The organism is Shewanella sp. SM69 (genome assembly GCF_025653985.1).
Taxonomy (GTDB): domain Bacteria; phylum Pseudomonadota; class Gammaproteobacteria; order Enterobacterales; family Shewanellaceae; genus Shewanella; species Shewanella oncorhynchi.
This window is the reverse complement of the sequence record NZ_JAKKRV010000019.1, coordinates 1-57,671: the sequence shown is the minus strand read 5'-3', so window position 1 is coordinate 57,671 and position 57,671 is coordinate 1. Positions and strand designations below refer to the sequence as shown.

The 57,671-nt window shown below is 45.9% G+C and carries 53 protein-coding genes, 1 rRNA gene and 1 pseudogene (1 of these 55 running past the window's edge); 30 read left to right on the top strand and 25 right to left on the bottom strand.

All coding sequences use genetic code 11. The annotated features are described in order from the left end of the window. On the top strand, positions 1-2,301 hold the 3' portion of the coding sequence (locus L5M37_RS20290) for a type I restriction endonuclease subunit R (RefSeq protein ID WP_263179531.1). It extends 762 nt beyond the left edge of the window; 2,301 of the gene's 3,063 nt are visible here — the last part of the coding sequence; the start codon falls outside the window, past its left edge; it ends in the stop codon at positions 2,299-2,301. A 51-nt stretch (positions 2,302-2,352) separates the two neighbouring features. Continuing rightward, positions 2,353-3,387, top strand: a complete 1,035-nt coding sequence (locus L5M37_RS20285) for a virulence RhuM family protein (protein ID WP_263179533.1) — start codon at positions 2,353-2,355, stop codon at positions 3,385-3,387. 57 nt (positions 3,388-3,444) lie between these two features. On the opposite strand, the gene mobI is transcribed toward L5M37_RS20285, so the two are convergent. Next, positions 3,445-4,122 (bottom strand): conjugative transfer protein MobI(A/C), encoded by a 678-nt coding sequence (gene mobI, locus L5M37_RS20280; protein WP_263179534.1) that lies wholly within the window; start codon positions 4,120-4,122, stop codon positions 3,445-3,447. A gap of 532 nt (positions 4,123-4,654) precedes the next feature. On the opposite strand from mobI, the gene L5M37_RS20275 reads away from it, so the two are divergent. The 3 genes from L5M37_RS20275 to L5M37_RS20265 all read left to right on the top strand — a co-directional run bounded on the left by L5M37_RS20275 (position 4,655) and on the right by L5M37_RS20265 (position 6,950). Further along, positions 4,655-4,855 (top strand): helix-turn-helix transcriptional regulator, encoded by a 201-nt coding sequence (locus L5M37_RS20275; protein WP_115164833.1) that lies wholly within the window; start codon positions 4,655-4,657, stop codon positions 4,853-4,855. Between the two features lie 48 nt (positions 4,856-4,903). Further along, positions 4,904-6,544, top strand: coding sequence for a DUF927 domain-containing protein (locus L5M37_RS20270; protein ID WP_263201713.1), 1,641 nt, complete (start codon positions 4,904-4,906; stop codon positions 6,542-6,544). Positions 6,545-6,605: 61 nt separating this feature from the next. Continuing rightward, on the top strand, positions 6,606-6,950 hold the full coding sequence (locus L5M37_RS20265) for a helix-turn-helix transcriptional regulator (RefSeq protein ID WP_000136520.1): 345 nt from the start codon (positions 6,606-6,608) through the stop codon (positions 6,948-6,950). Positions 6,951-7,194: 244 nt separating this feature from the next. Here the strand turns inward: L5M37_RS20265 and L5M37_RS20260 are convergent, their stop codons facing one another. From L5M37_RS20260 to rpmH, 6 genes are all read right to left on the bottom strand, one after another. Then, positions 7,195-8,364: a site-specific integrase gene (locus tag L5M37_RS20260; protein ID WP_263179538.1), complete on the bottom strand. Its 1,170-nt coding sequence runs from the start codon at positions 8,362-8,364 to the stop codon at positions 7,195-7,197. Between the two features lie 163 nt (positions 8,365-8,527). Next, positions 8,528-9,889 (bottom strand): tRNA uridine-5-carboxymethylaminomethyl(34) synthesis GTPase MnmE, encoded by a 1,362-nt coding sequence (mnmE, locus tag L5M37_RS20255; protein ID WP_263174237.1) that lies wholly within the window; start codon positions 9,887-9,889, stop codon positions 8,528-8,530. Between the two features lie 106 nt (positions 9,890-9,995). Continuing rightward, complete coding sequence (gene yidC / locus L5M37_RS20250; protein WP_105250801.1) at positions 9,996-11,624, bottom strand: membrane protein insertase YidC; 1,629 nt, start codon at positions 11,622-11,624, stop codon at positions 9,996-9,998. 3 nt (positions 11,625-11,627) lie between these two features. Next, on the bottom strand, positions 11,628-11,882 hold the full coding sequence (gene yidD, locus L5M37_RS20245; protein WP_006083829.1) for a membrane protein insertion efficiency factor YidD: 255 nt from the start codon (positions 11,880-11,882) through the stop codon (positions 11,628-11,630). Beyond that, positions 11,849-12,205 carry a ribonuclease P protein component gene (gene rnpA / locus L5M37_RS20240; protein ID WP_105250802.1) on the bottom strand — a complete coding sequence of 119 codons (357 nt, stop codon included), beginning with the start codon at positions 12,203-12,205 and terminating at the stop codon, positions 11,849-11,851. Before rnpA ends, yidD begins: the two co-directional genes overlap by 34 nt. Before the next feature lie 15 nt (positions 12,206-12,220). Then, positions 12,221-12,358 (bottom strand): 50S ribosomal protein L34, encoded by a 138-nt coding sequence (gene rpmH, locus L5M37_RS20235; protein WP_006083827.1) that lies wholly within the window; start codon positions 12,356-12,358, stop codon positions 12,221-12,223. A gap of 445 nt (positions 12,359-12,803) precedes the next feature. On the opposite strand from rpmH, the gene dnaA reads away from it, so the two are divergent. Genes dnaA through gyrB form a run of 5 tightly spaced genes read left to right on the top strand, consistent with a single transcriptional unit; the run spans position 12,804 to position 19,030 of the window. Next, positions 12,804-14,192, top strand: coding sequence for a chromosomal replication initiator protein DnaA (gene dnaA / locus L5M37_RS20230; RefSeq protein WP_006083826.1), 1,389 nt, complete (start codon positions 12,804-12,806; stop codon positions 14,190-14,192). A gap of 19 nt (positions 14,193-14,211) precedes the next feature. Beyond that, positions 14,212-15,312, top strand: a complete 1,101-nt coding sequence (gene dnaN / locus L5M37_RS20225; RefSeq protein ID WP_105250803.1) for a DNA polymerase III subunit beta — start codon at positions 14,212-14,214, stop codon at positions 15,310-15,312. After that, positions 15,287-15,517, top strand: coding sequence for a hypothetical protein (locus L5M37_RS20220; RefSeq protein ID WP_158683016.1), 231 nt, complete (start codon positions 15,287-15,289; stop codon positions 15,515-15,517). The genes dnaN and L5M37_RS20220 overlap by 26 nt, the downstream gene beginning before the upstream one ends. Continuing rightward, a complete protein-coding gene (recF, locus tag L5M37_RS20215) occupies positions 15,514-16,596 on the top strand; it encodes a DNA replication/repair protein RecF (RefSeq protein WP_105250804.1) in 1,083 nt (360 codons plus the stop codon). Before L5M37_RS20220 ends, recF begins: the two co-directional genes overlap by 4 nt. Before the next feature lie 16 nt (positions 16,597-16,612). Further along, positions 16,613-19,030, top strand: a complete 2,418-nt coding sequence (gyrB, locus tag L5M37_RS20210; protein WP_113941413.1) for a DNA topoisomerase (ATP-hydrolyzing) subunit B — start codon at positions 16,613-16,615, stop codon at positions 19,028-19,030. A 110-nt stretch (positions 19,031-19,140) separates the two neighbouring features. Here gyrB and L5M37_RS20205 read toward each other — a convergent pair whose 3' ends face one another. Further along, the gene (locus tag L5M37_RS20205) at positions 19,141-19,803 is read right to left on the bottom strand and encodes a glutathione S-transferase family protein (RefSeq protein WP_263201712.1); all 663 of its coding nucleotides are present in this window, start codon (positions 19,801-19,803) and stop codon (positions 19,141-19,143) included. 240 nt (positions 19,804-20,043) lie between these two features. Here L5M37_RS20205 and L5M37_RS20200 point away from each other — a divergent pair, with 240 nt between their 5' ends. The 4 genes from L5M37_RS20200 to L5M37_RS20185 are packed head-to-tail and all read left to right on the top strand — an operon-like array spanning position 20,044 to position 22,289. Beyond that, positions 20,044-20,346, top strand: a complete 303-nt coding sequence (locus L5M37_RS20200; RefSeq protein WP_212601140.1) for a c-type cytochrome — start codon at positions 20,044-20,046, stop codon at positions 20,344-20,346. A 1-nt stretch (position 20,347) separates the two neighbouring features. Further along, positions 20,348-21,574, top strand: a complete 1,227-nt coding sequence (locus tag L5M37_RS20195) for a sulfite oxidase (RefSeq protein ID WP_263201711.1) — start codon at positions 20,348-20,350, stop codon at positions 21,572-21,574. After that, positions 21,574-21,957: a cytochrome C gene (locus tag L5M37_RS20190; RefSeq protein ID WP_263201710.1), complete on the top strand. Its 384-nt coding sequence runs from the start codon at positions 21,574-21,576 to the stop codon at positions 21,955-21,957. Before L5M37_RS20195 ends, L5M37_RS20190 begins: the two co-directional genes overlap by 1 nt. After that, complete coding sequence (locus tag L5M37_RS20185; RefSeq protein ID WP_263201709.1) at positions 21,954-22,289, top strand: c-type cytochrome; 336 nt, start codon at positions 21,954-21,956, stop codon at positions 22,287-22,289. The genes L5M37_RS20190 and L5M37_RS20185 overlap by 4 nt, the downstream gene beginning before the upstream one ends. Before the next feature lie 95 nt (positions 22,290-22,384). Here the strand turns inward: L5M37_RS20185 and L5M37_RS20180 are convergent, their stop codons facing one another. Further along, positions 22,385-23,305 (bottom strand): biotin-dependent carboxyltransferase family protein, encoded by a 921-nt coding sequence (locus tag L5M37_RS20180; protein ID WP_263201708.1) that lies wholly within the window; start codon positions 23,303-23,305, stop codon positions 22,385-22,387. A 333-nt stretch (positions 23,306-23,638) separates the two neighbouring features. Between L5M37_RS20180 and L5M37_RS20175 the strand changes: the two genes are divergently transcribed. Further along, positions 23,639-24,679, top strand: a complete 1,041-nt coding sequence (locus L5M37_RS20175; protein WP_263201707.1) for an HDOD domain-containing protein — start codon at positions 23,639-23,641, stop codon at positions 24,677-24,679. An 87-nt stretch (positions 24,680-24,766) separates the two neighbouring features. Here L5M37_RS20175 and glyS read toward each other — a convergent pair whose 3' ends face one another. Both glyS and glyQ read right to left on the bottom strand, forming a co-directional pair. Continuing rightward, on the bottom strand, positions 24,767-26,836 hold the full coding sequence (glyS, locus tag L5M37_RS20170) for a glycine--tRNA ligase subunit beta (protein ID WP_263201706.1): 2,070 nt from the start codon (positions 26,834-26,836) through the stop codon (positions 24,767-24,769). 10 nt (positions 26,837-26,846) lie between these two features. Continuing rightward, positions 26,847-27,752 carry a glycine--tRNA ligase subunit alpha gene (gene glyQ, locus L5M37_RS20165; protein ID WP_219235734.1) on the bottom strand — a complete coding sequence of 302 codons (906 nt, stop codon included), beginning with the start codon at positions 27,750-27,752 and terminating at the stop codon, positions 26,847-26,849. 117 nt (positions 27,753-27,869) lie between these two features. Between glyQ and L5M37_RS20160 the strand changes: the two genes are divergently transcribed. Beyond that, a complete protein-coding gene (locus tag L5M37_RS20160; protein ID WP_263201705.1) occupies positions 27,870-28,466 on the top strand; it encodes a DNA-3-methyladenine glycosylase I in 597 nt (198 codons plus the stop codon). A gap of 190 nt (positions 28,467-28,656) precedes the next feature. On the opposite strand, the gene L5M37_RS20155 is transcribed toward L5M37_RS20160, so the two are convergent. From L5M37_RS20155 to fadB, 6 genes are all read right to left on the bottom strand, one after another. Then, entirely contained in the window at positions 28,657-31,845 is a 3,189-nt protein-coding gene (locus L5M37_RS20155; RefSeq protein WP_263201704.1) for an amidohydrolase family protein, read from the bottom strand. Between the two features lie 244 nt (positions 31,846-32,089). Continuing rightward, the gene (locus tag L5M37_RS20150) at positions 32,090-32,536 is read right to left on the bottom strand and encodes an MOSC domain-containing protein (protein ID WP_113941403.1); all 447 of its coding nucleotides are present in this window, start codon (positions 32,534-32,536) and stop codon (positions 32,090-32,092) included. Positions 32,537-32,584: 48 nt separating this feature from the next. Continuing rightward, positions 32,585-32,830, bottom strand: a complete 246-nt coding sequence (tusA, locus tag L5M37_RS20145) for a sulfurtransferase TusA (RefSeq protein ID WP_105250817.1) — start codon at positions 32,828-32,830, stop codon at positions 32,585-32,587. Between the two features lie 175 nt (positions 32,831-33,005). Then, entirely contained in the window at positions 33,006-34,172 is a 1,167-nt protein-coding gene (locus tag L5M37_RS20140) for a diguanylate cyclase domain-containing protein (RefSeq protein ID WP_198573722.1), read from the bottom strand. A 243-nt stretch (positions 34,173-34,415) separates the two neighbouring features. Then, positions 34,416-35,579: an acetyl-CoA C-acyltransferase FadA gene (fadA, locus tag L5M37_RS20135; RefSeq protein WP_014609502.1), complete on the bottom strand. Its 1,164-nt coding sequence runs from the start codon at positions 35,577-35,579 to the stop codon at positions 34,416-34,418. A 22-nt stretch (positions 35,580-35,601) separates the two neighbouring features. Further along, positions 35,602-37,752, bottom strand: coding sequence for a fatty acid oxidation complex subunit alpha FadB (gene fadB, locus L5M37_RS20130; RefSeq protein WP_263201703.1), 2,151 nt, complete (start codon positions 37,750-37,752; stop codon positions 35,602-35,604). A 490-nt stretch (positions 37,753-38,242) separates the two neighbouring features. Between fadB and pepQ the strand changes: the two genes are divergently transcribed. The 4 genes from pepQ (at position 38,243) to hemG (L5M37_RS20110) (ending at position 42,269) form a co-directional block, all read left to right on the top strand. Continuing rightward, on the top strand, positions 38,243-39,565 hold the full coding sequence (gene pepQ, locus L5M37_RS20125) for a Xaa-Pro dipeptidase (RefSeq protein ID WP_263201702.1): 1,323 nt from the start codon (positions 38,243-38,245) through the stop codon (positions 39,563-39,565). Positions 39,566-39,592: 27 nt separating this feature from the next. Beyond that, positions 39,593-40,207 carry a YigZ family protein gene (locus L5M37_RS20120; protein WP_263201701.1) on the top strand — a complete coding sequence of 205 codons (615 nt, stop codon included), beginning with the start codon at positions 39,593-39,595 and terminating at the stop codon, positions 40,205-40,207. Positions 40,208-40,284: 77 nt separating this feature from the next. Then, positions 40,285-41,742 (top strand): TrkH family potassium uptake protein, encoded by a 1,458-nt coding sequence (locus tag L5M37_RS20115; RefSeq protein WP_105250821.1) that lies wholly within the window; start codon positions 40,285-40,287, stop codon positions 41,740-41,742. Between the two features lie 2 nt (positions 41,743-41,744). Then, a complete protein-coding gene (gene hemG / locus L5M37_RS20110) occupies positions 41,745-42,269 on the top strand; it encodes a menaquinone-dependent protoporphyrinogen IX dehydrogenase (protein WP_168827577.1) in 525 nt (174 codons plus the stop codon). A gap of 63 nt (positions 42,270-42,332) precedes the next feature. Here hemG (L5M37_RS20110) and L5M37_RS20105 read toward each other — a convergent pair whose 3' ends face one another. Then, positions 42,333-42,641 carry an ArsR/SmtB family transcription factor gene (locus L5M37_RS20105; protein WP_105250823.1) on the bottom strand — a complete coding sequence of 103 codons (309 nt, stop codon included), beginning with the start codon at positions 42,639-42,641 and terminating at the stop codon, positions 42,333-42,335. A 199-nt stretch (positions 42,642-42,840) separates the two neighbouring features. Between L5M37_RS20105 and hemG (L5M37_RS20100) the strand changes: the two genes are divergently transcribed. Beyond that, positions 42,841-43,395, top strand: coding sequence for a menaquinone-dependent protoporphyrinogen IX dehydrogenase (hemG, locus tag L5M37_RS20100; protein ID WP_263201700.1), 555 nt, complete (start codon positions 42,841-42,843; stop codon positions 43,393-43,395). A 54-nt stretch (positions 43,396-43,449) separates the two neighbouring features. On the opposite strand, the gene L5M37_RS20095 is transcribed toward hemG (L5M37_RS20100), so the two are convergent. From L5M37_RS20095 to def, 5 genes are read right to left on the bottom strand one after another with little or no spacing between them, the layout of a single operon-like run. Continuing rightward, the gene (locus L5M37_RS20095; RefSeq protein ID WP_113941395.1) at positions 43,450-44,892 is read right to left on the bottom strand and encodes a TrkH family potassium uptake protein; all 1,443 of its coding nucleotides are present in this window, start codon (positions 44,890-44,892) and stop codon (positions 43,450-43,452) included. 20 nt (positions 44,893-44,912) lie between these two features. Next, positions 44,913-46,322, bottom strand: a complete 1,410-nt coding sequence (gene trkA, locus L5M37_RS20090; RefSeq protein ID WP_105250826.1) for a Trk system potassium transporter TrkA — start codon at positions 46,320-46,322, stop codon at positions 44,913-44,915. A 15-nt stretch (positions 46,323-46,337) separates the two neighbouring features. Further along, the gene (gene rsmB / locus L5M37_RS20085; protein ID WP_263201699.1) at positions 46,338-47,624 is read right to left on the bottom strand and encodes a 16S rRNA (cytosine(967)-C(5))-methyltransferase RsmB; all 1,287 of its coding nucleotides are present in this window, start codon (positions 47,622-47,624) and stop codon (positions 46,338-46,340) included. Positions 47,625-47,626: 2 nt separating this feature from the next. Continuing rightward, positions 47,627-48,583 carry a methionyl-tRNA formyltransferase gene (fmt, locus tag L5M37_RS20080; protein WP_263201698.1) on the bottom strand — a complete coding sequence of 319 codons (957 nt, stop codon included), beginning with the start codon at positions 48,581-48,583 and terminating at the stop codon, positions 47,627-47,629. 8 nt (positions 48,584-48,591) lie between these two features. Then, positions 48,592-49,104, bottom strand: coding sequence for a peptide deformylase (gene def, locus L5M37_RS20075; RefSeq protein WP_217363072.1), 513 nt, complete (start codon positions 49,102-49,104; stop codon positions 48,592-48,594). A gap of 125 nt (positions 49,105-49,229) precedes the next feature. Between def and L5M37_RS20070 the strand changes: the two genes are divergently transcribed. The 6 genes from L5M37_RS20070 to hemF all read left to right on the top strand — a co-directional run bounded on the left by L5M37_RS20070 (position 49,230) and on the right by hemF (position 54,267). Then, positions 49,230-50,360, top strand: a complete 1,131-nt coding sequence (locus L5M37_RS20070; RefSeq protein ID WP_263201697.1) for a LysM peptidoglycan-binding domain-containing protein — start codon at positions 49,230-49,232, stop codon at positions 50,358-50,360. A gap of 83 nt (positions 50,361-50,443) precedes the next feature. Further along, entirely contained in the window at positions 50,444-51,460 is a 1,017-nt protein-coding gene (gene dprA, locus L5M37_RS20065; protein WP_263201696.1) for a DNA-processing protein DprA, read from the top strand. A 2-nt stretch (positions 51,461-51,462) separates the two neighbouring features. Beyond that, the gene (locus tag L5M37_RS20060; RefSeq protein WP_006083793.1) at positions 51,463-51,936 is read left to right on the top strand and encodes a DUF494 family protein; all 474 of its coding nucleotides are present in this window, start codon (positions 51,463-51,465) and stop codon (positions 51,934-51,936) included. A gap of 119 nt (positions 51,937-52,055) precedes the next feature. Then, complete coding sequence (locus tag L5M37_RS20055) at positions 52,056-52,619, top strand: type I DNA topoisomerase (RefSeq protein WP_131524497.1); 564 nt, start codon at positions 52,056-52,058, stop codon at positions 52,617-52,619. A 147-nt stretch (positions 52,620-52,766) separates the two neighbouring features. Continuing rightward, positions 52,767-53,333, top strand: a complete 567-nt coding sequence (locus L5M37_RS20050) for an L-threonylcarbamoyladenylate synthase (protein ID WP_263169481.1) — start codon at positions 52,767-52,769, stop codon at positions 53,331-53,333. Between the two features lie 25 nt (positions 53,334-53,358). Continuing rightward, positions 53,359-54,267 carry an oxygen-dependent coproporphyrinogen oxidase gene (gene hemF, locus L5M37_RS20045; protein ID WP_263201695.1) on the top strand — a complete coding sequence of 303 codons (909 nt, stop codon included), beginning with the start codon at positions 53,359-53,361 and terminating at the stop codon, positions 54,265-54,267. A 34-nt stretch (positions 54,268-54,301) separates the two neighbouring features. Here hemF and L5M37_RS20040 read toward each other — a convergent pair. Further along, a pseudogene (locus tag L5M37_RS20040) lies at positions 54,302-54,738 on the bottom strand (group II truncated hemoglobin). 153 nt (positions 54,739-54,891) lie between these two features. On the opposite strand from L5M37_RS20040, the gene aroE reads away from it, so the two are divergent. Together aroE and L5M37_RS20030 are read left to right on the top strand one after the other, a co-directional pair. Beyond that, positions 54,892-55,740, top strand: coding sequence for a shikimate dehydrogenase (aroE, locus tag L5M37_RS20035; protein WP_263201720.1), 849 nt, complete (start codon positions 54,892-54,894; stop codon positions 55,738-55,740). Positions 55,741-55,745: 5 nt separating this feature from the next. After that, positions 55,746-56,021, top strand: coding sequence for a DUF1488 domain-containing protein (locus L5M37_RS20030; RefSeq protein ID WP_113941387.1), 276 nt, complete (start codon positions 55,746-55,748; stop codon positions 56,019-56,021). 134 nt (positions 56,022-56,155) lie between these two features. On the opposite strand, the gene L5M37_RS20025 is transcribed toward L5M37_RS20030, so the two are convergent. Further along, entirely contained in the window at positions 56,156-56,704 is a 549-nt protein-coding gene (locus L5M37_RS20025) for a gamma carbonic anhydrase family protein (RefSeq protein ID WP_168827558.1), read from the bottom strand. Between the two features lie 557 nt (positions 56,705-57,261). Here L5M37_RS20025 and L5M37_RS20020 point away from each other — a divergent pair. Continuing rightward, positions 57,262-57,671: ribosomal RNA gene (locus L5M37_RS20020) — 16S ribosomal RNA — on the top strand; the annotation flags it as partial.

Here is a 57,671-nt window from a genome sequence, read left to right as displayed (position 1 = left end):
TTTTCAACCGTTAAAACCGGTAAAAACACGCCACCCAAGCGCATTAAAATTCTACCGCGTTACCCCCAGTTTGAAGCAGCCAAGCAGATAGTAGAGCGTGTGCGCAAAGGCTACCCGAAAAAAGGCCTGATCTGGCATTTCCAAGGTTCGGGCAAATCGTTACTCATGCTCTACGCCGCCAAAATGCTGCGCAGTGACAATACCTTGAAAAACCCCACCGTATTGGTTGTGGTAGACAGGCGTGACCTGGACAGCCAGATCAATGAGACCTTTGGTGGTGCGGATGTTAAGAATCTTATTAAGGTACAAAGTTGCAAAAAGCTCGGCGAACATATCGAACAAGACAGCCGTGGCATTTTAATTACCACCATCTTTAAGTTTAAAGATGTCGAGATAGACGATAGCAACCCCAACGGCCTCAATAACCGCGATAACATCATCGTGTTAGTGGACGAAGCCCACCGCACCCAAGAAGGCGGCTTGGGTGAAAAAATGCGCTGGGCCCTGCCGCAGGCGCACTTCTATGGTTTAACCGGTACACCGATTTCGGGCATTGACCGTAATACCTTTAAGCTATTCGGCGCCGAAGAAGATCCAGGTCGCTACATGAATCGTTACAGCTACAAGCAGTCAATTCGCGATGGGGCAACAAACCCGGTGAAGTTCGAGCCACGCCTGGCAGAACTGCGGGTAGACCGTGATGCCATCAACCAGGAGTTTGAGCAGCTCGCCCAGGAAAATAACCTGGACGAAGAAGAAAAGGCCGCACTATCAAAACGCGCTGGCAAATTAGCGGTGATGCTGAAAGCACCTAAACGCATGGCCGCAGTAAGCTCCGATATAGCCAAGCACTTTACCGACCACGTGAAGCCTAAAAAGATGAAAGGTATGGTGGTGGTGTACGACCGCGATGCCTGCGTGCAAATGTACTACTTGCTGGGTGAAAAGCTCGGCTTTGATGCCGTTGAAGTGGTGATGAACGTTGACCAAGCACCGGTAAAAGTCGAAGAAGGTGGTAAAAAAGACAAGCTCAACAAAGATTGGCGCAAATGGCATGACGAGTTGGAATTGCCAATTCAGCAGTTGGACTTTGAACGTTGGCAACAGATTGACGACGAAGAGCAAACCCAGAAAGATTTGATAGAAAGTTTTAAAGATCCAAAACACCCGTTACAACTGATTATTGTCACGGCGAAGTTGCTTACAGGTTTTGATGCGCCAATTTGCTACTGTATGTACTTAGATAAACCGCTGCGCGATCACACCCTGTTACAGGCTATGTGCCGCACTAACCGTCTGTACGAAACGGACGAAGTTCGTAAAGATATGGGCTTGATCATCGATTACCTCGGCGTGTTTGAAAATCTACGCACTGCGTTAGCCTACAACCCTGAAGAAATTGACGGCGTGGTCGAAGGCATTGAGGCCTTTAAAGAGTTGTTACCGGCCCAGCTAGAGAAGTGTTTATCCTTCTTCCCTGGCGTTGACCGCACCCTAGAAGGCTTCGAAGGCATCATGGCAGCGCAAGAATGCTTACCAACCAATGCAACACGTGATGAGTTTGCCGCGAGCTTTGGCGTATTAGCCAAACTTTGGTCGGCCATTAACCCTGACATCTTCTTAACTCCGTACCGCAAAGACTATAAGTGGTTGGCACAGATTTACGAGTCAGTGCGTCCTGTCGGCCAAACAGGAGCGTTAGTGTGGGCTGCGCTTGGTCCTGAAACTATCAAGATGATCCATGAGCATACCGACATCAACCGCATCCGTGATGATATCGACGAGCTGATTATGGATGAGCACTCAATCTTTACTCTCACAGAAAAAGAGCAAGAGAAGCGCGCTAAGCGTCTTGAAATCGATTTGATGGGACGCTTGCGCGGTAGTGGTGATCCAACCTTCGTTAAGCTTGGAGAACGGCTTGAAAAGCTCCGTCAGGACTACGAAGCGGGTGTAATTAAAGCCATCGACTGGTTAAAAGGCCTATTAGATGCCGCCAAAGACACGGTGCAAGCTGAGCGCGAAACTGGCGAGCATGTGGTTACCGAAGAGGACAATAAGCAGGCTTTAACCAAGCTCTTCTTAGAAACTCGCCCCGAAACCACGCCCAAGTTAATCGGTGATGTGGTTGAGCAAATCGACAAAATCGTCAACGCCACCCGTTTTGAAGGCTGGCAAAACTCTAACAGTGGTCCTAGAGAGATTCAAAAAGCGCTGTTGTTAACGTTGGCTCAGTTTGGCTTGGGTAAAGACAAAGAGTTGTTCCAAAAGGCTTACGGGTACATAGAAGAGCATTATTGATGCGGTATTTTAGTGATTATCGCAACACTATGATGTAAGAAGGCTAATTGTATGACTGATAACATTCCCCAAGCCCCTCAAGGCGAGTTTGTTTTATTCACCAGTGTTGACGGTCAAACTCGCGTCGAGTGTCGTTTTGAATCAGACACCTTGTGGCTTTCTCAGGCTGCAATGGCTGAGCTGTATCAAGTTAGCTCTCAAGCGATCACCCAACACGTAAAAGCTGTCTATTCTGAAGAAGAGCTTGAGCAAATTTCAACTTGTAAGGATTACTTACAAGTTCAACTGGAAGGCGGCAGAGAAGTAAAGCGAAGTATTCGTCACTACAGTCTTCCGGTTATTCTTGCGGTAGGATACCGAGTTCGCTCAACACGTGGCACCCAGTTCCGGCAATGGGCAACCAGAATGTTGCAAGAGTACCTGATCAAAGGCTTCGTCATGGATGACGAGCGCCTGAAAAATCCGCCCGTTGGCTATTCTGCTGTGCCAGATTACTTTGATGAAATGCTGGAACGCATTCGTGATATCCGCGCCAGTGAGCGTCGCGTTTATCTGCGGGTGAAAGAAATCTTTACCATGGCTGCTGATTACGAGCCATCCAACCAAGAGACCAACCGCTTCTTTCAAACCATCCAGAACAAGTTGCATTATGCCTGTACGCAAATGACTGCCGCTGAGCTTATCGCCAACCGAGTCGACGCCAGTAAACCGGATATGGGCCTAACCAGCTATAAAGGTGATGAAGTACGCAAGACAGACGTCACCATTGCCAAGAACTATATGCGTGAAGACGAAATCAAAGAGCTCAATCGTATCGTCAATATGTGGCTCGATTTTGCCGAAGACCAAGCGTTACGCCGTAAGCAGGTGTTCTTGCAGGACTGGGCCGATAAGCTTGACCAGTTTTTAAGTTTTAATGAACGTGACGTACTAAGCGGAGCAGGAAAAATATCCAAGAAAGACGCTGATGACAAAGCGAAATTGGAGTTTGACCGCTTTGCCCAGCAGCGCCGTCGTTTAAAAGAAGCCGAAGGCGCACGGGCCAATATTGCAGCACTCAAGGCCATACTCAAAAAAGATAAATAGCCGATATAGTGCAGCCCTGATCTCTAATGAGTTGAGGGCTGTGTTGTAAGAGGATAACTATAAGGGATTATCCATCTTAAAATCGTCGATATCGCCTGCCATTTTGAATAGATTGGTATCATTCCAACGGCACAGTTGTCTAATCCTCATCAGATTAGCGTTAGTTCTACGGATGATGGCAAAAGCGTCCTCAACTACCTCAATCACAGGTTTTTCCCAGTCTTGTGCTCGGGTAAACGTAGTTTTGGGGTATCGGAAATGCCCATCTCGCGGAAGATAATGGCTGATTACTTGGAATCCGTCAGAATTCTTTTTAGGCTTAAACTGGTTATAAACCCAAAAAATTTCGAGTTTCTTGTTTCTTAGCCTTACACGACAACCAAAATGACCTGGGTAGCCTTCAGAGTTTTTACCTCTATGGTCTCGGTTGTGCTGCCAGAACAAGTCTGCAATTTTTTGTGCTATGTAGAAGTAGCGGAGCTGTTCTATTTCGGTTGATTTATGGGTGTAGTGTAGATATTGCTCTGATATGGTTAGGGAAAAAAGCATAGCGTCATCTTGATTAACGTTTGTGCTATTGGCAATAAAGGTTTCCCAAATATTAATTTGTGTTTCTAGTCCTTTAAATGATTTTGAGAAGGCTTTTATGTACTCAGATTGTGGTTGATTTCCCCCATTTAGTGCGGCACCAAATGTAGCTATCTGTTGTTCTAAAAATGAATGATTTGTGGTCATTACATAATCCTCTGTGTTGTGAATTCAGAGTTAGTCTATTGCTACATACCCACTTTCATCCGCCGTCGTCATGCCTTTTTTGGGCACCTAGGTCTTTTGTTGTCGCGCCTTAGCCAAAAGACCCAGCCAATTCCTTTCCAGATAATTATCTGATGGGGGACCTAGACAGTTTTATTCCATACAAGCGTCATCATCCTCAAAAGACCTAATCCAAATGATTCCACTTTTAATGGGGGACATGGCTTTAAGTGGTGTAAATCGTCAGGTCTCCAAGCTTTCACATGTGAAAGTTTATTCTTGGGGCGTTCACAGGCGCACAAATTGATACGGTAATGTCTGTCAACTCATCAATGGCTTAGCTTTTTGCTCTTCAGAGGCTGTTTTTAATCTATATGTTGAATAAATGTCATTAAATATCAGTGTCTTGAAATTTATTATTGAAGTTCCCCAAAAGGGCAGCTCCAGCGGTCTGTTTAGTTAGCCTTTTTCGAGATGATTGCTCCTGCAAGTTAGATACTAAACAGGAGTTATCATGACGGGTAATACCAAACCTAAACAAAACGAACGGTTACTGACATATGCAGAAGTGTGTGACGTTTTGCAAACGTCACAAGCGACACTTCGTCGCTACGTGCGAGATGGACGCTTTCCTCCTCCAATAAAACCCAATCCCAATGGCCGCTCTGTGCGGTTTAGGTACAGCGATATTGCTGCATGGTTGAGTGATTTATAAAAGGGGGAAGGGATGCAAAAGAAGTTGCAGGATGATGGAATCTATTGCTTGTCAGCTGACCGCTGGCAGCGAATAGGTGGTTGGATGCAGGTATTGGCTCGCACTCGTTTAACTGACAAACGACATGGGCATGGAGCGCTGCTGGAATGGCAAAATTTTGATGGGGTTAGGTTACGAGAAGTTGTCTATGCCCGTGATCTTAACAGCGATAATGCCCGCCAGATCAGGGATATGCTGGTCGATACTGGGTATCCATTAACCCCTGGCCAATCAAGTTGGAGTCGGCTTCAACATTATCTAGTAGAACAGATGGCTCTTGCTGCTCCGGCAACTGTGGTGAATCGCACTGGCTGGCATGGGCCCATATTTGCCACAAGCAGTTGGATTGTGGGTTCTGCTGACGAACCCCATTATTTTGTGGGTCAGTTGTCCAGTTCCAAGCTGTTAGAGGAAGCTGGGAGTTTGAGTGATTGGCAAAACCATGTTGGGAAGCTATGCCGTGGGAATCCGCTAGCTATTTTCTGCATAGGAACTGGGTTGGCAGCACCATTACTAGCTCCTTCTGGTATGGAAAATGGAGCCTTTCATTTTGTTGGTGCTTCTTCTGCCGGTAAAACAACTTTATTGCAGATTGCGGCAAGCTTATATGGCAGCGATAGCTATAGACGTAGCTGGATCTCGACAAGCAATGGATTAGCTGCTGTCTCGTCGGAGCATAACGACATGCTGCTGACGTTGGATGAGATAGGAATGGCTCGCCCAGAAGATGTTGATACCGCCATTTATCAGATCATGAATGGTTCAGGAAAACTGCGCGCTAACGTGTCAGGAGAGTTGGCCGCGACGTCACAATGGCGAACGCTGGTGCTCAGTAGCGGGGAAGTTTGGATTGCCGAATTACTTCAGCAGATAGGAAAGCCACTTAGGGCTGGTCAGCAGATACGACTGGTGGAGATCCCAATTTTTGGTATACATGGTGCATTCGATGAATTACATGGCCGTAAGAGTGCTCAACAGTTCGTTGATGAGCTTAAAACGTCCTGCCAGTGCTTTCATGGCACAGTAATCCGAGAGTGGTTATCGCTACTTACAGGGCTACATGATGAGCTTAGCCGCTACCTCAGCTATGAAATTGCTCGTCTTAGCAACGCTTGGACAAGCGACTCAATGGCCTCTCAAGTACAGCGAGTCGTTAGACGATTTGCACTTATTGGCACCGCACTATGTCTTGCTAATAGAAACTTCATCCTGCCATGGTCCGAAGAAGAGTCACTTGAAGCGGTACATAAAGTCCTTCGTGCGTGGCTCGCTAATCGTGGGCATTCTAGGAATTCGGAAGAGTTTAGGCTGCTCAGATCTCTGGAAAAAGCGATGCGCAACTGGGAACACAATATTGGTGAAATTGATCAGGATTCAGGCAAGGGAATGCATGGTTACCGCCGTTCACTGGATGGATGCGAATTGTGGCTTATCAACAAAACTCATTTCCTACAAAAACTTGAGCTTCCCACCCACTATATGCGAGAAGTGGAAATCTTGCTGCAACGCGGTTGCTTGGTAACGAACGAGCGCTCTAGGGGAACCTATAAGACGCGGATTAATGGTGAGTTTCAACGTTTTTTTGCGCTCAAACCTGACCAAGTTAGGCGCCACCTTGAAGACTTAGAGAGGGTTGAACATGACGACTAGCTTAGTGTTCCCAGTTTCCCGTTTATCCCACTTTAACTTGGCAGTGTAGGAGAGTATCAACATGACTGAAAAAGAGATGCTTCAGCGCATGCTGATGGATATGTCATTGCTTAAAAAACTGATTACCGATCATATCAAAAACGAGCAACGTCCTGACACAACAAAGGAAATCCTCACAGTTGAGGAATGTGCTGAGCTGACGGGGCTAAAGAAAAGCACTTTGTACAGGTTGACCCATGAACGCAAGATCCCATTTTTCAAACCTAATGGTAACCGTGTGTTCTTCAGGCGAGCCGATATATTGGCTTGGTTGCAGAGTAATCGAGTGGCTTCTTCTGATGAGATTGATAAAGCCGCTGCTGATCATCTAGTGGCTAACCGAAAATTGTATGGCCGGAGATATTAGGTTGATGCTTAACCATTTGAAAATAAATAGGAATGGTTGGATTTGTTACATGTCACGTTCTTTAACTGTGACATGTAACGGTTACTCGTCGAATTGACAGCTCAGGCTTGGGTTAATTCCCACGAGAAAATCACATGTGATAAGAACGGATGTAAAAACTAACGATCTTATGTGGTTGAAGGAGGGCACTGTCGAGGTGCCCTTTTCTTTGTAAAGATTTAGTCGTTTGGTCGCAATAATGCTCTTAGTCTGATGACTCATCGAAGATATCAGGAAAGGTCCGCATGGCCTCTGTGCGGCGGGTTTCCAGAATATCTGCGTAGATTTCTGTTGTTCTGAGTTCGCTGTGGCCAAGCAATCTGGACAGGGAATAGATGTCCAGGCCACGGGCAAGTTGGTTTACTGCAAAGGTATGGCGGCCTGCATGAAAGGTTACGTGTTTGGTTATCCCGGCGCGTATAGCCCACTGCACTAGCGCGACGTTGCTATAGCTGTCGTAACGTAAACCCTTAAAAACCCGTTCAGTTGGTTTCCCCTTGTTCTCCAAGTTGAGTAGACGCACCGCAGAATCCGGTAAATCGAGATATTGCAGGCCATTGCCCGAGTTTTTGAGCTTTATCTGGGAAAATATGATTCGGTAGTGCCCTTGAGCAAATAGTTCAATTTCACCCCACACCAGTTTATGAATGTCTGACCAGCGTAGTCCTGTCGTGCAGGAGAACAGAAATGCTCTTCGTAGTACATCGTAACGGCATTCTGCCTTGGTAAGGGCCTTTACCTCATCCAGAGTGAGATAAGTGCGCTGAGTCCTTTCTGCTTTGATGGATTTGACTTGTTCAACAGGGTTATCTCTGATTATTCTGTCTCGTTGCGCTTGGTTGAGCGCAGCCCGGATTTTATTGAAGTAGCTACAGGCGGTATTTCTGGAGAGGCCGGTATCTGATTTTGTCATTGCCTCATGCTGTAGGTAATGGCGGAACCCTTCCAAGAAGTATTTATCTACTTGTTCAAAAGTGAGTTCTGCGTGGCGGTGATAACGGTGGAGATGGATGCCCGCTGAAATCCAAATTGAGTAATTGGATTTACTACCGGATGCTTTACTTGCTGTTACTTGATCGAAGTAATCAAAGAAGCTGGCATTGAGTTTGGTGCGGTCATCCAATCCATGTTTGGCAGATTCCATTTCCAGTAGACGCTTGGCTCGAATGGCCTCAGCTTTTTGCAATGTAGTTTTATTGTGCTCGCGCTCAACTGCGTTTTTTGGCTTGTTGTAGAGGAATAGATTCAGCGGCTCGTAAGAGCGCTTTTGAGCCCTTGAACCGTCTTCCGAGGTCTTTGAGCCGTAATAGTACACAAGCCTGATGGGGCGCAGGCCATTCTTATCTGGTTCTCGCTTTTGTATATTGATTTTCATAGGTTTTTCTCATCTTGTGCTCCGCATGTGCTCCAGAATTTATCTTCGGAGCACATACGGAGCAAGAATCGACAAAACCCTTCAAATCACTTCCCACCAAGTAAAACAAAATTATTTTAAAATCATAATGTTGTTTTGATTTGGTTTGATACGTTTTACTATTTTACTTCCCGATACAGAAAGAGCTGAAAATCTTGCCGAGTAAATCGTCAGAAGTGAAGCGGCCAGTGATTTCTGATAGTGCTAATTGGCACATGCGTAACTCTTCTGCCAGCAGTTCTCCTGCTAGATACACTTCTAATTGTTCTTTACCCAATTGCAGATGGCTTGCGGCGAGTTCAAGGGCTTCTAAGTGACGACGCCGGGCGATAAAGCCACCTTCGAGGTTACTCTGGTAGCCCATGAGTGATTTTAAATGCTGCTTTAACTGTTCTACACCTAAGCCTGTTTTCGCCGAGATCCGGTAAACACTATAACCTTGTTCCTCTGTCATCATTAAGTCTTCGCCAGTGAGATCGGCTTTATTGCGGATCACTGTCACACCTAAATTTGAGGGCAGGCGATCGACAAAGTCAGGCCAAATATCATGGGGATTAACGGCGGCAGTGGTGGTGCCATCCACCATGAATAGCACTCGATCAGCACTGTTTATTTCATTCCAAGCGCGTTCTATACCAATTTGTTCAACGGTATCTGTCGTATCGCGTAGACCTGCGGTATCGATAATGTGCAGTGGCATGCCATCTAAGTGGATGTGCTCGCGTAATACATCCCGTGTTGTACCAGCAATTTCGGTAACGATAGCCGATTCTTTACCGGCTAAGGCGTTTAATAAGCTGGATTTTCCAGCGTTAGGACGACCCGCGATCACGACTTTCATGCCTTCGCGGATGATAGAACCTTGTTTAGCACTGGCTTGCACTAGGTCAAGTTTGTCGATGATTTTGTAGAGTGCATTGGCAATTTTACCATCACTTAAAAAGTCGACTTCTTCATCGGGGAAATCAATCGCAGCTTCTACATATAAACGTAGGTTAGTGACTTGATCCACCAGCTCATGGACTTCCTTAGAAAATTCCCCCTGGAGTGATTGCAGCGCACTTTTAGCCGCTTGCTCACTGGTGGCATCGATAAGATCGGCAATCGCTTCGGCTTGGGTCAAGTCTAGCTTATCGTTCATAAAGGCTTGTTCGCTGAATTCACCAGGTTTGGCTATTCGAATACCACCGACTTCCATTACACGTTTGATCAGCATGTCTAGAACGATTTGGCCGCCGTGGCCTTGAAGCTCCAATACATCTTCGCCAGTAAAGGAATTGGGGCCTTTAAAAAACAGCGCTATGCCTTGGTCGATTACTTGGCCTGTTGCACTTTTAAAGTCGCAATAATCGGCATATCTTGTTTTAGGAAGATGACCCAATAAGGCCATAGCGACATCACTGGCCTTGTTGCCTGAAATTCGGATGATGCCAACGCCGCCACGTCCGGGCGCGGTGGCTTGAGCCACGATAGTGTCAGTTGTCACGGAAATACCCACCAAACTAATATCTACCAAATCATGTAAAGGAAAAGGCGGCTAATTAAGCCGCCTTTAGTATTATTTTCACTTTATGCTTTGCTAAAGGTAGGGCTTATTTTAAGCCTTTTTTCTCAAGACCTGCATAAATAATCTTCTGCTGCGTGATGGCAACTATGTTACCTACTAACCAGTACAGTACTAGACCTGATGGGAACCACAGGAAGAATACGGTAAAGATTACTGGCATCCATTGCATCATTTTCACTTGCATTGGATCCATTGTCGGCGCAATTGGTTGCATCTTCTGCATTACAAACATAGAGACGCCCATCAGCAGCGGCAGTATGTAGTAAGGATCTTGTACCGATAAATCGTGGATCCACAGCATAAATGGTGCATGACGTAATTCGAAGCTTTCTAGCAATACCCAGTATAAGGCAATGAAGATTGGCATCTGTAAAATAATAGGTAAACAGCCACCCATAGGGTTAACTTTTTCTTTCTTATACAGTTCCATCATGGCTTGACCCATCTTTTGACGGTCATCACCAAAGCGTTCTTTCAAATCTGTCAGCTTAGGTTGCAGATTACGCATCTTCGCCATTGAGGTGTACTGCGCTTTTGTCAGCGGGAACAGTAAACCACGAACGGTTAACGTGATCAGAATAATTGCCACACCCCAGTTACCGACGAATGATTGATAGAACATCAATAGCCAGTGAATAGGAACTGCTAACCACCATAAGAAACCGTAATCGACCACGAGATTTAAGGTTTCAGAAATCGCTGACAGTGCCGCTTGATCCTTAGGACCAACATAGAACTGTGAGCTAATTTCTTGGCTGGCACCAGGTGCAATATCGTATACCGCGCCGCGGAAACCAATATTAGCTAAACCGCCAGCACTGACACTAGAAAAAATAGTGTTGCTGTCAGTTGCGGGTGGCACCCAAGCTGAAACGAAATAGTGTTGTAACATGGCTGCCCAACCGCCTAAAGTGGCTTGGTTCAGGTTACTTTTGGCCATGTCGTCAAAGTTGTATTTTTCATAGCGCACATCATTCGTTGAGAACGCACCACCACGATAGGTAGGCATCATCATGCTGCTTTCAGATGGCTTGATCGTTTGTTTAATCTGACCGTACATCTGAACTTGCAGTGGTGCTGCTGAAGTGTTGTTGATTTTATAGTCAACATCTATGTTGAACTTACCGCGATGGAATACGAACACTTTAGTGTAAGTCACACCATTGTCAGCAATATAAGTTAACGGTACTTCTAAGGTATCTTGGCCTTCGGCTAAGGTATATTCAGTTGCCGTTGTGCTAAATGCGGCACGGCCTTTTGCGCTGCTATCTATACCATCGCGACCAATTAGGCCGCTTTGAGCGATATAAGTGAAATCATTCGTTTGCTCAAGCAATACGAATGGTTGATCTTTCTCTAGTTCTTTTTTGTGCGAAACTAACGCAGCAAAAACGATGTCACCACCCACTGGATTGATCTGAATGTCTAACTGATCTGTTTTTACCGTAATCAGTTTGCTGTTTGCAGTAACTGCTGCAGCAGGAACACCTGTATCAGCTTCTGGAACATCGGCACTGTGCGAGCTTGCCGCGTTCGCCACTAAGGACGATTCGGTTGCAACGGGTTTAGGAGCTTTGTCTGCTTGCCACTGTTGCCACAGCAAAAAGCTGACAAACAGTAGTCCTATGAGCAATATATTGCGTTGAGATTCCATAGCCTATTTATTACACCTATCATTTTTAGGGGGGACGGGATCACTACCGCCGGGATGTAAAGGGTGACATTTTAATATGCGTTTCAATGCAAACCAACAACCTTTCGCGGTTCCATGCACTTTTATTGCTTCAATAGCGTAGTGAGAGCAGGTGGGATTGAAACGGCATCGAGGGCCCAGTATAGGGCTTATGAATACTTGATAGCCACGAATTAACGTGGTCGCTAGCCATTGTAGCGGCGACTGAGTTTGCGCCATAGCTTTTCTATCAATTTGTTGATTTCAGCGTTTTCCATTTCCATCACGCCATTTCTGACAAGCACAACAATATCAAGATGAGGAATGTCGTGTTGATTTAAGCGAAAACTATCTCTGATCACGCGCTTAATACGGTTACGTTGATTGGCGCGTTTTACATAGCGTTTAGCAACAGTAAGGCCCATACGCGGATGTTGTTCCGTGTTAGGAATAGCGAGCAAGGTAATTTCAGCAGAAGATGCTTTGATGGGATTGGAAAATACAGATTTAAATTGCGCGGGAGTTAACAAACGTAACTCCCGCGAAAAGGTATAGCTAGTCAACTAGTTACCCACTTATTAAGCAGATAAACGAGCGCGACCTTTCGCACGACGACGTGCAAGCACCTTACGGCCGCCTACAGTAGCCATACGAGCGCGGAAGCCGTGAGAACGCTTGCGCTTCAGGTTGCTAGGTTGAAAAGTACGTTTACTCATGATGGCAATCCGTCTTTGTTATTAGTGAACATATCCTTATCTCTAGGATAGAGGTAAGGGCAAAAAAGAGGCCGAATTGTAATCACAATACTTAGTCACGTCAACAACGAAAGTAAGTAAGTGCTTTATTTCTGCCAGCGTATCCTTAGATCAACCCCCAGAATACACCATAAGATGTGGATAACTCTGTGTACGGACACTACATGTAGTAGTGCAGGGGATCTTCGAGCCGATCGAAGGGGCGCCATTATAGATCAATGTGGATCGCTTAATAAAGCAGGATTTGCGGTTAGTGCTGAATAAAAGGATCGTTTTGGATCTTTGATGATCGAGGATATCCACATAGAATGATCTCGCTGGGGATAAATATTTTTTAAGGATAGCGATCCTTGAGATCTCGCTATAGAATACACCTCTTTTTTGATGATCTTTTGGGGATAACTAAGTGGCTGTTTCACTTTGGCAACAATGTATCGGACGACTGCAAGATGAGCTTTCTGCTCAGCAGTTCAGTATGTGGATCAGACCGTTACAAGCCGAAATGGATGGAGATACTCTGGTGCTTTATGCGCCCAACCGCTTCGTGCTTGATTGGGTCAGAGATAAGTACATCAATATCATTAATCAGTTCTTTACTGAGCAAATGGGTAGCGACGCGCCTAAATTGCGTTTCGATATAGGTAGTCGTCCTTCGGCGAAAAAGCCTAGTGTTCCAGCACCGATTGCGCCAACTCGTGTAGCGAATACCCAAACTAAAGCGACGGTAGGCACGACGTTTAATGTCCAAGCCGAGCCTATGGCGAACGCGAATCACCGCAGTAACATTAATCCGAGCTACCAGTTTGATAACTTCGTAGAAGGTAAGTCGAACCAATTAGGTAAGGCTGCGGCGTTACAAGTGGCTGAAAATCCGGGTGGTGCTTATAACCCACTATTTTTATATGGCGGAACAGGTCTAGGTAAGACTCACTTGTTGCACGCTGTCGGTAACGGGATCATTAAAAATAATCCGAATGCCAAAGTGGTTTACATGCATTCCGAGCGTTTTGTTCAGGACATGGTTAAAGCGCTACAAAACAATGCGATCGAAGAATTTAAACGTTACTACCGTAGTGTTGATGCCTTGTTTATCGATGACATTCAATTCTTTGCCAATAAAGACAGATCCCAAGAAGAATTCTTCCATACCTTCAATGCGCTGCTTGAAGGGAATCACCAAATTATTTTGACTTCAGATCGTTATCCAAAAGAGATCGACGGTGTTGAAGACAGATTGAAATCGCGTTTCGGTTGGGGTTTAACTGTGGCTATTGAGCCACCAGAGTTAGAAACCCGCGTAGCGATCTTGATGCGTAAAGCTCAAGAGAGCGGCATTAATTTACCCGATGAAGTGGCTTTCTTTATTGCTAAGCGTTTACGTTCAAACGTACGCGAGCTAGAAGGGGCATTAAACCGCGTTATCGCCAACGCTAACTTCACGGGTCGGCCAATTACTATTGATTTTGTTCGTGAAGCCTTACGTGACCTCTTGGCACTTCAAGAAAAATTAGTCACTATAGACAATATTCAGAAAACCGTAGCTGAATACTACAAGATCAAGATGGCTGATATGTTGTCTAAGCGTCGTTCACGCAGTGTCGCGCGCCCAAGGCAAGTGGCAATGGCGTTATCCAAAGAATTAACTAACCAAAGCTTGCCGGAAATTGGTGATGCTTTTGGTGGTCGAGATCACACCACAGTATTGCATGCCTGTCGTAAGATTGCTCAGCTACGGGAAGAGAGCCACGACATTAAAGAAGATTATGCTAATTTGATTAGAACCTTATCTTCTTAAAACAAGGAATTTGGACACGATGAAATTCTCAATTGATAGGGATGCCCTATTAAAGCCGTTGCAATTGGTGTGTGGTGCGGTAGAAAGACGCCATAACTTGCCCATTTTGTCTAACCTCCTTGTAGAAGTAAGTGGTCACTCACTTAAGCTGACTGGTACAGATTTAGAGGTCGAACTCGTGGGCCAAGCTGTGGTTCACGGTGATATCGAAGAAGGTCGTACTACGGTTCCGGCGAAGAAACTGCTCGATATTGTTAAGTCTTTGCCAGAACAAAGCGAACTGAAAGTCGAACAACAAGATAATAAATGGTTGCTGCGTTCAGGCCGTAGCCGTTTTTCCTTAGCGACGTTGCCCGCAGAAGAATACCCCAATGTTGAAGCCTTTCAAGCTGAGATTGAATTTAGCTTGAAGCAGGGCGTGTTGAAGTCAATTATCGATTCGACGCAGTTTTCGATGGCTAACCAAGATGTACGCTATTACCTCAACGGTTTATTGTTTGAAACTGAAGGTAATGTGTTGCGTGCGATAGCGACTGACGGCCATCGTTTAGCCTTAAGTCATCGTACGATTGAAGCACAATTACCGGAAAAACAAGTCATTGTGCCTCGTAAAGGCGTAATTGAAATGGCGCGCTTATTGGAGTCTGACGATCTCGATATCACCATTGCTATTGGTGATAATGCTATTCGTGCTACCACGGCTAACACAGTATTTACCAGTAAATTAGTCGATGGCCGCTTCCCTGATTATCGCCGTGTATTGCCAAAGGGCGGTGATAAAATTGTGATTGCGAGTCGTAATCACTTGAAGCAAGCGCTGACGCGGGCTTCTATTTTATCCAATGAAAAATTCCGTGGTGTGCGTATTCAACTCGAAAATGGTCTGCTCAAGATCACCGCTAATAATCCTGAACAGGAAGAAGCGGAAGAAATCATTGATGTGGAATACAACAATCAGGCCTTAGAAATTGGTTTTAACGTCAGTTATTTACTGGACGTGCTCAACAACCTTAAGTCCGATGATGTGCGTATCACGCTCATTGATGGTAACTCCAGCGCCCTAATCGAAAACCATTTGGAAGAAGATTCCATGTATGTGGTTATGCCGATGCGCTTATAAACCATCGATTTTTACGTTACCCGTGTCTGTACCTCTGTCTTCGATGTCTATGCCGCTTAACGGCGGCATAGTGTTTAATACGCAGCATTGGCCATTCCTTCACTCATTTACCGATAGTCTTAGCCTGTGGCAGCGATTGAGTTGCTCGTTAAGTGCTATGAATCCTTGCCTACGCCGTTTACGCGGCTTAATGAGTAATGCATGAGCCTGACCCGTCTCAATATCGAAGCATTTCGCAACATTCAGTCCGCACAGTTAATCCCCGCACCTGGGATTAACGTGATTTATGGTCAAAATGGCAGCGGAAAAACCAGTATTTTAGAAGCCATTTATTTCCTCGGTATGGGGCGCTCTTTTCGCAGCCATTTATCCCAACGAGTGATTAATCACGATGACGATAAATTAACGCTATTTGCGACTTTAAATTTAGCGCGCGGTGACAGTAAAATTGGTTTACGCCGATTTCGCAATGGTGAGACGGAAGTGAAAATTGACGGCGAAAAAGTCAAACGTCTGTCGACCTTAGCCGAAGCTTTACCTATTCAAGTGATCACACCTGAAAGCTTTTCTTTACTGTTTGAAGGCCCAAAATCCCGTCGACAATTTATCGATTGGGGCGCATTTCATGCTGACCCACAGTTTTATGGCGCTTGGACGAATGTTCGTCGCGTTCTTAAGCAAAGAAATCAATTGCTTAGAAACGGTTCAGCTTACAGTCATATTCAATTTTGGGACCAAGAGTTTGTGCGCTATGCCGAGCAGGTCACCGAAATACGAAACCATTATGTAGACTCGTTAAATGAGCTACTTAAGGGTATAATCGGGGAGTTTTTACCGAGTGTAGATGTGAAGGTTTCATTTACGCGCGGCTGGGATAGTAAAACGGATTTTGCAGAACTACTCGAAAACCAATATTCCAGAGATTTGGCCACAGGTCATACCGTCAGCGGTCCCCATAAAGCTGACCTTAGACTTCGTGTAGGCACTTTGCCGGCGCAGGATGCCCTGTCCCGTGGTCAATTGAAATTATTAGTCTGTGCACTGCGTATTGCACAGGGAAAGTTGCTCAAACAACAAATAGATAAAAACAGTATTTATCTTGTGGATGATCTTCCGTCCGAGTTGGATGCACAGCATAGGCAGCTATTGCTTAAGCAGTTAACGGATACCGGAGCACAAGTTTTTGTGACCGCCATTGATCCTGCTGCAATAGTCGATTCGTTACACACGCCTCCCAGTAGGATGTTTCATGTGGAACAGGGACGTGTAACGGTAATTGAATAACCATTGAGAGAATAATATGTCAGAGAATAGTTACGATTCTTCGAGTATTAAGGTCCTTAAGGGCCTTGATGCAGTACGTAAGAGACCTGGGATGTATATTGGTGACACCGACGACGGTACGGGTCTACATCATATGGTGTTCGAAGTAGTCGATAACTCTATCGATGAAGCCTTAGCCGGCCACTGTAGCGATATTACGATTACTATCCATGTAGATGGTTCGGTTTCTGTTAAGGATGACGGCCGTGGTATTCCGGTCTCTATCCATGAGGAAGAAGGCGTATCGGCGGCAGAAGTTATTATGACGGTATTGCATGCCGGCGGTAAGTTCGACGATAACTCCTATAAAGTGTCTGGCGGTCTCCACGGCGTGGGTGTATCGGTTGTAAACGCTTTATCTAAAAAGCTGCAAATGACCATTCGTCGTGCTGGCAAAGTATACGAGCAGTTTTATACTCACGGTGTGCCTGATGCGCCGATCAAAGAGATTGGTGATGCAACCAAAACCGGTACCGAAATCCGTTTTTGGCCAAGTGAAGATACCTTCAGCGATGTTGAATTTCACTTTGAAATTCTGGCAAAGCGCGTGCGTGAACTGTCTTTCCTTAACTCAGGCGTGGGTATCCGTCTGGTTGATGAACGTGACAATAAAAATGAATTCTTTAAATACGAAGGCGGTATTAGCGCATTCGTCGATTACCTGAACCGTAACAAAACCCCAGTCAACAAAGATGTATTCCACTTTATGCAAGAGCGTGAAGATGGCATTACCGTTGAAGTGGCTATGCAGTGGAATGACGGTTATCAAGAAAATATTTTCTGTTTTACCAACAACATCCCACAGCGTGATGGTGGTACTCACTTAGTCGGTTTCCGTAGTGCGTTGACACGTAACCTCAACAGCTACATGGAAAACGAAGGCTATAACAAGAAAGGCAAAACCAGCGCGACTGGCGACGATGCCCGCGAAGGCTTGACTGCCGTTATCTCTGTTAAAGTGCCAGATCCTAAGTTCAGCTCGCAAACCAAAGACAAACTGGTTTCTAGTGAAGTGAAAACCGCGGTTGAACAAACCATGGGTGAGAAGCTGAACGATTATCTGCTGGAAAACCCAGCCGATGCTAAGTTGATTGTCGGTAAGATTGTCGATGCGGCCCGTGCCCGTGAAGCGGCGCGTAAAGCCCGTGAAATGACCCGTCGTAAAGGCGCACTCGATTTAGGTGGTTTGCCAGGTAAGCTGGCCGATTGCCAAGAAAAAGATCCCGGTCTTTCAGAAATTTACATAGTGGAAGGTGACTCTGCTGGCGGTAGCGCTAAGCAGGGACGTAACCGTAAGAACCAAGCGATTCTGCCACTGAAAGGTAAAATTCTAAACGTTGAGAAAGCACGCTTCGATAAGATGTTGTCTTCTCAAGAAGTGGCCACACTGATCACGGCGCTCGGCTGTGGTATTGGTCGCGACGAATATAACCCAGATAAAACCCGTTATCACAACATCATCATCATGACGGATGCTGACGTCGACGGCTCGCACATTCGTACTTTGCTGTTGACCTTCTTCTTCCGTCAAATGCCTGAATTGATTGAACGTGGTTATGTGTATATTGCTCAACCGCCTTTATTTAAAGTGAAAAAGGGCAAGCAAGAACAGTATTTGAAAGATGAGCCAGCATTGACTCAATACCTCACGACTCAAGCATTGGATGGCACTGTTGTGTATCCAACGCAAGGTGCGATTGGTATGTCAGGTGAGCCGTTAGAGCGTTTAGTGACTCAGTATCGTGAAGTGGAAGCCATTGTTGCTCGTTTAGAGCAGCGCTATCCAACGCACATTACTAACCGTATGCTTTACCATCCAATGATCACCAACGAGATGTTGGCCGATGAAGGCAAGATGAAAGAGTGGATCGATGCCTTTATCCATGAGCTGGTGGAAATGGAAAACAGCGGTGTACTGTATTCTGCTGAGCCGATTCTCGATCCTGAGCGTAAAGTGTATCTGCCTAAGATCACCATTCGTAAACACGGTATCGATACTAACTATCTGTTTACTTATGACTTCTTCCAATCAAGCGATTATCAACGTATCGGTAAGTTAGGTGCGGCGTTAGATGGCATGATTGAAGAAGGCGGCTATGTACAACGCGGCGATCGTGTTAAAGAAGTCGGCAGCTTCCTTGAAGCGCTAGATTGGACGATTTCTGAAGCCAAACGCGGCTTATACATTCAACGTTATAAAGGATTGGGTGAGATGAACCCTGAGCAATTGTGGGAAACTACAATGGATCCTGAATCACGCCGTATGTTGCAAGTCACGATTGATGATGCCGTGGGTGCCGATCAGTTGTTCACTTGTTTGATGGGTGATCAAGTTGAACCTCGTCGTGAGTTCATCGAAGCGAACGCATTGAACGTGGCTAACTTAGACGTTTAATGCTAGATGTATAATATTAGACGTGTAATGCGTGTTAAGACTCGCGTTAGTACTTGAATGATTAAGGGAAAGCCAAGGCTTTCCCTTTTTTATCTCTATGATTTATCTTTTTATCGATCAATACCCGCTTCATCCGCTGCAACAATTTCAGTCTCTGCTTTAGCCGCATTAATCCACGCCTGCATTTCCGGACAGCTGATCACATGCTGCATATAGGCACGGCTTGCCTGCGAGACTTCAATATCGTAGGTAAGAAAACGCATAACCACAGGGGCAAACATCATGTCGGCAATCGACCATTGGCCAAATAACCAAGTACCTTCGGCATGTGATGGGGCAAACTCGGCCATCTGTGCAGACCAAATCGCATCGATGCGCTCAATGTCTTTGCGGACCGCATCTGTGAGCTCAACATAGCGCCTCGCACGTATGTTCATTGGTAGGGCGTTACGCACGGCATTAAAGCCAGAATGCATTTCACTGGCAATCGATCTGGCCTTGGCTTTTTGTTTAGGTTCTTGCGGCCATGCGCTACCGGCAAGATAGGTGTCGTTGAGGTATTCACAAATTGATAGTGAATCCCATACCGTAATGCCGCCATCGACTAATGTCGGTACTTTTAAAGTCGGCGAAATGGCTTTGAGTTGCTGATAGAAGCTGTTGGTATCGAGTTGCAGTAATACTTCGTTGAACGGTACGCCAGATTTTGCGGCCATAAACCAAGCCCGCAGTGACCAGCTAGAGTAGTTTTTATTGCCAATATAAAGATCCATTGTTTGTCCTTGAGTGAAATGCCGAGTGTTTCTGCAAAGCTACTATATGGACTCATTTCACCTATGACTAATGAATATTTTACCCTTTCTACATCCGCTAATACGCGTCATTTCTCTTGAGCTTACGAGTCACTTTTATTGAATTTAAACGACTCACAGCATTGAGATAATTTAACCATATCTTAATTACTTTGTTCGATGGATTCTGTCGAGATGAAGGCTAATTGGCGAGATAAATGGATGTGGCAGCGAGTGATTTACCCCGTAAGTGCACTGATTTTTATGCTATCGGCGGTGGCAAACGCCGATGAGGCAAATAAGTTATTGAATATGTGTAAGGCCTGTCATGGCGAGTCCGGTGTGAGTCGTTTTGAGCATATTCCTAACATTGAATGGCAAAACTCAGAATACCTATTGAAGCAACTGCGAGCCTTTAAGGCGGGGGATCGCCAAGATCCCACTATGACTAAAGTCGCCCAACTCTTGACTGAGGCTGATATGCAGCTGATGGCGGATTACTTTTACCTCGGAAAGGATAAATAACATGGATCTTAATCGTCGGGTTTTTATTAAAGGTGCGGTAGCGACGTCTGTGTTATCAGCTTTACCCGTTAAGTGGGTATTTGCCGATCAGCTTCCCGCAGCCGTCACTCCTCTGGATATATCAACATTAACTTGGACTAAGGCAGAGGACTTGCCGAGTTATTTCAAAGTGTTAAACACTCATCCACTGAATGCGTTTCCGCCGGAGCATAAGCTCGCTCCTGCTGTGACGCCTGCCGATGCATCGTTTATCCGTTGGAATGGCATAGTGCCTGATTTTAAGGCGCTGGATGCTAAGACTTGGACTTTTAAAGTGGATGGCGAGTCCGTTGCTACTCCGAAAACCTACACAATCGATGAGCTCAAGCGCCGCTTTAAGCATTACACATTACAGTTACTGATTGAATGTGGCGGTAATAGTCGCTCTGGCTTCTTTCCTAGTACTAAAGGCAATCAATGGAATAATGCTGGCGTATTTTGCTCCGAGTGGACAGGTGTCTTAGTGAGTGATGTGCTTAAGGATTGTGGTATTAAAGCTGATGCTGTTTATACAGGCCACCACGGTGTTGATCGGCATTTGAGCGGCAAAGGTGAGGCGATTTCACGCGGCGTACCAATAAAGGCGGCGCTCGAAGAGCTTGGGCTTATTGCATGGTCGATGAACGGTGAGGACATTCCGTATTTACATGGATATCCCTTACGTATTGTGTTTGGTGGACGGCCAGGCTCCGTTTCGCAAAAAGCGGCGACGGGGATCAGTGTGCGTAATAAAGTCCATGATGGACATAAAATGGAAGCACCAGCGTATCAACTCCCTAAATATCCTATAGCGCCAGGTGAGTCCGTTGATGATAAAGACTATAAAATCATTGAAGAAATGATAGTGAAGTCATTGATCACTCAACCCCAATCGGGAACCGAATTAGCTGTGGGCCAGAAGATAGCCATCGCAGGCCATGCTTGGGCGGGATTGCGGGAAGTCGTTAAAGTGGAAGTGAGTTATGACTATGGAACCCGCTGGTTTACCGCTGAGTTAGAAAAACCTAAAAACGTAGCGGCATGGCAGCAGTGGAAGATTGAATTGCAATTACCGTCGCAGGGATATTATGAAATCTGGGCCAAAGCGACCGATAGTGAAGGTGATAGTCAGCCTGTCGTACAACCGCAATGGAATCCTAAGGGATATATGTTTAATGGTTGCCATCGTATTGCTGTTAGGGTGGTGTAATGAGAGTGCTGAACAAGCTATTTATTTTTCTTGGGCTAGTGGCATCCAGTATTTCGCTAGCCGCTGAGTATCCAGTGGACCCTAAATCGGGTTTGATCATGGCTCCTGGCTGGGAGTTAGTGAACTATCAATGTAATGCCTGCCATACCAGTATGATAGTCGTGCAAAACCACGGCGATAAAGCCTTTTGGAAAGAGACTTTGCAGTGGATGATAGACACTCAGGGTTTATGGGACTTGTCGGATACTTGGGCGCCGACCTTGAGTTATCTAAGCACTTATTATGGTCAAGCTGAAATGGATATGACGATCTTCAGACGTCTACCTTTAGAACCGAACCTGCAGCCTGTGCTAGTTAAACCTTTCCCTAAGGAGCCAAAATGAGAGCGATTATCATAAGTTTGATTGCGCTATGTGGCTTATCCACAGAGGTTAATGGAGAGGTTTATCAAGCAGATATAGAGCGAGGTCAGGCATTGGCTACAGCACAGTGTGAGTCATGCCATGGCAATGCAGTGATCGCTATGGCCAAGCAATTCCCAAACTTAAAGGGACAAAAATTAGCTTATCTTAATAAACAGCTCGTCGATTTTAAAACCGGTTTACGACTCGATCCTTTGATGCAATCACAAGTCAGCGCGTTAAGTTCTGAGCAATTACAAGATGTGGCGCTGTTTTATAGCCAGCAAGTTACACCGAACCTAAGTGCGAATTAGCGCGAGTATATAGTGTGTTATTTGAATTAAACCGATATAGGGTTTAGTAAGGAATACGGGGTGATATTTTGTAGATTTGATTATGCAGTGGTTCGTTAACCTAGGCTACGTTGTAGTCGGTAGAAGTAATCATGCCATTCCGCTTGCGCCGTTGCCGCTTGTTCATCGTCAACCAATTCGAATTTAACTGTCTGTCCTGGGCGAGTTTGCGCGAGTTTCCACAGATCGGCTTCAATAATCACGGCTATTTGAGGGTGATTGCTGGTGGTCTTAGCATCGGCAAGTAACACTAAAGGTTGCCCTGAAGCTGACACTTGAATGACTCCGGGCTTGACTGTATGGGATTGAACGGGAAATGGTTTTGCTAAGGTCAATATTTCCCCGTTGAGTATTGCACTTGCACGATTGCTTTCTGCCGACAGTTGCCACTGTGTTTGCCAGAATGTTTGCTGAGATTTCAACGAGAAGGCTTGGGTGTGCTTTGTTGCGAGTGCGCGAATATGCCCATTCCAACTTTTTTGAATTGCGCCAACTTGCCTTCTTAGTGGATGAGCTGAACCTAAGGTCAGGTTATCGCCAGCTTCTAATGCGCGGCCATGAAATCCACCGATACCTGAGGTTAAATCGGTAGCGGCAGAATTCATCACTAGCGGTACTTTAACGCCGCCATCAACGGCAATATAAGCACGCATGCCTTTATTTCCCCCTCTAAGACTGAGTTTTTGCCCTGCCTTAATGGAGTAACGCCAGCCACAAACTATGGGCTTATTGTCTATACGCGCATCGAAATCGGCACCGGTTAAGGCAATCCAAGCGTCGCGTTTAAACAAAAAAATCGATTGGCCGAAGGTCAATTCTAATACGGGTGTGTTATCTGGGTTTGATAATAGGCGGTTTGCTAAACACAGGGCAGGTCTATCTAAGGCGCCAGCTTGGGTTACACCTAAATGTCGGTATCCCATGCGTCCGAGATCTTGAACTGTGGTTAGTGCACCCGCTTTTATTACCTCGATCATCAAATATTCCGTCGTTAGCTGGCGAGTATGTCGTGAATGACTTAAAGGGAGACGAAATACGTATCACTTTATGAAGGGTGGACATATTGTCAACCAAATGATGCCGTAATGTAAGTTTTTTGAGGTTTCAAGTTGTAACCAAGATTGTCTTTGTAAAAGCAGTAATGGTGGTATAGAAGAAGTCCGAAATGAATTGAATATGTTACACTTAAGCTAAGTATTAGCCTGTCTACAATGTCTTAATACACGGCTTGAGCTGATCAAAATGGATTTATGATGGGCAATATTTAACTGACTTTTTAACAATTATTTATAATGACAGGTTGATGCTTCTTGATTAAATCACTTTTTAATAAACTCTTTAATATTCGCGATACGGCGACCGTTGAGAGACCCAAAAGTTTTTCAACGACGGACTTAGGTAAGTCGCTTGAACCTGCGCGAAAGCCAGCTAAACCTCTCGAAGACATTAGTGTGGTATCTGTGGATTTATCTGCACTCTTTTATAGTTTGTTATTTCCGACACGGGTTAAGGACACTGGCGGTGTAGCGAATAATCTTGAACGTCGAGTCATGGCGGAGATAGAGCAGGCCTTGGCATCGCCACAAGTGATCGCCGAAAAAGTGCTAAAGCTGCCGTCAAAGGTATTGGAATTAGATCGTAAGCTGGCCGATCCTCAGTTTGATATTAAGGATCTATTAGCGCTTATTGAGCGAGATCCTTTACTGAGTATTGAGGTACTTAAGCTATGTAATTCCCCTGCGTTTAAACGTAGTGATAGGGATATCACCAGTTTGCAACAGGCTTTGGTACAGCTTGGTCGTGAACAGTTGAGAAAGTTTGTCACCACTTGTCTAGTGCGTGAAATGTTGGATATCAAGCCAATTTATTTTCGTCGTTTCGGCGCTGAAATTTGGCGCCACTCGATGCAAGTCGCCTTTCTCGCCAGTGAGTTAAGCGATGAAGATCAAGATACGGCTTTTTTATTGGGCTTATTGCATGATGTCGGCAAGCTGGCCATTTTCAAAATACTACTCGATGCGTTTGTGCAGGCGGAGCCGGGAGAACAGCCTAATTCTGGGCTATTTAGACAAGTGATGACGACGAAATCGTTAACCTTAAGTTCATTGCTCGCTAAGCATTGGCAGTTACCCAATACCTTTGAAACAGAATTAGACAAGCTCGCCAGTGTGAACTCGCGCCCGCAAGCTGGGCTCGCCGCTGTGATATGGCGGGCGAATGTGATCAGCGAGATTTCTATGCTGCATCAAGCAGGGCAATTGTCTCCTGAAATATTGGCGAATTTACTGCAGCAAGTTAACTTAGATCAAACTCAATTTGATGGCTTACATCAAAAACTGACGCAGTTCTGATTGGGCGGCTTATGAAATCAGGACAATAAAAAACGCGCTATTGAGCGCGTTTTTTATAAAGCGATAATTTTAAAAGCTTTAGTATCATTATTGCAGTAGTGATATATCCGCGACGTGCAGGAACTGCTCGCGTAGATTATTCAATAATGCCAACCGATTGTTTTTCAACGCTTCATCATCTGCCATGACCATCACATCTTCGAAGAACTGATCCACACTTTCACGTAGGCCAGCCAACAAAGTTAAGGCTTGTTGGTAATCGGCATTGGCAAACAAAGGCGCCAACTGTGGTTGCAGCTCGTTCAACTTGGCCGCTAATGCTTGTTCTGCGACTTCGGTTAACAGATTCGCATTGATGGTTGTTGGTAAAGCACCTTCAACCTTAGCCAGAATGTTGGATACACGTTTGTTCGCTGCCGCAAGTGCACTAGAAGCTTCTAGGCTTCTAAAGTGTGATACCGCATTGATACGGCTATCAAAATCAGCTGGGCGTGTTGGGCGACGTGCTAGCACGGCTAAGATCACATCAACACCAATACCTTTATCTTGATACCAAGCGCGGAAGCGAGCCATTAAGAACTCTAACACTTCGTCGCTTGCATTGGCGTTGCTTAAGTTAGTGCCGTGGAGCTCCTGAGCTTTGGCTATCAGCGTTACTAAGTCCAGTGGCAGTTTATTCTCAACGATAATACGCAGCACACCGATGGCGGCACGGCGTAGGGCAAAGGGATCGGCAGCGCCTTTGGGTGCTTGGCCAATACCAAAGATACCGACTAAAGTATCGAGCTTGTCTGCTAATGCGACTGCGCAAGATACGCCAGCACTAGGCACTGTATCGCCAGAGAACTTAGGCTTGTATTGCTCTTCCATCGCAATCGCAACAGCTTCGGTTTCACCATCAAGGCGGGCGTAGTGCATGCCCATAGTGCCTTGAGTGTCGGTAAACTCCATCACCATATTGGTCATCAAATCGGTTTTAGATAACAAACCTGCACGGGCTGCATCAACCGTATTTGCGCCAGTTTGCTCGGCAATAAAGGCGGCTAGGGCAGAAATACGATTCACTTTGTCTTTTAAGGTGCCGAGCTGTTGTTGGAACAGGACGGTTTCTAGGCTAGGTAAACGCGATTCCAGCGTGTGTTTTTTATCGGTATTAAAAAAGAACTCGGCATCGGCAAGACGTGGGCGAACGACTTTCTCGTTACCTGAGATAATTTGCGCGGGATCTTTAGATTCGATATTGGCCACAAAGATAAAGTTTGGCAGTAACTTGCCTGCATCATCAAAGACTGGGAAGTATTTTTGGTCGCCTTTCATGGTATAGACCAAAGCTTCAGACGGTACACTTAAGAATTTTTCTTCGAAGCTAGCGGTCAATACCACAGGCCATTCAACCAAAGAGGTGACCTCTTCAAGCAGGCTATCTTCGATATCGGCTGTGCCACCAATCTTAGCGGCGGCTTTTTCGGCATCGGCTTTGATTAATGCTTTACGGCTTTCGTAATCGGCGATGACTTTGCCTTTTTCTTTTAGGTCGGCAAGGTAGTGATCAGCGTGTGCTAATTCAAACTGCTTGAGCCCCATAAAGCGGTGACCGCGAACAGTGCGTGCCGATTTGATACCCAGCAATTCACCTTCAATCAACTCACTGCCTAGCAACATAGTCGCGGTGTGAACAGGGCGAATAAATTGGGTTTTATTATTGCCCCAACGCATTGGCTTAGGAATGGGCAATTTATCGAGTGCACGTTGAGCCATGGCAGCGATCAAACTTTTGGTTTCGACGCCTTCAACTTTGGCGTTATGGACTAACCATTCGCCTTTATCTGTAACTAAACGTTCGGCTTGTTCAACAGTAATACCATTACCACGTGCCCAACCTTCGGCGGCTTTAGTCGGTTTGCCTTCTGCATCGAATGCTGAACTCACTGCTGGGCCGCGTTTTTCAACGACTTTGTCAGCTTGTGCAAGGGCAAGTTCAGTGACGTTAATTGCCAGACGACGTGGCGCTGCGTACCAAACGGCTGAGCTGAACGCTAAATCGGCTTTGGTGAGTTCTTCAGTAAAGTTAGCTAAAAAGGATTCAGCCAGTTTACGCAGTGACTTAGGTGGTAATTCTTCCGTGCCTAACTCTATGAGTAAGTTTTCAAAATTCATGTTTTTACCTCTACTTACACATTGGGAAGCCAAGCGCTTCGCGTGCCTGATAATAAGATTCAGCGACCGCTTTCGCCATAGTACGAACGCGTAAGATGTAGCGTTGGCGCTCGGTAACTGAAATGGCATGGCGGGCATCGAGCAGGTTGAAGGCGTGTGAGGCTTTCATCACTTGCTCGTAGGCGGGCAGAGGTAAAGGTTTTTCGAGCGACAATAAATGCTGACACATTTTTTCGCACTGATCGAACAGGGTGAACATAAAGTCCACATCGGCGTGCTCGAAGTTATAGGTCGATTGCTCGACTTCGTTTTGATGGAACACATCGCCATAGGTGATTCGGCCCAGTGGACCATCGGTCCATACGAGATCATAAACACTATCTACGCCTTGGATATACATGGCCAGACGCTCTAGGCCATAGGTGATTTCACCTGTGACAGGGCTGCATTCGATGCCGCCGACCTGTTGGAAGTACGTAAACTGAGTCACTTCCATACCATTAAGCCAAACTTCCCAGCCTAAGCCCCAAGCACCTAGTGTTGGTGATTCCCAGTTATCTTCTACAAAGCGGATATCGTGGATTTGAGTATCAATACCCAGTGCTTGCAGTGAGCCTAAATACAGCTCTTGAATATTGTCAGGAGAAGGCTTCAACACGACTTGGAATTGGTAGTAGTGCTGCAGGCGGTTAGGATTTTCACCGTAACGACCATCCGTAGGGCGGCGCGATGGCTGCACATAGGCACTGCTCATAGGTTCAGGCCCTAAAGAACGTAGGAAAGTTTGTGGGTGGAATGTACCAGCGCCGACTTCCATATCTAGAGGTTGAACAATTGCACAGCCTTGCTGTGCCCAATATTCCTGCAGGGTGAGAATGAAACCCTGAAATGTTTTTACGTCGTGTTTTGTCGTCATGTCTACTTGTCTACTGCCGTCAGCCTGAATAGAAAATGGGTTCGATTATACCTTGTAGATATCTGCTTATGTAGGTTATTTTTTACCTTCTTAATTAAAACGATAAGGTTATATGTCATGGAAGAGATCCGCTGTGGCTGGGTAAGTGATGATCCCTTGTATCGTGAGTATCACGACAAAGTGTGGGGGCGACCTGTTTATGATCCAAAGGAGCTGTTTGCTAAGTTGTGTTTAGATGGTCAACAGGCCGGATTATCTTGGATAACTATCCTGAAGAAGCAACAAAATTATGAACAGGCCTTTGCTAATTTTGAACCTGAGATTATTGCGACTTTCGATGAGGCGAAGGTAGAGGAGCTCATGTTGAATCCCGGTATAGTGCGCAATCGCTTGAAGGTGAACTCTATCATCAAGAATGCTAAAGGTTATTTAGCCTATACTGCCGATGGGAAGGATTTCTCTGCATTTTTATGGGGCTTTGTGGGCGGAAAACCCATAGTTAATCAGATTACGGCAATGTCGCAGGTTCCTGCACAAACACCAGAATCTGAAGCCATGTCAAAAGCGTTGAAGAAACTCGGATTCAATTTTGTCGGCCCAACCATTTGTTATGCCTTTATGCAGGCGGTGGGTATGGTGAACGATCATCTTGTCGAGTGTATTGCTTATCAGGCCTGTGTCGATTCTTGTGCCGGACTGCATAACCACGAGTAACATTAATCGCAGAGCTTGCCTATGTTGAAGTAGGGATTGGGACTTGTCGTGGTATTAGAAGCCTAGAGATAAAAAAGCATGTTCCACGTGGAACATGCTTTTTGTTATTCGCAGGAGTTAGTCATCACTCTTATAAAGTCTAAATGGCCTTATAGAAAAGCGACAATTTCATTTTGTCTTGAGGTCGAACTTAGAGTTTCTCAAAGAAAAACGGCTTACGCTGTTCTTTATCTCCATTAAGTTCATTCATAGTCTCTGCATCAAATAACTTACCATTGACCATAGTATGAGTGACTTTGTCGGTGACTCGAATGTCGGCTAATGGATCACCATCAATAACGATCAAGTCTGCGAGCTTACCTTCTTTGATAGAACCGAGTTGCTGCTCCATGCCAAAGGTCGTCGCTGGATTAATGGTGGCCGTTTTCAACACTTCCATATTGCTCATGCCGCCTTGGGCAAACATCCACATTTCCCAGTGTGCCGCTAAACCCTCACGTTGGCCGTGAGCGCCGATATTAGGATGAACACCTAACTTATTGAGCTCGTTAGCCACCTTAGCAACATTGAAATGATTGTAGTGGCTCTCTGGAGCATGGGGGCGTCGCATTGATCTTGCTTGCAAAATATCGGCTGGCACATACATGGATAGGCGTGGATGGACCCACACATCGGTTTTATCATACCAGTAGTTTTCACCAGAAATACCACCATAGGCGACTACTAAGGTTGGGGTGTAACCAACTTGAGTCTGGCTCCAAAACTGTTTGATATCGTTATAGATTGAACCAACGGGGAGCGAGTGCTCAATCGTAGTATGGCCATCGGCGACCATGCTTAAATTATGTTGCAGCAAACTGCCACCTTCTGGGACAACCATCATTTCAAGTTCACGCGCTGCGGCTATGACCTGTTGCCTCTGATTGCGGCGCGGTTGGTTATAACTTTTTACGCTAAAGGCACCGACTTTTTTCAGGCGTTCCAGATGAAACTTGGCATCATCGAGCGAGTCGATATGTGACGTGTAACCCGGTGCATTTGCGCCATAGAGTATGGTGCCGGTGGAGAATATTCGTGGGCCAACAATATTGCCTGCTTTTTGTTGCTCAGATGCGGCAAAGATTTCTGTGGTGTCATTCGAGGGATCGTGAATCGTGGTGACACCCAAGGATAAACCGGAATACAGCGCCCAGTTCTGTTGTGGCACAATTTCATCATCTGCTTGCGGTCCATGGGCGTGGGCATCGAATAGTCCTGGCATAATGGATTTGCCTTTGATGTCGATGATCTGCGCATCCTTAGGAATCGCAACATTGGCTTCACCTACGGCGACAATATGATTGTCTTTGACTATGACCACACCATTATCAATCACCTGGTCATTTTCCATCGTAATCACTTTACCGCCGACGAAGGCGATTGTTCCACGTGGAACATCGGCCTTTTCGGTAAAGCCTAAATCGATAATGCTTGGTTGTGCCTTTTCATCTTTGTCGCGATATTGAGTGTCAACCTTGGCTTGGTACAACTCGGGGCCAAGAGTCCAATATAGTTGGTCGCTTTTACTGTTCCAACTGATACTTTCGCCCGCACGGGTACTCAATTGGCTTACGGGTAGATTGCTGGCATTGGGGCCAATCTCAACTGTCTCGCCGTGTTTAGCAAAAGGTGTTACCCAAACTTTAAAGCGTTCAGCAAAGGCGAGTTGCTCACCATCGGGTGAAACCCTAAATTCAGTTGCATGTTTGCTGCTGTAATGAACCCGCTTATCGAAGCCGTCTAAATTGATCGATGATAACTGTGGCGTTTCATCTTCGCTGCTATTCATAAAAAAGACGCGATCGGCATTGGCACCGAATTGAGCTTGATAGCCATCTGCACTGATCTTGTTATTTTGTTTACCTTTGATATCGACTTTATAAAGTCCAGGTTCCTGCGACCAAGTTCTCGGAGTGAGATTACCACCTTGAGTTTTACGATACACAACAAGTTCACCATCGGGTGAAAAGGTGGGTTCTACGTACTTTCCTGGCTCAGATGTTAGCTGCTTAGGTTTGCCCCCTTTAGCGCTAATCACTTGTACTGTGCCTTGGTCTTGGTCATTCCAAGTGGTGAAAACAATATTTTTGCCATCGCGGGACCACTGTGGATAAAGCTCCGCGATATTGTTATCGAACTCAGTTAAGCGTGACATTCTGCCGTCGGGTAAGGATTTTAACCAAATCTTACCCAGTGCTTCGAATACGACTTTGTTGCCATCCGGTGAGACTTGCGCCATACGTAGCATTTTTACATCGAAAACGTCTTTATCGATATCTTGCTTAAAGCGCACTGAGGGCTGTACGGCTAACTCGGTTTTTACACTAAAAGGAATGTCGGTGAGCATTTTATTGGCAACATTCAGGCGGTTAATCTTTCCTTTGGCCCAGAAGAAAATATCCTTGTTATCTTGAGTCCATGCCATTGTTGGGTAGACGCCATGAATGGCCCAAGTCTCTTGCATATCACGGTCAAGTTCGCCAAACAGCTTAGTCGTCTCGCCTGACTTAAGGTCGAGTAGGTAGAGTGATGACTGAAAATCATCGCGCTTAATATAGGCGAGCTTAGTGCCGTCTGGGCTCGGCGTTGGCCGAATCGCACCACCAGTGCCTTCGATTAAAACTTCAATCTCACCAGTTTGAGTATCGTAGCGTTTGATTTTATAGATACCGTTGACCGAATCCTTTGAGTAATGGAAGGTTTTACCCGGCGTGTCATCCTGACTAAAGTAGATATAGCGACCATCGGGAGAATACGCGGGTTCACCTAAATCTTTCTCATCATTCGGGCGTTCGGTCAATTTGACGCCTTCACCACCCGCTACGTGATATAGCCACACTTCACCCGCGCCTAAGCTGCGGCTGGCAGTAAAGTGCTTACGGGCAACCAGATACTGGGAGTCTGGGCTCCAAGCTGGACTGTTTAGTAGCCTGAAGGTTTCTTGGGTGACTGTTCTTGGGTTTTTACCATCGGCATCCATAATCCAAATGTTATCACCACCATCGCCATCGGACGTAAAAGCAATGTGCTTGCCATCGGGGCTATAGACGGGCTGCATCTGCCAAGCTATGCCTTGGGCTAATGGCTTAGCTTCACCGCCTGTTACTGGAATTTGGTAGATGTCACCGAGTAAGTCGAAGACGATATATTTACCATCTGGGCTGACACTCAAGTTCATCCAAGTGCCTTCATTAACATCAACTTTGACTTGCACTAAGGGAGCATTCGCTGGAGCGTTAACATTCCAAGTCGATTCTTTCGTTTCTGTGGCGTTAACTGCGAGGGTATTCATCCCAAGAGTGAGGGCAATATAAAGCGGGGTAAGTTTAGAGTTAAACATGTCACTTCCTGTTATCGTTCTTATGGGCTACATGATCGGTATTAATCACAAGATAAAGTTTTGTTAATACTTGGTGTAGTTATCGCATAAATAGATAGGAAGGAAAACGTAAATACTGTTTCAATTGATGTTCGAGCTAGAAAGCTGATATTTATATTAGGGTTGGGAAAACAGAAATAGAACCAAGTTATTTGGTTCTATTTATAGAGGAGTATGGAGAACTAGCTGAGATAGGCTGATTGGATTAGCGAGGAAAGAAAATTGCTATCTCATCACCTAGGTGGATCATGGCATCATTTAATACCCTGCATGTAACACCTCCTCGCCAATCTGGGGTGAGTGCGGCTTCTAAACCGACATGTGCAATTTCCATTTTTTTACAGGGATCGGTCTCACCTGTAATTTCAAGTAGTAACTCACCAATTTGTAAATGTTTACCAACATCTGCACTGCTAAATACCAGACCATCAACGAGCAGATTTGCTCTGCGAGTCGTCCAAGGCAATTCTGCCTCGATAGCACGACAGGCTTGTTGCCATTGTAGTTTGGAAAGCACAGTGACTTGGCGTTTGCCAGGACGACCAAATACATCTTTCTCTACACCATTTAACTGGGTGACATTGGCACAGAGAACCTCATTCATTGGGCCGCGCTTTACAGTTTTATAGGCAATTGCCAGCAGTTTTGGCATAGTTCCTCACATCCTTTTTTAATGATTAAGTCGCTAAAACGATACGACTTAAAGTCCTTTTTTGATCAAATATTGGTATGGCGTCTGAGCCGTTTCGCTGGCGATAAGGGTGTGATCCATAAACTCACAGAAGCTTGGAATATCGCGTGTCGTTGCAGGGTCATCGGCAATGATCAGCAGTGTCTCGCCTGCAGCCATTTGTCTTACCGTTTTACGCACCATCATTACAGGTTCTGGGCAACGTAAGCCTAGTGCATCGAGCCTATGCTGTGCGGTTGAGAAAGCATCGTTCATATTACCTCTACTGAACGGTTAAGCAGAATTAGCTAATGTTACTCCAGCCCCCATGATAAACCAAGTTGGTGGTCTCAATTTGTGATGTGGTTTGATTGGTGTGCTTTTTGTCGTTACCAAAGCTAGAGATAAAATGTTCCACGTGGAACAAACTTATGGCTGATAGTAATTAACATTACTCAACGGCTTTATCAGCAGCGCTTTGAGATTGAGAGATTGGATGGATGACAGCTGTACTATTCTCTGGTGCTAAATCATTTGCTGCCGCCATAGTTTGTTGCTGCAATTTGGACGCCCGTTTGTAGCTATACATTTTTTGATCGGCTTTATGAATTAAGCTATTGGCTTCTTCATATTCATAGGGGCCAGTATCTGTAATGCCAAAGCTTAAGGAAATATTGTTTAGACTGAGTTTTATTTTTTGATTAAACCGAGTGATGAAATTCTCGCGAGCTTGTTCCTCACGACAGTTAGGCATGATGATACAGAACTCATCTCCACCATATCGAAAACATTGATCTTCAGCACGAGTGGTTTCTTTAATCGCTTTTGCGACAGCACAAAGTACTTCATCACCTGATCTATGGCCTTGAGTGTCATTAAATAATTTAAAATCATCTACATCTAAGTAGATGACACATACGGGCTCGGCGCGTCTTTGGGCTGCTCTGAGTATGCGAGTTGCGGTTTCTTGTAAGTGCCTTACGTTGAGCAAACCTGTTAAGGGATCGGTTTGCGAGAGTTCTTCTAACTGCTGTGTTCGCTCTTTGACTTTGCTTTCCATGCTTTGGGCATATTTTTCGGCTTTATCCTTAGCGTTCTCAATCTCGGAGACTAAGCTGCGAATATATGTATCGAATACTAGTGTGACATCAAACAGCACGAGTTTATCAATTGCGGCTCGAATACGTTCGGCTTGACGTACATCTTGTACTGAGCTGTTGATCACTGCATAGATCAACTCCTTGAGAGTGTGTACTGCAGACAGGTAAAGTTTGGGTTCAACACCAATGCGTTTATGGACTAAACCAATCCGCAGGCGATTGTTTACGTACTCAAGATCATAAATACCATTAAATAAATCAAGCACATATCTTCTCTGTGCGGTACGTAGGCGGGCAAGGGTGTCTGAGTCTCCAATCAAGAGCGCAATTTCTGACACACTGGTTTGTAAGCCGTAAAAGTCATCGACAATTTTATCGATGTTTTCTTCAATGATGGGCTTAAAGGATTGCAGTGCCTTTACGTCTGCCCCTGTAAAAGAGAAGAGCGCCTTACGAGACTCGATCTCCAGCTCAGTGATCCGCATTTGTTCGAAAAGGGTCTGTTCCGTTTGTAGCATCTGGCATTCCTCTGGTAAAACAACGAATTGCATCCTTGCACTACACTGCCTAGATTTGGCTGATGATTGCTTGCCTGTTGTCGTCCACAATAGCCAGTAATGCCCTTGTAGTTAAGTCGATAACGGACTGATTTTCAAATGAACAGCAGAAGAAATGAGAAATATTAATATTTATGATGGCAGAAGATTTGGCATAAAAAAGCCGGAACAAGTTCCGGCTTTGATGATTATTTGATTAACGAATTAAACGCGTTCGAACACGGTGGCGATACCTTGGCCTAAACCAATACACATGGTCGCTAAACCTAAGGTCGCGTCTTTGTCTTCCATCAAGTTGATCAGCGTCGTAGAGATACGCGCACCTGAACAACCCAGTGGGTGACCTAGTGCAATCGCGCCGCCGTTGAGGTTGATTTTGTCGTCAACCACATCCGCTAAACCTAAATCTTTCACACAAGGTAAAGACTGAGCAGCAAACGCTTCGTTAAGTTCAATCACATCTAAATCGGCAACTGTGATACCGGCACGAGCCAGCGCTTTTTGCGTAGCAGGAACTGGGCCGTAACCCATGATCGCCGCATCACAACCCGCAACCGCCATAGAGCGAATACGTGCACGAATCGGCAAGCCAAGTGCGCGCGCTTTAGATTCTTCCATGATTAACATGGCTGAAGCGCCATCAGACAGTGCAGAAGAAGTACCCGCAGTGACAGTACCGTTGACTGGATCAAATACCGGACGCAGTGCTGCTAGAGATTCCATAGTCGTTTCTGGGCGGATCACTTCGTCTTGCAGGACTTTAATTAAGGCACCGTTAGCATCGTGACCTTCAATGCCATAGATTTCCTTGGCAAAACGGCCTTCAATCGTCGCAGCATAAGCACGTTGATGAGAACGTACTGCAAAAGCATCTTGCTGTTCACGGGTAATACCGTGCAGTTTACCCAGCATTTCAGCGGTTAAGCCCATCATGCCAGAGGCTTTTGCCACGTTATTAGCAAGACCTGGGTGGAAGTCGACACCATGGCTCATAGGCACATGGCCCATGTGTTCTACGCCACCAATAATAAAGGTGTCGCCCATGCCAGTCATAATCGCACGCGCCGCTTGATGGATAGCATCCATTGACGAACCACATAGGCGGTTAACCGTCACAGCGCCAGCGGTCTTTGGAATGCCGGCTAATAGTGAAGCATTACGGGCAATATTGAAGCCTTGCTCTAGGGTTTGTTGCACACAACCCCAAATCACGTCTTCAATTAGGTTTGGGTCGAGTTGCGGATTACGCAGCAACAGACCTTTCATCAATTCGGCAGACAGAGTTTCTGCACGTACATTACGAAATACGCCAGCCTTTGAGCGGCCCATCGGAGTACGGATGCAGTCTACGATAACAGCTTGTTTCATGATTAAATTCCTTTCCCGCTAATTAGGCTTGGTAGTAGCTACCGTTATTGGCTGCTAATGTACGCATCGCATCTGTGACTTGATACAGACCGCCCAAGTGAGCATATTTGTCTGCTAAGGCCACAAAGTTTGCGACACCCATGGTATCCAAATAACGGAACACGCCGCCTCTGAATGGCGGGAAACCTAAGCCATAAACTAGGCCCATATCCGCTTCGGCTGGTGATGCGACAATACCTTCTTCTAAACAGCGCACGGTTTCGATGATCATAGGGATCATAGTACGGGCAATAATGTCATCGGTTTCAAAGGTTTTTAACTCGCCAAAGGCATCTTTCAATAGGCCATAGCTCGTTGGATCGACATCTTTCTTCGGTTTACCACGGCTATCGACTGAATAGACATAGAAACCTTTGCCATTTTTCTGGCCAAGACGTTTGTTCTCAAACATCACATCAATCGCATCAGTGCCTGATTTACCCATTCGATCAGGGAAACCTTCAGCCATAACGGCTTGGGCGTGATGACCTGTGTCTAAACCCACTACGTCGAGCAGGTAAGCAGGGCCCATTGGCCAACCGAATTGTTTTTCCATTACCTTGTCGATTGCAGCAAAGTCGCCACCTTCGGCAAGTAAGCCATTAAAGCCTGCAAAGTAAGGGAAGAGTACGCGGTTAACGAAGAAGCCTGGGCAATCGTTTACCACGATTGGGGTTTTGCCCATTTTGCTGGCGTAAGCCACAACAGAGGCGATGGTTTCTTCAGAACTGTGCTCACCACGGATAACTTCTACCAACGGCATTTTGTGCACTGGGTTGAAGAAATGCATACCGCAGAAACGCTCAGGTTTCTTCATGCTCTTAGCGAGCAAGTTGATTGAAATCGTTGAGGTGTTTGACGCGATAATTGCATCTTCACTCACATAGCCTTCAACTTCGGCTAAAACCTGTGCTTTAATTTTTGGATGTTCAACAACGGCTTCAACGACGACATCACTGTGTTTGAGCGCAGCATAATCTAATGAAGGCGTGATGTTGTTCAGCACTTTGGCCATTTTTTCTGGCGTTGAACGACCACGAGCAACTTGGGCAGACAGCAGTTTGGCGGCTTCATTGAGGCCTAAATCTAATGCTGGCTGGGCAATGTCTTTCATGACAATCGGTGTGCCTTTGCTGGCGCTTTGGTAGGCGATACCGCCGCCCATAATGCCAGCACCTAATACGGCAGCGTTTTTCACTTCTTTGGCTAATTTACCCGCTTTTTTCGCTTTGCCTTTAACGAATTGATCATTAAGGAAGATACCGATAAGCGCTTTAGCAACGTCAGTTTTAGCCAGTTTGATAAAGGCTTGATGCTCGATTTGCAGTGCTTCGGTGCGGCCTTTAGTCGATGCTTGCTCAATCACGCTTACTGCGGCCATTGGTGCTGGGTAGTGTTTACCCGCAACAGCAAACACCATGCCTTTAGCAGTGGTGAATGACATCATAGCTTCGAGTTTTGGCAGCGTTAGGGCAGACAGCTTGCGGTTACGACGCGCTTGCCAATCTAACTTTTCAGCAACAGCATCTTTGAGCATTTGAATCGCAGCCGCTTCTAATGCTTCTGGCGCAACCACAGCATCCACAGCACCGACTTTCAGTGCATCTTCAGCGCGTTGGTCGTTACCTGTGGTGATCCATTCAAGTGCGTTATCTGCACCAATCACACGTGGCAGACGAACTGTGCCGCCAAAGCCTGGGATGATGCCGAGTTTAGTTTCAGGTAAACCGATTTTGGCTGTGGTATCTGCGATACGAAAATCCGTTGCCAGAATGGTTTCACAGCCGCCACCTAAGGCAAAGCCTTTGATTGCAGATGCTGTTGGGAAAGGTAAGTCTTCGAGTTTGTTGAAGACAGCGTTGGCTTGTTCAACCCAAGAGAGCAGTACGGCGTCATCTTGTGCGAATAGGCCTAAAAATTCGGTAATGTCGGCACCCACAATAAAGGTATCTTTACTTGAGGTCAGCACTAACGCTTTGATATTGGAATTTTGCTTGATGCTGTCTAATGCGGCATCGAGCGAAGCGAGGGTTTCTCTGTCGAATTTGTTCACCGAACCGGGTGCGTTAAAGCACAGCTTGGCAATATTATCCTCGAGTAACTCAACTTGAATTGTAGGACTTTGGTAGATCATTGCTTGCTTCCTTTTGGCTTAAAAGTGATACCCACCATTATGTGTTGGTGCTAGTACGACTCTCTATCTCACAGCAGCTTCGGCCATCATTTGACCAGTTGTGTGCCAGTGTGCTTCGAAATTCGATAAATTACAACACCCAATTTAAACGACTGTTTAATTTCTTGTCGGCTAGAGTGATTTTTCACCTTTGTGATACACTGCACAGAGTGTAGAACACCTAGAGTGCGTTAAATCACTTTGCGGATAAATAGGTCTTTGCGGCTGTTTTCCTTAGACGTTTAAACGCTGCAGCCATGCTAGGGTTGAATAGAATTATTAAAAATAATCATGATGTTATCGCTTTAATGTTCTTTATTGAGCAGCCATGTATTTTAGATTGAGTGACAGTTTAACGTTTTGATTGAATCTGTTGTTCATGATCAGATTAAGATTATGTGGGCAAATTTGGCTCATAATATTAACTTTTATTCATTGCAGGAGATGACAAATGGATCAGTTGGCTCATCACTATCGTGCCCATATTGCCGAGTTAAACCGCCGAGTCGCAGAGATTTTGTCTCGAGAAGCCTTGTCTGGTTTAGTGATCCATTCGGGTCAACCGCATCGGATGTTTTTGGATGATATCAATTATCCCTTTAAAGCAAACCCGCACTTCAAGGCATGGTTGCCAGTGTTGGATAATCCGAATTGCTGGTTAGTCGTCAATGGTCGCGATAAGCCGCAGCTGATTTTTTATCGTCCTGTGGATTTTTGGCACAAAGTATCCGATGTGCCGGATATGTTCTGGACCGAGCATTTTGATATTAAGCTGTTAACTAAGGCCGATAAGGTCGCTGAACTGTTGCCCAAAGACACTGTTAATTGGGCTTATTTGGGCGAGCATTTAGATGTAGCCGAAGTGCTGGGTTTTACCAGTCGCAATCCTGATGCTGTGATGAGCTATTTGCATTACCACAGAACCACTAAAACTGAATATGAGCTGGAATGCATGCGCCGCGCCAACCAAATTGCAGTGCAGGGACATTTGGCGGCTAAAAATGCGTTTTATAACGGTGCGAGTGAGTTCGAGATCCAACAGCATTATTTATCTGCCGTGGGTCAGAGCGAAAATGAAGTGCCCTACGGCAATATTATCGCTCTTAATCAAAATGCGGCGATTTTGCATTACACCGCGCTTGAACATCAAAGCCCCGCGAAACGTTTGTCTTTTCTTATCGATGCGGGCGCGAGTTACTTTGGCTATGCCTCTGATATCACTAGAACCTATGCCTTCGAGAAGAATCGTTTCGATGAGTTGATCGCCGCGATGAATAAGGCGCAGCTTGAGCTCATCGACATGATGCGCCCCGGTGTGCGTTATCCTGATTTACACTTAGCGACTCACGCTAAAGTCGCGCAAATGCTATTGGATTTTGATTTAGCCACGGGGGATGCCCAAGGTTTGGTTGATCAAGGCATTACCAGTGCTTTCTTCCCCCATGGTTTAGGCCACATGTTAGGTTTACAAGTACATGACGTGGGTGGCTTCTCCCACGATGAGCGCGGTACCCATATCGCTGCACCTGAGGCCCACCCATTCTTGCGCTGCACCCGCATTTTAGCGCCAAACCAAGTGCTGACTATGGAACCTGGGTTATACATCATAGATACTTTGCTCAATGAGCTTAAACAAGATAGTCGTGGCATGCAGATCAACTGGCAAACGGTTGATGAGTTAAGGCCTTTTGGCGGTATTCGTATCGAAGATAACGTCATAGTGCATCAAGATAGAAACGAGAACATGACCCGTGAGCTCGGCTTAGCCGATTGATGTTTGAAAATAGATTAGGGCGAATTCGTGCTCGAAAGTTATAACGTTCCCTGTGATGAAATCGTCATTGAAGAAGAGATAAAGCATAGTCGCTTTATCTCTTTTCTCTTTCATTGCGATAGTGTCGATAAATTAAAGTTAGTACTTACTGACATAAAGCGTGACTATCCCAGCGCAAGCCACTATTGCTCAGCTTTTGTTGCTGGCGCACCGGATGATAGCGTCTTGATTGGTTCGAGTGATGACGGTGAGCCCGCTGGCAGTGCTGGTCGCCCTATGTTAGCTGTGTTGCAAGGGGCACATATTGGCGAAGTTGGCGCTGTTGTCGTGCGTTACTATGGCGGTACTAAGCTAGGCGTAGGTGGACTCGTTCGGGCTTATACGTCGGGCTTAAGGCAAGGCTTGATTCAATTACCGACGCGACTCAAACAGTTACGGTATCCCGCCAAGTTGCATTGTGATTATGCGCAGCTGCGCGATGTCGAGCATCTATTACAGCAAGTGGATGCCGTGATCATCGATAAGCAATTTGCCACAGCGGTCGATATTGTGTTTGAGATAGGGCGAGAGCAACAGGCAAGGCTTTGTGAGTCGCTGGCGACACTGAGTCAAGGAAGTTTGAGGCCCGAGTTTGAGCTGTGATGCCTGCGTAAATTATGCCAAAATAGCCCAAATGCTGAAAATACCTTTACAGCCAATGGAATAATTGAACTCGCGTAATGCAATATAAAACCATAATTAGAATCATAGGCCTGCTGATTGGTTTATTTTCAATCACTATGCTGCCACCAGCACTGATCGCTGTTTGGTATAACGATGGCGGCGGCACGGCGTTTATGCAGGCATTTTTTGTTAGCCTATTTATTGGTTTTTGGCTCTGGTATCCAAACCGCCACTGCAAAGAAGAATTGCGTACGCGAGAGGGCTTCCTGATTGTCGTGCTGTTCTGGACTGTACTGGGTTCTATTGGTGCCTTGCCGTTTATCTTTTCGAGTCAGCCAGACTTAAGCTGGACAGACAGCTTCTTTGAATCTTTTTCTGCGTTAACTACCACCGGAGCCACTGTCATTGTCGGGCTCGATTTCCTACCTAAGGCCATTTTGTTTTACCGCCATATGCTGCAATGGCTTGGCGGCATGGGGATTATTGTGCTTGCAGTGGCTATTTTACCTGTGCTCGGTGTGGGAGGAATGCAGCTTTATCGCGCTGAAATTCCGGGGCCTGTGAAAGACAGTAAGATGACCCCGCGGATAGCCGAAACTGCTAAAGCACTGTGGTATATCTATTTACTGCTAACGATTTCCTGCGCGACGGCTTATTGGTGGGCGGGCATGAGTATTTTTGACGCCATTTGTCATTCATTTTCGACCATAGCCATCGGAGGTTTTTCGACCCACGATGCCAGTATGGGCTATTTCGATAGTCCTACTATTAATCTTATTTGTGTGTTCTTTTTAATTGTTTCTGCGGTTAACTTTAGCGTGCATTTTGCGGCATTTTCACGACGTGGGATTAACGTTAGAGTCTATTTTAAAGATGCTGAATTTAAGATGCTGGTGGCGATTCAACTTATTCTCACAGCGATTTGTTTCTTCACGCTTTATCGTTCTGGTATTTATGATTCGCCAGAAGAAACCTTAGATCATGCTTTATTTCAGGCTGTCTCAGTTGCCACTACGGCTGGATTTGGCACTGATAGCTTCCATCTGTGGCCATTATTTTTACCCATACTATTAATGTTTTCGAGTTTTATCGGTGGTTGTGGTGGCTCAACTGCGGGTGGGATTAAGGTCATTCGAGTAATTTTACTGCTGTTACAGGGTTCCCGTGAATTGAAACGACTCGTTCACCCTAAGGCAATGTTTTCGATTAGGATTGGCTCTAAAGCCTTACCCGACCGCGTGGTTGATGCTGTTTGGGGATTCTTTTCTGCCTATGCGCTGGTGTTTGTGATTTGTATGCTTGCACTCATGGCGATGGGATTAGATGATATTACGGCTTTTAGTGCCACGGCGGCATGCTTAAACAACTTAGGCCCAGGTTTAGGTGAGGTAGCGAGCAATTATGCCAGTATTGGTGATGGAGCCAAGTGGGTATTGGTCGTGGCTATGCTGTTTGGTCGCCTCGAAGTATTTACCTTACTGATTTTGTTTACGCCAACTTTTTGGAAGAATTAATCATGCAGACGTTAATAATCTATTCGACGATTGATGGCCAAACATTGGCAATTTGCCAAAAAATGAAGACGATTGCTGAACAGGCGGGAGAGCAGGTTTCGCTCGTCACATTAGAGCAGGCGGAAGCGTTGAGCTTAGTGGATTTTGATAAAGTGCTGATTGGTGCCAGTATTCGTTATGGTAAACATAGACCAGAGCTTTATCAGTATGTGAATCGCCACCATGCAGTGCTAGATACTAAGATTAATGGTTTTTTTACCGTTAACGTAGTGGCGCGCAAACCCTTAAAAAATACGCCTGAAACCAATCCTTATATGCAAAAGTTTCTCAAGCTTTCACTGTGGCAACCCCAGCTGTTAGAAGTGTTTGCGGGCAAGATTGATTACCCTAAATACGGTTTCTTCGACCGGACCATGATACGTTTTATCATGTGGTTGACTAAAGGGCCAACGGATATCACTGGCACTTTTGAGTTTACCGATTGGGCAAAAGTCGATGCCTTCGGTAACCGTTTTAGCCAACATTAAAAACCATTAAGCCCTAATCACTTGCAAGAGGTTAGGGCTTAAATTTAGGCTAATTTTGCAGTTTTAGGCTGCGCAGTAGCGGCTATGCAGAATCGAAATCACTTGGGTGACTTGCTCGTTCTTGAGTTTATAGTAAACAATCTGCGAGCTCTTACGGGTATCCACGAGATCTTCTGCGCGTAATACAGCTAAATGCTGGGATAGGGCCGACTGACTTAATGGCACTGTGGCGTTGAGCTCGGTTACGCTCAACTCTTTGTCTAGTAATAGACATAAAATCATTAGGCGATAAGGGTTCGCTATGGCCTTGAGCCATTTAGCCGCACTTTCCGCATTAGTTACCATTGCATCTACATCTATATCATTTTGCATAAGGTCACTCACTTTATCGCTTTTTATTAGATAATTCTAATTGAACACATGTGTTTACGCAATCATACTGCTCGGCAATGCAGATCTCAATTTTTGCATCTCAGAATATGAGATACGACTGATTTGTGATCCTATCAGAGGTTTATTTAACGTAACCTTGCCACAATGGTGGTATTACTCAGTGGATCGGGAATTGTCTATGACACGCGTCCTCGTACTTTATTTTACCCGTGGTGGCCATACGGCCAAGATTGCCAGTGCAATTGCCGAGCAATTAAGATTTCGTGACGCTAAGGTTGACCTCATCAATATCAACAGTGCTGCCGCGACTTGTATTAATTGGCCTGATTATGATGTCGTTGCCTTAGGTGCCTGCGTGCTCTATGGCACCTATGATAAGAGCGTTTTTCAATTTATTGAGCAGCATGCACAGGCTCTGGGCGCATTGCCAAACAGTTTTTTCTGCGTCAATGTTGTGGCGAGAAATCCTGAAAAACGTATCCCTGCAAATAATAAATATCTGCAAAAGTTCATTGCGTTATCGCCATGGACGCCTGCTGATCTTAAAATTATTGCGGGCAAAGTGGATTATCCTTCATGGCCTTGGTATGACAGATTGGCGATTCAGTTGATTATGAAGATGACTAAGGGTCCAACTGATCCTAAGTCAGTTATCGATTATACCGACTGGGCAGATGTGAAAGTCTATGCTGATCATCTGTTGGAATTAGCTGACGTTACTGCAACAGCTTAATAAAAAAGGCGCTTAACAAGTTAAGCGCCTTTTTAGTATTCAATCTCTACTGAATTAGTACTTCCAGAAACTCGGGTGGAACAATACCGCCACGGTTAAGATTTCTAAACGACCGAGGAGCATGCCGAGTGACAACGCCCATTTAGCGACATCGGGTAGCGTTGAGAAGTTACCTACAGGGCCAATAATCGGGCCTAAACCAGGGCCCACGTTAGTGACTGCCGTAATCGCTCCCGTGAAACTGGTCATAGGATCGAGACCCGTGAGCACTAAAATCACTGACAAGCCCACAATCACCATCACAAACAGCAGTACGAAAGTGATCAGAGAGCGCACGATATCATCACTGATGATGCGGTTGTTGTAACGTTCCCTAAAGATACCGTTTGGATGACATTGCTGTTTCAATTGCTCGCGCATAATGGCCCCAGCAATTTGAAAACGGAAGATCTTAATCCCGCCCGAAGTGGAGCCAGAGCAACTACCGACAAACATTAAAAACAGGAAGGCGATATTGGCAAAGGCGCCCCAAGCACCGTAGTCCGTTAAGCCATAACCTGTAGTGGTGACTACCGATACCACGTTAAAGCTGGATAAACGCAGTGCATCTAGAAGCTCAATGTCGCGGGTTTGCCACAGCCAGAAGCCAATAGAACAAGATACAAATGTGAGGAAAAATAAGAAGCCTTTGACCTGAGCATCGTTCCAAATCCGTAGATCCCTTTGCTGTATGGTTTGTACAAACATGAGTAATGGCAAGCCACCTGCTGCCATAAAGAAAATCCCAACCCAGTGTGCAGAGTTGGAGAACGCCGCCATTGAGCTATCTGAGGTCGAGTAGCCACCAGTCGAGAGGGTGGTCATTGCATGATTGATGGCCTGAAACCAAGTCATTCCCGCCAGATGATAGGCAACACAGCAGATACTCGTTAGTAAAATATATATAAAGAATAAATACTTAGCCATGCTTTGGGTGCGAGGTACTGCTTTATCGCTCCAATCGGATGATTCAGTGCGGAATAGCCGCATGCCGCCAACGTTTAAAAAGGGCAGAATCGCCACCGCCATTACGATAAAACCAATCCCACCTAGCCATTGCAATAAAGAGCGCCAGATTAAGATACTGTGATCCATAGTATCCAACCCTGAGAGTACAGTAGAACCTGTGGTCGTGATGCCGGACATGGTTTCAAAGAAGGCGTCGGTATAACCAATACCGTGATAAAGGGTAAATGGCATGGCCGCGAATAGGCTTACGATCAACCACGTTAGGCTGGTTAGCAGGAACATATCGCGGATATTGAGGTTAATGCTTTTGCTCTGGCCATTGTGTAAACACAGGCTTGAGCTAATGCCTGTGACTAATGCCGACACCATAAAAGAGCCCACCGTTTCCTCACCTTTGTATGCGGCGAGGAGCAGTGGGATCAGCATGAAAGCTGTCAGCATGGACAAAAACAGCCCTAAAATAAACAATAGCGGTCTAAAGTTCAGCATAAGTTGGCTTACTAAGGTTCTTAGAAGAAGAAAGCACTTGGTTGGAAAAGCTTCTCGACTTCGCCGACAAACTTTTTATTCACTAAGAACAAGATCACGTGATCCCCTTGCTCTATCACGGTTTTGTCGTGGGCCATCAGCACTTCATCATTGCGGACAATGGCACCAATCGTTGTCCCCGGTGGCAACTTAATATCACCAATGGCTTTGCCAACGACTTTAGAAGTACTGGCATCTCCGTGGGCAATGGCTTCAATTGCCTCGGCCGCCCCACGACGTAGAGAGTAAACGTTACAGATATCACCCTGACGAATATGAGTTAATAGTGCCGAAATCGTCGCTTGTTGTGGTGAGATAGCAATATCGATGTTGGCTTCTTGCACTATATCCACATAGGCTTCGCGTTGAATAAGCACCATGACCTTTTTCGCGCCCATACGTTTTGCTAGCAGGGCGGACATAATATTGGCTTCGTCGTCATTGGTGACCGCAATAAATACGTCGGTTTGGTCTATGTGTTCTTCGAGCAGTAATTCTTGATCTGAGGCGTCACCGCAGAACACTGTGGTATTTTCCAGCTGCTCCGATAAGGCTTCTGCACGTTCTAATTTATGCTCAATCAGTTTGACCGAGTGGGTGCGCTCAAGGCGTTTTGCTAAACCTAGGCCTATGTTACCGCCACCGGCGATCATAATGTTGCGGTAGGAGTTATCGAGTTTTTGCATTTCGCTCATGACAGCGCGAATGTGGCGACTGTCTGCAACGAAGAAGACTTCATCATCGGCTTCGATAATGGTTGTTCCGCGAGGCATAATAGCACGGCCTTGGCGGAAGATCGCCGCGACCCGGGTATCAATATTGGGCATGTGTTCGCGAAGTGCCGCTAATGCATTACCCACCAGTGGGCCGCCGTAATAGGCTCGAACAGCCACTAGGCTCAACCGGCCTTCCGCAAATTCAAGCACTTGCAATGCGCCTGGATATTCTACGAGTCGCTGGATGTAAGCGGTCACTAACTGTTCAGGGGCGATTAATTCATCGATCACGAAGCCGCCACGGGGACGACCATCGCTATTTTTGGTTTCACTGTCGATAAAGAGTTTATCGCGCATCGCCAAATACGGTTCTGAGCGGATACGGGCAATTTTAGTCGGCGTACCAAAAAGGGTATAGGCAATCTGGCAGGCAGCCATATTGCATTCATCACTATTGGTTACGGCGATAAGCATGTCGGCATCTTCTGCGCCCGCTTCTCTGAGCACATCAGGGTGAGCGGCATGGCCCGCTACGACGCGAAGGTCATATTTATCTTGCAGGGCGCGTAATCTGGATTTGTCATAATCGACAATGGTGATGTCATTGTTCTCACCCACCAAATTTTCGGCCAAGGTTCCCCCAACTTGACCCGCACCTAATATGATAATTTTCATGGCCTTGCTTACTTCCTAATCAGTCGCTTTCAATAAACGGGCATAATAAAACCCATCCATATTGTCTTGTCCTGGCGTGATTTGCCAACCTATATCCTGTGGCGAATTTTGCTGGGCAAGTGTGTCTAGCTTAGCATCTACCGTTCTATCTAAAAACGCACTGATCTGGTCGCGGTTTTCCTGCGGTAAAATCGAACAAGTGGCATAAAGAAGCGTGCCACCGGGTTTTAGCCACTTCCAGCAATGATCGAGAATTTGCTGTTGTAGTTCAGCCAATTCTTCAATGTCATGGTTTTTTCGCAACCATTTAATATCGGGATGGCGGCGGATCACTCCTGTGGCTGAGCAAGGCGCGTCCAGTAAGATACGATCAAATTGTCCGCCTTGCCACCATGAGTCTATGTTGGCCGCATCACCATGTATAAGCTCCGCTTTTAATGATAAGCGGTCAAGGTTCTGTTGCACACGTTCAAGGCGTTTGGCATCAAAATCAACAGCCACTAATTTGATACTCGGCTCAAGTTCGAGTAAGTGACAACTTTTGCCACCGGGTGCCGCGCAGGCATCGAGTATTAATTCATTCGATTGCGGGGCAAGTAAGGTCGCCGCCCATTGTGCCGCGCCATCTTGTACTGATGCCGCACCTTCATGAAAGTGTGGCAGTGTGGCGACATCCTTTGGTTGCGCTAGGAGAATGGCATCGGCACTGCTGCCTTCGCTCGCTTCAATGTCGATTTCGGCTAGGGCAGCGAGGTATTCGGCACGGCTCTGGGATAAGCTATTGTTACGCAGCCACATGGGTGGGCGTTCATGGCTTTGTTGAATGATGTCTTGCCACTGCTCGGGATAGGCTTCTTTTAAGCGCTTAATTAACCAAGCGGGTGTGTTATAGCTTAAGGTATCTGATCCAGTACTTAGCGGCGATAGCTGGCGCTGAATATTGCGCAGTACACCATTAACCACTTTGACCATGCCTTCAAATTTTAATTGGCGACAGGCTTCGGCGGTTTCTGAAATTGCGGCGTGGCTTGGAATACGAGTGAAGTACAGTTGATAGCAACCTACGATCAGGAGCTGGTGGATAATCCTTTGCTTACCTTTGAGTGGTTTCGCTAGGCATTCACTGATGCGTTTTTCTATTTGCGGCAGAGTGCGCATCACGCCATAGCAGATCTCGGCAAGTAGGGCTTTATCTTTGCCGCTGGCAAGATGTTTTTGTTGATCGGGCAGTGCCACTGACAGTGACACGCCTTTTTCTAATACTTCGAAGATGGCTTTCGCAGCTAGCGCGCGCAAGTTCATGATTATTGTGCCTCGTTTGCGAGGCGAGTATTCGGGCTAAACCATTCACCTCGAGCATTGAGAATATCGGCAACATTGAGTGGCTTTTTCCCCGGAAGCTGCATACTCAGCAGGGTTAACACACCATCAGCGGTGGCAACGTCTATGCCTTTTTTGCTGGCGCTGATGATAGTACCTGGAGCGGCTGTGCTGGTAGTTTCGCTGACTTGGGTTTGCCACACTTTAATAGTGTTACCTTGGTGCTCAAAGTAACTCACAGGCCAAGGATTAAAGGCGCGGACTTCTTGCCATAACTGTTTAGCGGATTTATTCCAGTAGAGTCTGGCTTCTTCTTTGCTGAGTTTTTCTGCGTAGTTCGCTAAGGCTTCATCTTGTTTTTCAGCGGCTAAGGTGCCATTTACCAAACCTTCGAGTGCTTGCAATAGGGCAACGGGACCTTGTTCTGCCAGTTTCTCGTAAAGGCTGGCTGACGTGTCGTTATCTTCGATCGGCAGATAGGTTTTAAGCAGCATGTCACCTGTATCTAAACCCACATCCATCTGCATAACGGTCACGCCGGTTTCTTTGTCGCCGGCCCAAAGTGCGCGTTGGATCGGTGCGGCACCGCGCCAGCGTGGCAAAATAGAACCATGAACGTTAATACAACCTAAACGCGGTGTATCTAACACGACTTTTGGCAAGATCAGACCATAGGCTACGACCACCATGATATCGGCGTTGAGTGCGGCAAGTTCTTGTTGCGCGGGTTCTTTACGTAATGAGCCGGGTTGAAACACTGGAATACTATTGGCGATAGCGAGTTCTTTTACTGGGCTGGCGGTCAGTTTCTTGCCGCGGCCAGCAGGTCTATCGGGCTGAGTGTAAACGCCAATCACATTGTGGTGTGAGTTTAAAAGTGCTTGTAAGTGGCGAGCGGCAAAATCCGGTGTTCCGGCAAAGATGATGTTGAGTGGTTTCAAATCTGATCCTATGCTTCTTTGGCGTCCAATCGGGCCGCTTTTTCAAGTTTTTGTTTGATCCGCTGACGTTTTAGCGGCGACAAATAATCGACAAACAATTTGCCTTTGAGGTGATCCATTTCGTGTTGAATACAAATGGCAAATAACTCATCGGCCTCAACTATAAATTCGTTACCGTGCCTGTCTAAGGCTTTTACCGTGACAAATTCGGCGCGATCGACTTTGGCGTAAATCCCCGGAACCGACAGGCAACCTTCTTCATTGCAGAAGTCACCGCTGCTGGTGATAATTTCGGGATTGATAAACACTTTGGGTCGTTCGACTTCATCCTGTAAGTCCATGACAATAAGTTGTTTATGGTAATCAACTTGGGTCGCGGCCAAGCCGATACCTTTTTCTTGGTACATGGTTTCGAACATATCATCAATTTGAGTCTGCAGCTCGGCATTAAACTCTGTGATGGGTGTGGCTTGTGTTCGTAATCTTTCGTCAGGGAATTGTAATACTTTTAATAGTGTCATACATAAACTCTTAACAAGTCTGTCAAATCTCTGCCAGTTAGTTATACTGACTGATGCTAATGAGTTAATTTTAATCTTTAGTGCCTACCAATAACAGTAAAAGCTCAAACTAAGAGTTAAACAACATGGAAATACCCATGAAACGGTTAATTTTACTCGCGTTAATGACATTCAATTGCACGTTTGTTGCCGCAGATACCCTGACGCTTAAGGCGGGGCATCCTGAGTCATATGTAGTGAAAAAGGGCGATACTCTTTGGGATATCTCCGCCGCGTTTCTGAATGACCCATGGAAATGGCCGAGTCTTTGGGATGTAAACCCACAGATTGCTAACCCCCACCTTATTTACCCTGGCGATCAACTCACTCTGATATTTATTGATGGTCAGCCCCGCCTTGTGCGTAATGGTGCTACTGTCGATAGTGCTAAACCCCATGTAAGAAAGAGTCCCGAGGGACGTGTCATTGCTAAGAGTAATGCTATTCCAGCCGTTGATTTAGCCTTGATTGAACAATATTTAGTGCAGAATCGGGTCGTCGAGACTCACTGGCTTACTGAGCAACCTATGGTGCTGGCAGGTGAAAGTCCATCGCGTCACCATATTGTGGGTGATGTGATTTATATTGATGCTGAACTGCCAATAAACCAAAAATATGGTATTTACGAACGCGGTCGCGAGTTTTTCAATAAAGAGTCAGGCGAAGCGTTAGGACAAGAAGCCATTTTGTCGTCTACTGGGCAAGTTATTGAGTCTGGTAAGGTTTCAAAAATTAAGTTGCTAACGAGCTTTCGCGAAACCAAAGCGGGCTTCAGAGTATTGCCGATGGAAAGTGATTCCTTGATGTCAGCTTACTTTACTCCTAAACCTGCGGAATTAAAGATACCGGCTTTAGTGTTAGCGACAGAATCAAATTTGCGTGAAGCGGGTAAGTTGAATGTCGTGTACTTAGATAAAGGCACTCAGGATGGCGTCGAGCCTGGGGTGGTATTTTCTATTTACCGTGATGGTGAGGTTATTGTTATCAACAATGACGGTATGCCAGTTCCTGCAATTGAACGTACTGCCTATGATAACCTAATGGCGTCAGTCTCTTCGGATCGTGCAGTTAAGATGCCGGATGTTTATCATGGTAAGTTGTTAGTGTTTAAAGTGTTTGATAAGGCGAGCTTAGGTTTGATTGTCTCCACCGAGCGGCCTGTTCGTGTCGACGATAAGTTAATCGCCCCAGAATCTTTAGCCTTAAGAGGTCTATAATCTCTGAAAATTTGGTCGATTGGTTAGTTGTTTGTGCTGTATCTGGGCTAGGACCCGCTCGGATCCAACAATTATTAACGCACATGGAAGTGGACGACCTTAGACAAAGGTTAGAGCATGAGAGACAAGCGCTACCTTTATCTGATCATCTGCTCCATAGCCTTGTTATTGATTATCAAAAAGTGGATGTCGCCCTCGAATGGCAACAGCAAGCCGCCGATCATCATCTGCTTTGTTTCTCTGATCCGCTTTATCCACCATTATTAAAACAACTCTCAGATCCGCCCGCCGTCCTGTTCGTTAAAGGTTGCTTAGAGGCGTTAGCCCTTCCTTATCTTGCGATTGTTGGCAGTCGTAATGCTTCTCCAGGCGGATTGCAGGTCGCTTATCAACTGGCTGCTGAGATGTCCTCAATGGGATTTGGTATCTGTAGTGGCATGGCGATGGGGATTGATGGGGCGGCCCATAAAGCCTGTGTTGACCATCAAGGGCGCACAATTGCCGTACTAGGAACGGGCATAGAGATCATTTATCCACGAAAACATCGACAGCTTTATCATGATATTCAGCGGCAAGGCTGTATACTTAGCGAGTTTTGGCCTGATGCTGGTCCCTTTGCGGGTAATTTTCCGAAACGAAATCGCATTATTAGCGGTCTATCTTTAGGTACTCTTGTGGTTGAAGCCTGTCGCAAAAGCGGCTCTTTAATCACTGCTAGGTTGGCGATGGAACAAGGGCGTGAGGTGTTTGCCGTTCCGGGCTCAATCTTAGGTGGTTACCATCAAGGCTGTCATGATTTATTACGTGATGGAGCAAAGCTTGTGGAAACTGCTGCCGATATAGTGGAAGAGTTGGCAAGTTTAACCGCTTTCCACCTTGAAGAATTGAAGTTATGCCACCATATACAGCAAGGCGAGATTTGTAATTTGCCATTTTCGTCTCTGTTAGCTAGTGTAGGTTATGAAACTACATCAATTGATGCAGTCGTTGAACATAGTGGAAAAACGATAGATCTGGTGTTAGAACAAATGCTTGAACTTGAGTTGCAAGGTTGGGTAATAGCAGTACCCGGTGGTTACGTCAGAGTAAAGAGGAGCTAGCCATGTTTGATATCCTCATGTATCTATTTGAAAACTATGTTCACAGTGAAGTTGAACTACTAGTTGATGAAGACGAGTTAACCAAGGAACTCACTCGTGCCGGATTTCATCAATCCGAGATTTTAAAAGCGTTAACTTGGTTAGAGCGCTTAGCTGAATTACAAGAAGGGGATAAACCTTATCTTTGTAATCACGATCAGCATTCGTTTCGTATCTATACGAAGGACGAAATGGACAAGCTGGATGTAGAATCCCGCGGTTTCTTGTTGTTTTTAGAGCAAGTTAAAGTGCTGAATGTCGAAACCCGTGAAATGGTGATCGATAGAGTGATGGAGTTGGATGAACCAACCCTGATTTTAGAAGATCTCAAATGGGTTATCTTAATGGTGCTGTTTAATGCTCCTGGCCATGAGTCCGCTTATGAGCAAATGGAAGATTTAATCTTCGAACAGCCCGAAGGCCGACTGCATTCTTAATTGTTGTGAAAGATGAATTATGAGAGAAAGGAGGCTAAGACCTCCTTTTTTGATGCCATAAATTCCTTGATGGCACTGCGCTTGATATCCTAATGCGCTACGACAGGTGGTGAATGATTATGTCTAAGATTGATGAACAATTATTTAGTGCCCACGAACACGCACTGGAAAAAGAATACGAACTTTGTCCCGAATGTGGCAGCGAGTTATCGGTTAAACACAGTAAGCACGGCGGTTTTATTGGCTGTAATAATTACCCTAGCTGTAATTACACTCGACCCTTAGTGCAGCACGAATCTATTGAAACTCAAGTGATTGAAGGTTCTGTATGCCCTGAATGCGGTCACGAACTGGCAGTAAAGTCAGGGCGCTTTGGGATCTTTATTGGGTGTACTCAATATCCTAGCTGCACGCATATTGAAAAACAGGATCAAGCGAGTGACAAGCCTGACATTCCTTGCCCTGAATGCAAAGCGGGTAAGCTTGAGCACAGAACTAGTCGCTTCGGAAAGAGTTTTTATGCCTGCAGTGCTTACCCTAAGTGTAAGTTTATTGTGAATTATCCTCCGGTTGCTGAAGATTGCCCGAGTTGTGGTTTTGGGATCTTAGTCGAGCGTAAAGGTGCGGCTGGGATGCGTTTAGAATGCCCGCAAAAAAGCTGTAAATACAAAAGACCACTTTAGTTTATTGTGTGACCTGCATCTTAATATTTGGCCGATGAAAGTGGCTTGCGTATAATCCTCGGCTGACCGCTGATGGGGCGGTCAGTATTCGAATTTATCCAATAATTTGATTGTTGAAATCGACAATACTCAAAAGGTGATCCTAAGATGTTGCAGCTGCACCCATCTGACATAAAAGATATTGTGCTTAACGGTGGTGTTATCGCTTATCCAACCGAGGCCGTTTATGGCCTAGGTTGCGACCCAGATAATGACACCGCTATCCAAAAGTTATTGGCTGTAAAACAGCGCCCATGGCAAAAGGGACTGATCTTAGTCGCCAGTGATTTTCAGCAGCTTTTAGCTTATGTTGATGAATCGCAATTAACGGCTGAGCAGCTCGAGTTTGCATTTTCCAAGTGGCCGGGGCCTTTTACCTTTGTAATGCCAATCAAAGCGCAGGTTTCAAAATACCTCTGTGGTGAATTTGACTCTATCGCAGTGCGAGTATCTGCCCATACTGGGGTGCAAGCCCTGTGCCGCGCGCTCAATAAACCTTTAGTGTCGACCAGCGCTAACCTTGCGGGTGAAGAGCCAGCATTAACTGCCGATGAAATTCTCGCAGATTTTACAGGTAAAATTGATGCACTCGTATTAGGTGAACTCGGAGAGCAAGGTCAGCCCTCGACCATTATCGATGCGCGAAGCGGTAAGATTTTACGAAATGGACAATGAGCAAACCAATAATAAGGATAACAATATGAGTGTGCCTGATGTTGCAGTGGTAAAAGCGTTTTTAATCGATCTACAAAACCGAATTTGTGCTGGTTTACAGGTGCTGGATGGTCAAGCAACGTTTGCCGCCGATTCATGGACCCGCGCCGAAGGCGGTGGTGGCACGAGCCGAGTATTAACCCAAGGTGCAGTGTTCGAGCAAGCTGGGGTTAACTTTTCCCATGTGACTGGCGCCGCTATGCCTGCGTCAGCTACGGCGCATCGCCCAGAACTGGCGGGTCGCAGTTTTGAAGCTATGGGTGTGTCTTTAGTGATCCATCCTAATAATCCGTATATCCCGACGACTCACGCCAATGTGCGCTTCTTTATTGCTCAAAAAGAGGGTGCTGATCCCGTGTGGTGGTTTGGCGGTGGCTTTGATTTAACGCCTTATTATCCTTTCGAGGAAGATGTGCGCGAGTGGCACCTGACTTCTAAGGATATTTGCGCGCCTTTCGGGGATGAGGTTTATCCCAAGTATAAGAAATGGTGCGATGAGTATTTCTTCCTGCCGCATCGTAATGAAACCCGCGGCGTGGGTGGATTGTTTTTCGATGACTTGAATCAAGCAGGATTCGAGCAAAGCTTTAGCTTTATGCAAGCTGTAGGTAATGGCTTCTTAACGGCCTATGCGCCGATTGTCGAGCGTCGTAAAGAGACTGAATTCGGTGAGCGTGAGCGTCAGTTCCAACTCTATCGTCGTGGTCGTTATGTTGAGTTCAACTTAGTCTACGACAGAGGCACGTTGTTTGGCCTACAGACGGGCGGCCGCACCGAGTCTATCTTAATGTCGATGCCGCCATTAGTGCGTTGGCAATATGCTTATACACCAGAGGCGGGAAGCCCAGAGGCAGATTTGTACGATAACTACCTCAAACCCCGCGACTGGGTTTAGCCAGTAATCTTAAAAAGTGGATGCGATGTCCACTTTATTGATTACGCATATGATCAGCCAGAGTTGAAATCGCCTCAAAGATGGCGGCTCGATGCTCTGGCTTATTAATGTTTTCTTCAATCGCAAATTTCATACAAAACAGCCATTGATCCCGCATCGCCTCATCGACGGCGAAATGCATGTGCCGTGCTCGCAATGCGGGATGACCATATTTCTGCTGATAGAGCTGCGGCCCGCCGAGCCAACCACTTAAAAATTCGAACAACTTCTGCTCTGATTCCGCAATTGGCGCTCTATGAATGGCAAGCAGTGTTGTCGTTTCTGCAGAGCTTGCCATCTTCTGATAAAAACATTTGGTGATAGCGCGGATCACTTTTTCGCCGCCGATTAAGTCGTAAGCGTTAGATTGGCTCGGATCGCGATCATCCTGCGGTGGAGTGTGTTTGCTAAAAATTTTTTAAGCCAGTTCATTGGAATAGTCGTTCACTAAAATAGAGAGTATTGAGCCGATGGCGCATTATAGCGTGAAACCCAACGTGAAATTTAGTTGAACATAATTCGTCTTGCCTAGGCTCAAAAGCGCGGTAGACTGCAAAGCCATTGAACCTAAAATTTAATATCGCTATGACAGACAGATACGCAGTGTTTGGCAATCCAATTAGCCACAGTAAATCGCCGTTCATCCATGGACAATTTGCCGCGCCCACCCAAGAGTTATTAACCTATGAAGCCATTCTTGCTCCGGTCGATGGTTTTGAAGCCTCACTGACGGAGTTTTTCAATGCGGGCGGCAAGGGCGCGAATGTGACAGTGCCTTTTAAGGAGCAAGCTTTTGCGCTGTGTGACAGTCTCAGCCCAGAGGCCAAGCTTGCTGGCGCGGTAAACACCTTAAGTTTATTGGCCGATGGCACTATTCGCGGTGATAACACCGACGGCTTAGGGCTGGTGGCCGATCTCATCGTTAACTTAGGCAGCCTGCAAGATAAGCGCGTGTTACTTATTGGTGCTGGTGGTGCGGCGCGCGGTTGTATTCTGCCGTTATTAAATGCGGGAATTGCGCAGCTGATCATCAGTAATCGCACTCACACTAAGGCACAGCTTCTGGTCGATATCTTTACTTCGGTGGATAACGGTGCTTTCGCAAATAGAGTCACCGCCGTAGAAATGAATGAGCTTGTGGGCGAGTTCGATATCGTCATTAACTCAACCTCGGCGAGTCTTGCGGGCGAGTTGCCAACTTTGCCAGCGCATATCATCACCACCCAAACTGTTTGTTATGACATGATGTACGGCGCCTCGGTCACCGCTTTTAACCAATGGGCGCTATCTCAAGGTGCAGCTAAGGTTATTGATGGGCTCGGCATGTTAGTCGGACAAGCGGCTAAGAGTTTTACCCTATGGCGAGGTATTGAGCCCGACACTCAAGTGGTATTAAATCTTTTGAGGGATAAACTCATGGCCGAGCCTAAGTAGGAAGCATGAATCAAAGTATTCTTTTTCCCGAACTGCAATATTGGGACGACGCCCACAAGCGAGTCTGCTTTATCGCGCAGTCACAGGGGATGAACATCAAGTGCTATATCAGTGTGAATAAGTTAGCCGAGCTGAATGATTTCTCTGAACAGCCGAGTGCCAATGAAGCCGCCGCTATGCTGGCATTGTTTGATGCGGTGAGATTTGATGCCGAAGAAATGGCGGAAGACTTAATTGAAGCCGAAGAGTTTGATGAGTTTGGGGCAGTACACTTAGGCTAAACTTATCGAACTCAGATAGTTTTCTGAATCAGCGAATAGCAAAAGGCGGTAGAGACTCAATGAGTCTCTACCGCCTTTCTTGTATAGCTATAGTGACACTAAGCGACTAACTATAAGAGATTAGCTATAAGTGGCTAGATGTTCTGTAACTCAACTAAGTATTCGTTTTTCAGTCTGACATAGTTGTCGGCAGATTCTGGCAAAAAGGCAATTTCGGCAGGCGTTAATGGGCGAGCTTGCTTAACTGGGCTTCCTACATATAAATAGCCACTCTGTAATACCTTGCCCGGTGGCACTAAAGAACCTGCACCTAAGATCACATCATCTTCTAAAATCGCACCGTCGAGAATAATTGCGCCCATGCCCACTAATACTCGGTTACCGACTTTGCAACCGTGAAGCATAGCCTTGTGACCAATAGTTACATCATCACCAATAATCAGTGGATGACCATCGGGACGAGCAGCTGACTTACGCGTCACATGTAATATGCTACCGTCTTGTACGTTCGAGCGCTTACCAATACGAATATGGTTAACATCACCACGCGCCGCCACCATAGGCCAAATACTGGCATCAGTATCTAACGCAATATCGCCAACAAGCACCGAAGCTTCATCTACATATACGTTATTGCCTAATTGAGGATGAATACCTTGGTAAGTTCTGAGTGGCCCTGACATAGAAAAGTCCCTAATTGAGTGGTTTTTAGCATTATAAAGGTTAAAAACTAGCGGGTCAGGTCAAATATCCAACGAACAGTGAGAAAATGACAATTATCTTAAAAATAGGGGTTGCGGACTTTCTCAATCTCCCTATAATGCGCATCCACTGACACGGCAGACGGCGAAAGCAAGCTGACGAGTTAGGTTGAATTGAGTCGCTTTTAAGTACTTAATTCAAGCGCAGCAAGAAGTTGAAAAATACTCCTTGACGCGAAACGGGAAATGCGTAGAATACGCAGCCCTAGCCAACTGGAAGCGTTCTACGCTCAGTGTGGTACTCACCTTCTCTTACGAGGTTGAGTTGCTCTTTAACAAGATAAAACAAGAAATCTGTGTGGACACTCACAGGTGTTGAGTTAATCGAAACTGCTTAACCTTCGGGTTGGCAGTCAAAAATTTAAATCAATGTAACAATGAGTGTTCATAGTAATATGTACAGTTTGTTTCTTTAGTTAGAAACAAAAAATCAGAATTCATTGAGCCGCTGAAGTCGCAAGACGGAAGCAACAAAACTTTAATTGAAGAGTTTGATCATGGCTCAGATTGAACGCTGGCGGCAGGCCTAACACATGCAAGTCGAGCGGCAGCGCAAGGGAGTTTACTCCTGAGGCGGCGAGCGGCGGACGGGTGAGTAATGCCTAGGGATCTGCCCAGTCGAGGGGGATAACAGTTGGAAACGACTGCTAATACYGCATACGCCCTACGGGGGAAAGGAGGGGACCTTCGGGCCTTCCGCGATTGGATGAACCTAGGTGGGATTAGCTAGTTGGTGAGGTAATGGCTCACCAAGGCGACGATCCCTAGCTGTTCTGAGAGGATGATCAGCCACACTGGGACTGAGACACGGCCCAGACTCCTACGGGAGGCAGCAGTGGGGAATATTGCACAATGGGGGAAACCCTGATGCAGCCATGCCGCGTGTGTG

Bases quoted from the DNA above. Each gene is read 5' to 3' on its own strand.
- L5M37_RS20195 (WP_263201711.1), top strand. From the start codon at position 20,348: ATGGATCTTAATCGTCGGGTTTTTATTAAAGGTGCGGTAGCGACGTCT.
- L5M37_RS20185 (WP_263201709.1), top strand. From the start codon at position 21,954: ATGAGAGCGATTATCATAAGTTTGATTGCGCTATGTGGCTTATCCACA.
- L5M37_RS20025 (WP_168827558.1), bottom strand. From the start codon at position 56,704: ATGTCAGGGCCACTCAGAACTTACCAAGGTATTCATCCTCAATTAGGC.
- L5M37_RS20150 (WP_113941403.1), bottom strand. From the start codon at position 32,536: ATGCCAAAACTGCTGGCAATTGCCTATAAAACTGTAAAGCGCGGCCCA.
- L5M37_RS20190 (WP_263201710.1), top strand. From the start codon at position 21,574: ATGAGAGTGCTGAACAAGCTATTTATTTTTCTTGGGCTAGTGGCATCC.
- glyQ (WP_219235734.1), bottom strand. From the start codon at position 27,752: ATGACGACAAAACACGACGTAAAAACATTTCAGGGTTTCATTCTCACC.
- L5M37_RS20260 (WP_263179538.1), bottom strand. From the start codon at position 8,364: ATGAAAATCAATATACAAAAGCGAGAACCAGATAAGAATGGCCTGCGC.
- fadB (WP_263201703.1), bottom strand. From the start codon at position 37,752: ATGATCTACCAAAGTCCTACAATTCAAGTTGAGTTACTCGAGGATAAT.
- L5M37_RS20055 (WP_131524497.1), top strand. From the start codon at position 52,056: ATGTCTAAGATTGATGAACAATTATTTAGTGCCCACGAACACGCACTG.
- tusA (WP_105250817.1), bottom strand. From the start codon at position 32,830: ATGAACGATGCTTTCTCAACCGCACAGCATAGGCTCGATGCACTAGGC.
- L5M37_RS20275 (WP_115164833.1), top strand. From the start codon at position 4,655: ATGACGGGTAATACCAAACCTAAACAAAACGAACGGTTACTGACATAT.
- L5M37_RS20285 (WP_263179533.1), top strand. From the start codon at position 2,353: ATGACTGATAACATTCCCCAAGCCCCTCAAGGCGAGTTTGTTTTATTC.
- rsmB (WP_263201699.1), bottom strand. From the start codon at position 47,624: ATGAACTTGCGCGCGCTAGCTGCGAAAGCCATCTTCGAAGTATTAGAA.
- gyrB (WP_113941413.1), top strand. From the start codon at position 16,613: ATGTCAGAGAATAGTTACGATTCTTCGAGTATTAAGGTCCTTAAGGGC.
- trkA (WP_105250826.1), bottom strand. From the start codon at position 46,322: ATGAAAATTATCATATTAGGTGCGGGTCAAGTTGGGGGAACCTTGGCC.
- def (WP_217363072.1), bottom strand. From the start codon at position 49,104: ATGACACTATTAAAAGTATTACAATTCCCTGACGAAAGATTACGAACA.
- glyS (WP_263201706.1), bottom strand. From the start codon at position 26,836: ATGAATTTTGAAAACTTACTCATAGAGTTAGGCACGGAAGAATTACCA.
- recF (WP_105250804.1), top strand. From the start codon at position 15,514: ATGAGCCTGACCCGTCTCAATATCGAAGCATTTCGCAACATTCAGTCC.
- L5M37_RS20180 (WP_263201708.1), bottom strand. From the start codon at position 23,305: ATGATCGAGGTAATAAAAGCGGGTGCACTAACCACAGTTCAAGATCTC.
- mobI (WP_263179534.1), bottom strand. From the start codon at position 4,122: ATGACCACAAATCATTCATTTTTAGAACAACAGATAGCTACATTTGGT.
- hemG (WP_168827577.1), top strand. From the start codon at position 41,745: ATGCAGACGTTAATAATCTATTCGACGATTGATGGCCAAACATTGGCA.
- L5M37_RS20070 (WP_263201697.1), top strand. From the start codon at position 49,230: ATGGAAATACCCATGAAACGGTTAATTTTACTCGCGTTAATGACATTC.
- pepQ (WP_263201702.1), top strand. From the start codon at position 38,243: ATGGATCAGTTGGCTCATCACTATCGTGCCCATATTGCCGAGTTAAAC.
- L5M37_RS20105 (WP_105250823.1), bottom strand. From the start codon at position 42,641: ATGCAAAATGATATAGATGTAGATGCAATGGTAACTAATGCGGAAAGT.
- rpmH (WP_006083827.1), bottom strand. From the start codon at position 12,358: ATGAGTAAACGTACTTTTCAACCTAGCAACCTGAAGCGCAAGCGTTCT.
- L5M37_RS20030 (WP_113941387.1), top strand. From the start codon at position 55,746: ATGAATCAAAGTATTCTTTTTCCCGAACTGCAATATTGGGACGACGCC.
- yidD (WP_006083829.1), bottom strand. From the start codon at position 11,882: ATGGCGCAAACTCAGTCGCCGCTACAATGGCTAGCGACCACGTTAATT.
- L5M37_RS20115 (WP_105250821.1), top strand. From the start codon at position 40,285: ATGCAATATAAAACCATAATTAGAATCATAGGCCTGCTGATTGGTTTA.
- hemF (WP_263201695.1), top strand. From the start codon at position 53,359: ATGAGTGTGCCTGATGTTGCAGTGGTAAAAGCGTTTTTAATCGATCTA.
- L5M37_RS20200 (WP_212601140.1), top strand. From the start codon at position 20,044: ATGTGGCAGCGAGTGATTTACCCCGTAAGTGCACTGATTTTTATGCTA.
- hemG (WP_263201700.1), top strand. From the start codon at position 42,841: ATGACACGCGTCCTCGTACTTTATTTTACCCGTGGTGGCCATACGGCC.
- L5M37_RS20265 (WP_000136520.1), top strand. From the start codon at position 6,606: ATGACTGAAAAAGAGATGCTTCAGCGCATGCTGATGGATATGTCATTG.
- L5M37_RS20160 (WP_263201705.1), top strand. From the start codon at position 27,870: ATGGAAGAGATCCGCTGTGGCTGGGTAAGTGATGATCCCTTGTATCGT.
- L5M37_RS20140 (WP_198573722.1), bottom strand. From the start codon at position 34,172: ATGCTACAAACGGAACAGACCCTTTTCGAACAAATGCGGATCACTGAG.
- dprA (WP_263201696.1), top strand. From the start codon at position 50,444: ATGGAAGTGGACGACCTTAGACAAAGGTTAGAGCATGAGAGACAAGCG.
- L5M37_RS20220 (WP_158683016.1), top strand. From the start codon at position 15,287: ATGTGGTTATGCCGATGCGCTTATAAACCATCGATTTTTACGTTACCC.
- dnaN (WP_105250803.1), top strand. From the start codon at position 14,212: ATGAAATTCTCAATTGATAGGGATGCCCTATTAAAGCCGTTGCAATTG.
- aroE (WP_263201720.1), top strand. From the start codon at position 54,892: ATGACAGACAGATACGCAGTGTTTGGCAATCCAATTAGCCACAGTAAA.
- L5M37_RS20205 (WP_263201712.1), bottom strand. From the start codon at position 19,803: ATGGATCTTTATATTGGCAATAAAAACTACTCTAGCTGGTCACTGCGG.
- L5M37_RS20050 (WP_263169481.1), top strand. From the start codon at position 52,767: ATGTTGCAGCTGCACCCATCTGACATAAAAGATATTGTGCTTAACGGT.
- yidC (WP_105250801.1), bottom strand. From the start codon at position 11,624: ATGGAATCTCAACGCAATATATTGCTCATAGGACTACTGTTTGTCAGC.
- L5M37_RS20155 (WP_263201704.1), bottom strand. From the start codon at position 31,845: ATGTTTAACTCTAAACTTACCCCGCTTTATATTGCCCTCACTCTTGGG.
- L5M37_RS20095 (WP_113941395.1), bottom strand. From the start codon at position 44,892: ATGCTGAACTTTAGACCGCTATTGTTTATTTTAGGGCTGTTTTTGTCC.
- L5M37_RS20060 (WP_006083793.1), top strand. From the start codon at position 51,463: ATGTTTGATATCCTCATGTATCTATTTGAAAACTATGTTCACAGTGAA.
- fadA (WP_014609502.1), bottom strand. From the start codon at position 35,579: ATGAAACAAGCTGTTATCGTAGACTGCATCCGTACTCCGATGGGCCGC.